52 protein-coding genes and 1 pseudogene (2 of these 53 only partly in view) are annotated in these 56,568 nt (G+C 70.1%); 10 read left to right on the top strand and 43 right to left on the bottom strand.

Annotated features, from left to right (window positions below; genetic code table 11):
* Window positions 1-145: the final stretch of an NAD(P)-dependent oxidoreductase gene (locus ABD784_RS11375; RefSeq protein ID WP_344884662.1), read on the top strand. 506 nt of this gene lie to the left of the window's left edge; only the last 145 of its 651 coding nucleotides appear in the window; its start codon lies beyond the left edge, outside the window; the stop codon is at window positions 143-145.
* 315 nt (window positions 146-460) lie between these two features.
* Here the strand turns inward: ABD784_RS11375 and ABD784_RS11370 are convergent.
* Window positions 461-1,531 (bottom strand): annotated as a pseudogene (locus ABD784_RS11370) (MFS transporter); the annotation flags it as partial.
* A 16-nt stretch (window positions 1,532-1,547) separates the two neighbouring features.
* Window positions 1,548-2,162, bottom strand: coding sequence for a class I SAM-dependent methyltransferase (locus ABD784_RS11365; RefSeq protein WP_344884516.1), 615 nt, complete (start codon window positions 2,160-2,162; stop codon window positions 1,548-1,550).
* Window positions 2,163-2,383: 221 nt separating this feature from the next.
* On the opposite strand from ABD784_RS11365, the gene ABD784_RS11360 reads away from it, so the two are divergent.
* A complete protein-coding gene (locus ABD784_RS11360; RefSeq protein ID WP_344884513.1) occupies window positions 2,384-2,701 on the top strand; it encodes a hypothetical protein in 318 nt (105 codons plus the stop codon).
* A gap of 84 nt (window positions 2,702-2,785) precedes the next feature.
* On the opposite strand, the gene ABD784_RS11355 is transcribed toward ABD784_RS11360, so the two are convergent.
* The 5 genes from ABD784_RS11355 to ABD784_RS11335 form a co-directional block, all read right to left on the bottom strand.
* Window positions 2,786-3,715: an exonuclease domain-containing protein gene (locus tag ABD784_RS11355; RefSeq protein WP_344884510.1), complete on the bottom strand. Its 930-nt coding sequence runs from the start codon at window positions 3,713-3,715 to the stop codon at window positions 2,786-2,788.
* Window positions 3,716-3,726: 11 nt separating this feature from the next.
* Window positions 3,727-4,350: a cyclodeaminase/cyclohydrolase family protein gene (locus ABD784_RS11350; protein ID WP_344884507.1), complete on the bottom strand. Its 624-nt coding sequence runs from the start codon at window positions 4,348-4,350 to the stop codon at window positions 3,727-3,729.
* Between the two features lie 87 nt (window positions 4,351-4,437).
* Complete coding sequence (locus ABD784_RS11345) at window positions 4,438-5,283, bottom strand: HpcH/HpaI aldolase/citrate lyase family protein (protein WP_344884504.1); 846 nt, start codon at window positions 5,281-5,283, stop codon at window positions 4,438-4,440.
* Between the two features lie 139 nt (window positions 5,284-5,422).
* Window positions 5,423-5,653 (bottom strand): hypothetical protein, encoded by a 231-nt coding sequence (locus ABD784_RS11340; protein ID WP_344884501.1) that lies wholly within the window; start codon window positions 5,651-5,653, stop codon window positions 5,423-5,425.
* 341 nt (window positions 5,654-5,994) lie between these two features.
* On the bottom strand, window positions 5,995-6,585 hold the full coding sequence (locus tag ABD784_RS11335; RefSeq protein ID WP_344884498.1) for a hypothetical protein: 591 nt from the start codon (window positions 6,583-6,585) through the stop codon (window positions 5,995-5,997).
* A gap of 142 nt (window positions 6,586-6,727) precedes the next feature.
* Here ABD784_RS11335 and ABD784_RS14350 point away from each other — a divergent pair, with 142 nt between their 5' ends.
* Window positions 6,728-6,994 (top strand): ImmA/IrrE family metallo-endopeptidase, encoded by a 267-nt coding sequence (locus ABD784_RS14350; RefSeq protein ID WP_425582971.1) that lies wholly within the window; start codon window positions 6,728-6,730, stop codon window positions 6,992-6,994.
* A gap of 448 nt (window positions 6,995-7,442) precedes the next feature.
* Here the strand turns inward: ABD784_RS14350 and ABD784_RS11330 are convergent, their stop codons facing one another.
* The 10 genes from ABD784_RS11330 to betT all read right to left on the bottom strand — a co-directional run bounded on the left by ABD784_RS11330 (window position 7,443) and on the right by betT (window position 19,924).
* Window positions 7,443-8,639, bottom strand: a complete 1,197-nt coding sequence (locus ABD784_RS11330; RefSeq protein WP_425582974.1) for an NAD(P)-dependent malic enzyme — start codon at window positions 8,637-8,639, stop codon at window positions 7,443-7,445.
* Between the two features lie 214 nt (window positions 8,640-8,853).
* Complete coding sequence (locus tag ABD784_RS11325) at window positions 8,854-9,591, bottom strand: VOC family protein (protein ID WP_344884493.1); 738 nt, start codon at window positions 9,589-9,591, stop codon at window positions 8,854-8,856.
* 63 nt (window positions 9,592-9,654) lie between these two features.
* Complete coding sequence (locus ABD784_RS11320; protein WP_344884490.1) at window positions 9,655-10,251, bottom strand: GNAT family N-acetyltransferase; 597 nt, start codon at window positions 10,249-10,251, stop codon at window positions 9,655-9,657.
* Window positions 10,252-10,326: 75 nt separating this feature from the next.
* Window positions 10,327-10,656, bottom strand: coding sequence for a nuclear transport factor 2 family protein (locus ABD784_RS11315; RefSeq protein WP_344884487.1), 330 nt, complete (start codon window positions 10,654-10,656; stop codon window positions 10,327-10,329).
* Window positions 10,657-10,742: 86 nt separating this feature from the next.
* Entirely contained in the window at window positions 10,743-11,552 is an 810-nt protein-coding gene (locus ABD784_RS11310; RefSeq protein ID WP_344884484.1) for a TetR/AcrR family transcriptional regulator, read from the bottom strand.
* Window positions 11,549-13,720: a YhgE/Pip domain-containing protein gene (locus tag ABD784_RS11305; protein WP_344884481.1), complete on the bottom strand. Its 2,172-nt coding sequence runs from the start codon at window positions 13,718-13,720 to the stop codon at window positions 11,549-11,551. The genes ABD784_RS11310 and ABD784_RS11305 overlap by 4 nt, the downstream gene beginning before the upstream one ends.
* Window positions 13,717-14,556, bottom strand: a complete 840-nt coding sequence (locus ABD784_RS11300; RefSeq protein ID WP_344884478.1) for an ABC transporter ATP-binding protein — start codon at window positions 14,554-14,556, stop codon at window positions 13,717-13,719. The genes ABD784_RS11305 and ABD784_RS11300 overlap by 4 nt, the downstream gene beginning before the upstream one ends.
* A 135-nt stretch (window positions 14,557-14,691) precedes the next feature.
* The gene (locus ABD784_RS11295; protein WP_344884475.1) at window positions 14,692-16,260 is read right to left on the bottom strand and encodes a GMC family oxidoreductase; all 1,569 of its coding nucleotides are present in this window, start codon (window positions 16,258-16,260) and stop codon (window positions 14,692-14,694) included.
* Between the two features lie 10 nt (window positions 16,261-16,270).
* Entirely contained in the window at window positions 16,271-17,773 is a 1,503-nt protein-coding gene (locus ABD784_RS11290; protein WP_344884659.1) for an aldehyde dehydrogenase family protein, read from the bottom strand.
* Window positions 17,774-19,924: a choline BCCT transporter BetT gene (gene betT / locus ABD784_RS11285; RefSeq protein ID WP_344884472.1), complete on the bottom strand. Its 2,151-nt coding sequence runs from the start codon at window positions 19,922-19,924 to the stop codon at window positions 17,774-17,776.
* A gap of 217 nt (window positions 19,925-20,141) precedes the next feature.
* Between betT and ABD784_RS11280 the strand changes: the two genes are divergently transcribed.
* Window positions 20,142-20,552: a helix-turn-helix domain-containing protein gene (locus ABD784_RS11280; protein ID WP_309081625.1), complete on the top strand. Its 411-nt coding sequence runs from the start codon at window positions 20,142-20,144 to the stop codon at window positions 20,550-20,552.
* A 95-nt stretch (window positions 20,553-20,647) separates the two neighbouring features.
* Here ABD784_RS11280 and ABD784_RS11275 read toward each other — a convergent pair whose 3' ends face one another.
* From ABD784_RS11275 to ABD784_RS11225, 11 genes are all read right to left on the bottom strand, one after another.
* Complete coding sequence (locus ABD784_RS11275; RefSeq protein ID WP_344884469.1) at window positions 20,648-22,012, bottom strand: protoporphyrinogen/coproporphyrinogen oxidase; 1,365 nt, start codon at window positions 22,010-22,012, stop codon at window positions 20,648-20,650.
* Window positions 22,013-22,064: 52 nt separating this feature from the next.
* Window positions 22,065-23,603, bottom strand: a complete 1,539-nt coding sequence (locus ABD784_RS11270; RefSeq protein ID WP_425582970.1) for an NAD-dependent succinate-semialdehyde dehydrogenase — start codon at window positions 23,601-23,603, stop codon at window positions 22,065-22,067.
* A gap of 32 nt (window positions 23,604-23,635) precedes the next feature.
* Complete coding sequence (locus ABD784_RS11265; RefSeq protein WP_344884463.1) at window positions 23,636-24,913, bottom strand: flavin monoamine oxidase family protein; 1,278 nt, start codon at window positions 24,911-24,913, stop codon at window positions 23,636-23,638.
* 142 nt (window positions 24,914-25,055) lie between these two features.
* Window positions 25,056-26,399, bottom strand: a complete 1,344-nt coding sequence (locus tag ABD784_RS11260) for an MFS transporter (protein ID WP_344884460.1) — start codon at window positions 26,397-26,399, stop codon at window positions 25,056-25,058.
* A gap of 195 nt (window positions 26,400-26,594) precedes the next feature.
* Window positions 26,595-27,695, bottom strand: coding sequence for a proline racemase family protein (locus ABD784_RS11255; protein WP_344884457.1), 1,101 nt, complete (start codon window positions 27,693-27,695; stop codon window positions 26,595-26,597).
* A gap of 41 nt (window positions 27,696-27,736) precedes the next feature.
* Window positions 27,737-29,191: a purine-cytosine permease family protein gene (locus ABD784_RS11250; protein ID WP_344884454.1), complete on the bottom strand. Its 1,455-nt coding sequence runs from the start codon at window positions 29,189-29,191 to the stop codon at window positions 27,737-27,739.
* Window positions 29,192-29,250: 59 nt separating this feature from the next.
* A complete protein-coding gene (locus ABD784_RS11245; protein WP_344884451.1) occupies window positions 29,251-30,648 on the bottom strand; it encodes an NAD(P)/FAD-dependent oxidoreductase in 1,398 nt (465 codons plus the stop codon).
* Between the two features lie 17 nt (window positions 30,649-30,665).
* A complete protein-coding gene (locus tag ABD784_RS11240) occupies window positions 30,666-32,021 on the bottom strand; it encodes an NAD-dependent succinate-semialdehyde dehydrogenase (RefSeq protein ID WP_344884448.1) in 1,356 nt (451 codons plus the stop codon).
* Between the two features lie 37 nt (window positions 32,022-32,058).
* Window positions 32,059-33,687: a thiamine pyrophosphate-binding protein gene (locus ABD784_RS11235; RefSeq protein WP_344884445.1), complete on the bottom strand. Its 1,629-nt coding sequence runs from the start codon at window positions 33,685-33,687 to the stop codon at window positions 32,059-32,061.
* A gap of 136 nt (window positions 33,688-33,823) precedes the next feature.
* Window positions 33,824-35,221: a PucR family transcriptional regulator gene (locus ABD784_RS11230; RefSeq protein ID WP_344884442.1), complete on the bottom strand. Its 1,398-nt coding sequence runs from the start codon at window positions 35,219-35,221 to the stop codon at window positions 33,824-33,826.
* Between the two features lie 140 nt (window positions 35,222-35,361).
* The gene (locus ABD784_RS11225; protein WP_344884439.1) at window positions 35,362-35,556 is read right to left on the bottom strand and encodes a response regulator transcription factor; all 195 of its coding nucleotides are present in this window, start codon (window positions 35,554-35,556) and stop codon (window positions 35,362-35,364) included.
* Window positions 35,557-35,579: 23 nt separating this feature from the next.
* On the opposite strand from ABD784_RS11225, the gene ABD784_RS11220 reads away from it, so the two are divergent.
* Window positions 35,580-35,918 carry a multicopper oxidase domain-containing protein gene (locus ABD784_RS11220; RefSeq protein ID WP_344884436.1) on the top strand — a complete coding sequence of 113 codons (339 nt, stop codon included), beginning with the start codon at window positions 35,580-35,582 and terminating at the stop codon, window positions 35,916-35,918.
* Here the strand turns inward: ABD784_RS11220 and ABD784_RS11215 are convergent.
* From ABD784_RS11215 to ABD784_RS11200, 4 genes are all read right to left on the bottom strand, one after another.
* Window positions 35,843-36,502 (bottom strand): ABC transporter ATP-binding protein, encoded by a 660-nt coding sequence (locus tag ABD784_RS11215; protein WP_344884434.1) that lies wholly within the window; start codon window positions 36,500-36,502, stop codon window positions 35,843-35,845. The two genes, ABD784_RS11220 and ABD784_RS11215, sit on opposite strands and share 76 nt — an antisense overlap.
* Window positions 36,502-37,770, bottom strand: coding sequence for a hypothetical protein (locus tag ABD784_RS11210; protein ID WP_344884431.1), 1,269 nt, complete (start codon window positions 37,768-37,770; stop codon window positions 36,502-36,504). Before ABD784_RS11210 ends, ABD784_RS11215 begins: the two co-directional genes overlap by 1 nt.
* Window positions 37,770-38,699 (bottom strand): hypothetical protein, encoded by a 930-nt coding sequence (locus tag ABD784_RS11205; RefSeq protein WP_344884428.1) that lies wholly within the window; start codon window positions 38,697-38,699, stop codon window positions 37,770-37,772. Before ABD784_RS11205 ends, ABD784_RS11210 begins: the two co-directional genes overlap by 1 nt.
* A gap of 143 nt (window positions 38,700-38,842) precedes the next feature.
* The gene (locus ABD784_RS11200) at window positions 38,843-39,703 is read right to left on the bottom strand and encodes an NUDIX hydrolase (protein ID WP_344884425.1); all 861 of its coding nucleotides are present in this window, start codon (window positions 39,701-39,703) and stop codon (window positions 38,843-38,845) included.
* A 108-nt stretch (window positions 39,704-39,811) separates the two neighbouring features.
* On the opposite strand from ABD784_RS11200, the gene ABD784_RS11195 reads away from it, so the two are divergent.
* On the top strand, window positions 39,812-40,417 hold the full coding sequence (locus tag ABD784_RS11195) for an NAD(P)-dependent oxidoreductase (RefSeq protein ID WP_344884422.1): 606 nt from the start codon (window positions 39,812-39,814) through the stop codon (window positions 40,415-40,417).
* 154 nt (window positions 40,418-40,571) lie between these two features.
* Here the strand turns inward: ABD784_RS11195 and ABD784_RS11190 are convergent, their stop codons facing one another.
* The 5 genes from ABD784_RS11190 to ABD784_RS11170 all read right to left on the bottom strand — a co-directional run bounded on the left by ABD784_RS11190 (window position 40,572) and on the right by ABD784_RS11170 (window position 45,974).
* Window positions 40,572-41,390, bottom strand: a complete 819-nt coding sequence (locus tag ABD784_RS11190) for a Gmad2 immunoglobulin-like domain-containing protein (protein WP_344884419.1) — start codon at window positions 41,388-41,390, stop codon at window positions 40,572-40,574.
* 116 nt (window positions 41,391-41,506) lie between these two features.
* On the bottom strand, window positions 41,507-42,838 hold the full coding sequence (locus ABD784_RS11185; RefSeq protein ID WP_344884416.1) for a YjiH family protein: 1,332 nt from the start codon (window positions 42,836-42,838) through the stop codon (window positions 41,507-41,509).
* Window positions 42,839-43,213: 375 nt separating this feature from the next.
* On the bottom strand, window positions 43,214-44,446 hold the full coding sequence (locus tag ABD784_RS11180; protein WP_344884413.1) for an MFS transporter: 1,233 nt from the start codon (window positions 44,444-44,446) through the stop codon (window positions 43,214-43,216).
* A 20-nt stretch (window positions 44,447-44,466) separates the two neighbouring features.
* Window positions 44,467-45,405, bottom strand: a complete 939-nt coding sequence (locus ABD784_RS11175; protein WP_344884410.1) for a DMT family transporter — start codon at window positions 45,403-45,405, stop codon at window positions 44,467-44,469.
* Window positions 45,402-45,974, bottom strand: a complete 573-nt coding sequence (locus ABD784_RS11170) for a TetR/AcrR family transcriptional regulator (protein WP_344884407.1) — start codon at window positions 45,972-45,974, stop codon at window positions 45,402-45,404. Before ABD784_RS11170 ends, ABD784_RS11175 begins: the two co-directional genes overlap by 4 nt.
* 126 nt (window positions 45,975-46,100) lie before the next feature.
* Between ABD784_RS11170 and ABD784_RS11165 the strand changes: the two genes are divergently transcribed.
* From ABD784_RS11165 to ABD784_RS11150, 4 genes are all read left to right on the top strand, one after another.
* The gene (locus ABD784_RS11165; RefSeq protein WP_344884404.1) at window positions 46,101-46,685 is read left to right on the top strand and encodes an SRPBCC family protein; all 585 of its coding nucleotides are present in this window, start codon (window positions 46,101-46,103) and stop codon (window positions 46,683-46,685) included.
* A 144-nt stretch (window positions 46,686-46,829) separates the two neighbouring features.
* On the top strand, window positions 46,830-47,288 hold the full coding sequence (locus tag ABD784_RS11160; protein WP_344884401.1) for an ArsR/SmtB family transcription factor: 459 nt from the start codon (window positions 46,830-46,832) through the stop codon (window positions 47,286-47,288).
* A gap of 39 nt (window positions 47,289-47,327) precedes the next feature.
* Window positions 47,328-48,326, top strand: coding sequence for an SRPBCC family protein (locus ABD784_RS11155; RefSeq protein ID WP_344884398.1), 999 nt, complete (start codon window positions 47,328-47,330; stop codon window positions 48,324-48,326).
* 201 nt (window positions 48,327-48,527) lie between these two features.
* A complete protein-coding gene (locus ABD784_RS11150; RefSeq protein WP_344884395.1) occupies window positions 48,528-50,735 on the top strand; it encodes a S9 family peptidase in 2,208 nt (735 codons plus the stop codon).
* A 69-nt stretch (window positions 50,736-50,804) separates the two neighbouring features.
* Here ABD784_RS11150 and ABD784_RS11145 read toward each other — a convergent pair whose 3' ends face one another.
* From ABD784_RS11145 to ABD784_RS11120, 6 genes are all read right to left on the bottom strand, one after another.
* Entirely contained in the window at window positions 50,805-51,581 is a 777-nt protein-coding gene (locus ABD784_RS11145) for an HNH endonuclease family protein (RefSeq protein ID WP_344884392.1), read from the bottom strand.
* A 35-nt stretch (window positions 51,582-51,616) separates the two neighbouring features.
* Window positions 51,617-52,522: an excalibur calcium-binding domain-containing protein gene (locus ABD784_RS11140; RefSeq protein ID WP_344884389.1), complete on the bottom strand. Its 906-nt coding sequence runs from the start codon at window positions 52,520-52,522 to the stop codon at window positions 51,617-51,619.
* A 145-nt stretch (window positions 52,523-52,667) separates the two neighbouring features.
* Entirely contained in the window at window positions 52,668-53,528 is an 861-nt protein-coding gene (locus ABD784_RS11135; RefSeq protein ID WP_344884387.1) for a hypothetical protein, read from the bottom strand.
* A 62-nt stretch (window positions 53,529-53,590) separates the two neighbouring features.
* Entirely contained in the window at window positions 53,591-54,304 is a 714-nt protein-coding gene (locus ABD784_RS11130; RefSeq protein WP_344884385.1) for a hypothetical protein, read from the bottom strand.
* Window positions 54,305-54,434: 130 nt separating this feature from the next.
* Entirely contained in the window at window positions 54,435-56,096 is a 1,662-nt protein-coding gene (locus tag ABD784_RS11125) for a dihydrolipoamide acetyltransferase family protein (protein ID WP_344884382.1), read from the bottom strand.
* Window positions 56,097-56,187: 91 nt separating this feature from the next.
* A protein-coding gene (locus ABD784_RS11120; RefSeq protein WP_344884379.1) for an alpha-ketoacid dehydrogenase subunit beta crosses the window boundary here: on the bottom strand, window positions 56,188-56,568 show its 3' portion. Its footprint extends 594 nt past the window's final position; the window shows 381 of its 975 coding nt (coding positions 595-975); its start codon lies off the right edge, out of view — the gene reads right to left on this strand; its stop codon occupies window positions 56,188-56,190.

The raw sequence follows: 56,568 nt of genomic DNA, 5'->3' as shown, positions 1-56,568 counted from the left end.
TCCCGACCCGGAGCAGGGTACTGACACGTCGCGCGCCAACGTGGCGCTGACGATCGTCGAGGCGCTGGAGAGCGCCGGCAGCATCGGACGAACCATCAACTACCGCGACGGCGAGACGCCCATCGCGGAGGTCATGGCCGGCTGATCGGGGCCCGGCCCAGCTGAGCCGAGACTCCGGCCCGTCCTGACTACGGGCCCATCCTGCCTTCTGGCCCGGCCCCGCCTGCCGGCGGGGCCGGGGGCTCCGCCGCCGCACCAGCAGGAACACAGCCAATCCGGCGCACGCCGCGTACGCGCCGGCGACGGCGATCCAGCCGACCGCGAACCCGCCCGCCGTGCTGACCAGCCAGCCCATCATCAGCGGGCCGACCGTGAACCCGCCGAACATCCCCGCCGTCACGAGGCCGCTCGCCGACACCATCGACGCCGCGGGGATGCTGCGCAGCAGCGCCGCCATGAGGACCACGGACACCCCGAGCGCCGAGGCGCCGTGCAGCGCGACGGCGATCCACAACAGCGCCGGCGCTCCGGAGGCCTCGGCCGCGAGGAAGGTGCCTGCCCCGGCCAAGGCCAGGAGGGCGAGGGCGAGCAGGAGCGCCGGAGCGGACACGCCGCGCGCCATCACACGGCCCCAGCCCACGCGCGCGGTGACGCCGACCGCGCCGGCGACGGCCGCCGTCGCACCGCCTGCGACGAGGCTGAAGTCCAGCTCGCGCACCGCGAACAGCGGGAGGTAGACGTTGGTCGCCTGGACCCCGATGCCGTTCAGGAGGCCGAACAGGGCCAGTGCGCGGACGACCAGCGCCGGCGAGGGACTCGGCGAGGGGCCCGCCGCGGCCCCGCCGACCGGCCGATCGACGGGCCGCTCGGCGTCGGACCGCCCGGTGACCTGCTCGACGTCGGCCCGGTCGGTGCGCCCGGCCGGTTCGACGGCGGCGAGCGGTTCGACGGCGGCGAGCGCCCGCAGTGCCAGGAGCATCAGGGCCAGCACGAGGGCCAGGCCGACCGCCGAGGCACCGCGCCAGCCGATCCACACCGCGAGGGCCGGGAACGCGAGCGAGGCGACGAGCTGGCTGACCTGGACGCCCGACTGCTTGATCCCGGTCCAGCCGATCCGCTTCTCGGCGGGGACACGCTGCAGCAGGATCCGGTTGGTGACCCCGTTGGGGAACGACTGCGCGAGCCCCGAGAGACCCGCGGCGACGAGAAGCACGGCGAAACCACCGGCGAGCGCGGCGAGTCCAAGGGCCAGCGCCGCCAGGGAGAAGACGGCGATCATCAGGGTCCGGTCCGGCCGGCGATCGGCGAGCCGGGCCAGACCGGCGTTGCCGAACGTCGCGCAGGCGAAGCATGTGGTGGCGAGGAGCCCGAACTGCGCGGCGTCGAGACCGAGGTCGCGGATGACCAGGTCGCTGGTGGCGCTCAATCCGTAGAGCAGCAGCGGGCCGGCCGCGATGGCGCCGAGCAGCGCCGTGAGGAGCCCGGGGCCCGCCGGACGGGACGGGCGGCGGGCTTCGGCGGGCCGGGTCATGCGGCGGCGGGTCGGGTCATGCGGCGGCGACGCCGATCGTGACGTACCCGGAGGTCCGGGGCAGGGGCCGCTGGTAGAAGCTGTCCACAGCGAGCAGGCGGAACCCGGCAGACTCGAGCATCGGGCGCACGTCGCGGGTCAGGTGGCAGCCGCCGGCCAGCGCGCGCTGGAAGGGGTCCAGCCGACGCTGCCACCGGCGCACGCGCTCGTCCGGGGCAAGCCCGTGCTCGAGGAAGTGCAGCCGGCCGCCGGGTTCGAGCACGCGCCGCAGTTCGGCGAGCGCCGCGGTGGCGTCCGGGATGGTGCACAGCGTCAGGCTGGAGACGGCGTGGTCGAACGACGCGTCCTCGGCGTCGAGCCGTTGCCCGTCGAGGCCACCGCGCCGAATCCGGGCCGCAGCGGCGTCGATCTTCGCGGCCGCGAGCCGCCACGCGGTGTCCGAGGGCTCGACGGCGCAGACCTCCGAGACGCCGGCCGGGTAGTGGGGCGCGTTGGCTCCGGACCCGAAGCCGAGCTCGATCACGCGGCCGGACAACCCGGAGCAGAGCCGGCGCCGCAGCGGCGCGATCTCCTCCATGTCCATCGCCCGCGCCATCAGCCGCGGCAGGATGTGTTCACCGTAGAGTCCCATGCGTTCCTCCCTCGCGCTCAGTATGGCCTCGCGCGGCCCCGACGACCAAGGACCTCGGCTCGACGCGGCGGCCCGGCGGCCCGGGAAGCGGGCCTCTTCACACCTCCCTCAAGGTTCTCCACAGGGACTGCGTGTCACTGTGTCACCGCGATGTGGACGGGAGGACACTGGAGCCATTGGGAGGAAGGACGACCGCACAACCTCAATCGAAGGAGATCGTGATGGTTGGCTCCACGGAGCGTGAGGCAGAATTCGAGAAGATCGCCGACCATGCGCCGGCCGGGGCGGTCGTCGCGGTCGACGTCGACGGGGCACAGGCCTGGTGGAATGGCGACGACTTCGACGGCGACACCGCGATCGTCGAGCACGCCCGACGATCCGCCGCCGCCGGACTCCTCGTGGACGTCGCGGGCAAGCAGGTCCTCGCCGGTGCGAACAATCCGCTGGGCGCCGCCGCCGCTCTCGCCCACTACAACGCCGGCCGCACGGCATTCACCCGGCTCAACAGCCGCATCGGCGACTGGCTGTACGGCCGCTGAGCAGGGCCCTCGCCGGGACCCGCCTCGCCGGTCCGCGCCGAGGGTGGCCCAGCACGCAGGGCGGCCCGCCGGGTCGCCGGCACGTCAGGACCGGCGCGTGAGCTGCAGGAACTCGGGCTCGGTGACCAGCAGGATCTCCTGACCGGCCGCCATGTAGGCGTAGGCCTTGCGCTCCTTGCTGCTGCCGCCCGCGAGATCGATCGCCGTCACGCTGCGGCGGCCGTCGCCGATGATCAGGACACCCGTCTTCTTGGTGACGCCCTTCCCGTTGGTGCCGCCCATGGCGGCGATGGCCTCCATCGCCTCCCAGCGGCCCATCGACTCCAGGTCCCCGGTGAGCACCACGTGTTTCCCGTGGAACGGATGCCCCGGATCGGCCGCCGTGCTGGGCTTGGGCAGATCCTGCGTGGACGCGGTGTACGCGCGGCTGAAGTACTTCGAGGCGGCGGAGCCGGCGGACGCGCCCGCCGGGCGGGTCGGCCACAGGTGCTCGACGTGCGAGGCGCCCTCGCGCCGGGCCAGCTCCAGGACGATCTCGGCGGCGATGCGCGCGTCCTCCCCGGCGTCGTGGTGCTGGAACGCGCCGAGCCCCAGGTGCTGCGCGACGTCGGGCAGCCGGTGCCGCTGCAGCTGGAGCAGGCGCCGCGACAGCGCCAACGCGCAGTGGAAGTCGTTGACCGGCGCCGGGAGCCCGGAGACCTCGCAGGCCTGCCGGATGGCGCTCTTGTCGAACGCGGTGTTGAAGGCGACGAGCGGATGCTCCCCCGCCAGACCGGTCAGCGTCCCCACCGAGGCGTGCCAGTCCGGCGCACCGTGGACCATGTCCGGGGTGATGCCGTGGATCTGGACGTTGCGGGGGCTGAAGTCGGCGACGCTCGCGTGGGGGCGAACGTACCAGGTCCGCTGGTCCACCACGCGCCCGGCGCGGACCTGCACCGCGGCCACCTGGCAGATGGACGCGTAGCTGCTGTTGGCGGTCTCGACGTCGACGGCCGTGAAGTGCAGGTCCTGCATGCGTTCGTCCTCTACTCGGCCAGCTGGTCGCGCACGCGGCGCGTGACGTCGGCGGCGGTCTCGGCGGCGTCGTCGGCCCGGCGGATGTCCGACCGGAGCTCCTCGCGGACCTCCTCGTCCTCGACCGAGCGGAGGTTGATCTCCAGGGTCACGAGCGCTGTGGAGGCGGCCGCGCGCGCCGACTCGGCGGCGGCCGCCACATCGCTGAGCACGTTGGGGTTCACGGCGTCGACGACGTCGGAGCAGAGGTCGATGACCTCGGCGGCGAGCCGTGCCAACTCCCGCGGAGGCACCACGGCGCCGCGCAGGGCGCGCTGGATGGCCTCGGAGCGCTCGGCCTGCTGGTCGTCGTCCTCGGCGGGCAGCGCGTAGGCGTCGGCCACGGCCCCGAAGGCCGCCTGGTCGTCGTCGGAGACCTCGAGCGCGGCCGTGACGATCTCATCGGCGCGGCGGGCGACCCGGTCCATGCGCTCGGCCCGGTCCTCGTAGCCCTCCCCCGTGGTGAAGCGGGCGGCCATGCCCAGCAGGGCCGCGCCCTGGGCCGCCTGCAGGGCGCCGGTGGCCCCGCCGCCGGGTGTGGGCCGACCGGCGGCCAGGCGCGCCAGATAGCTGCCGATGGTCTCCGAGCTGCTCATCGCTGACGTCCCCTCGCCGATGTATGCCGTGCCGATGTCTGTCGTGCCGTTGTGTCCGTGCCGCCGCCGTGCTGGTCCGTCGCCGGGTCAGGCGTTCCATAGTCCGTACGAGTCGGCGAGGTCCGCGATCTTCTGCGCGCGGGCCAGACGCGGCAGGTAGGATCCGTCGCCGATCGACCCGCCGGCGGCGTGCGCATCCAGAAGTTCCTTGGCCCAGGCGAGCTCGTCCTCGGCCGGTGAGAGGCCCTTGTTGACGTCCTCCACCTGGTCCACGTTGAGGGCGAGCTTGCCCGTCATGCCCATCGAGGCGGTGACGCGGCAGTCCGCGTGGACCTCTTCCTCGCCGGCGGTGGCCAGGGAGGGCCCGTCGATGGGGCCGGGCAGCTTGCCCACGCGGGAGGCGATGACCAGTCGGCTGCGAGCGTAGGCGAGGGCCATCGGCTCGTCGGAGATGCCGGTGTCCTTGCGGAAGTCGTTGGTGCCGAACGCCAGGCGGAACGTGCCCGGAGCGGAGGCGATCTCGGTGGCGTTCTCGAGGCCCAGCGCGGTCTCGATGAGCGCGAGGACGGGCGTGCCGGCCTGCAGGCGCATCGCTGTGTGCGCCACCTGCTCCGGCTGCTCGGCCATGGCGAGCATGACGCCGCGCAGGCCTTTGGTCTTGGAGAGCCGGGAGAGGTCCTCGGCCCAGTGGTCGGTGTCGATCCCGTTCACGCGGACCCAGGCGGTCATGCCGGAGTTCAGGGCGTTGACGACGTTGTCGCGCGCCTGCTCCTTGCCCGATTCGGGCACTGCGGCCTCCATGTCGAAGATGACCGAGTCGGCCTCAGACGCCAGCGCGGGGGCGAAGAGCTCCGGCTTGGCGGCGTTCACGAGGAGCCAGGAACGGGACAGTTTTGCCGGCAACGCTGCCGCGCGACGATTGCGGAGGGACATGCCACCCAGCCTATCCGGCGAGGCACGGCATCCTCCATTTGCGCTCATATTCGTCATTCGTCGCACGGACGGCCATCCGCCTCGCGCGGTGAGGGGGGTGCGAGGGGCACGACGACGTCGCGACGCCCTCGTTTCCGGCTCAGCCATGGCCCGCCGCCGACATGTACGCAGTGTCGATGTACTGCTCCGCGGTCCCGTCGAACGCGACGTAGAAGTGCGAGCACGCCGGGGCGTCGCCGCCGGCGAAGAAACCGTAGAGGCTGTCGGCCGTGGAGACAGCGACGTGGAGGTTCATGCGGCGGTAGCGCACCATGCGCTTCTGGTTCCACTTCGGGATCAGGCGGTGCTTCGCGCCGGGATAGAGAGCCATGATGGTTCCTTTCCGCCCGGGTTCCGGGCATGAAAAACCCCGACCCTGAAGGGTCGAGGTTGGGAGCGGACAGCGCTGATCCTAAGTAGCCTTCAGGCTCGGAACGAACCGTCCTTCGCCCGGACGACTACGAGTTCGGCGATCTTTTGGCGGTCCCCTCCTATCAAACGAGTTTCGGGATGCCATCAAATACTCGTCATGCGCCATCATGCTACTGAGAAGGCGACCTTCTTTAACGCATTTTTGCTTACTATTCGTGATTGCGTTCGCTCACCCTGTACAGAGTGAGCGAACGCAATCAGCGTATTTTGCTCGACGTTTGCTCCGTTAATTAATACGAACTAGCCTAAAGCCATACCCAAGAAAGGGACAATGACTGAATCCCAGGTCGCAATCTGAAGCACAGTCGCTCCCAAGAATACGGCAACAGGGAAAGCCATTCTCACGCCCCAGTGCATCCATCGAGCGAAAATCCCCGACACGATCATCGCCAGGGCTCCCGCAAGGACAGGCAGTACCAGCATTACTTGTTCGACTACTTCTTCATGGCATCCGTCGCCGCCGCAAATGTCTATGGAAGAACCGATTCCTTCTACATTGATGGAAGACCAGATGTGCAAGTTGAACAGAAGCCAGAGGGCGCCCGCAACTTGGCCGATTCCCCGAAATGGGCCCCTATAGGCAACCAATACGGTCGATGCGATAGCCGCCGCAAGAATCGCTAAATAAGGCCACCAATTTGAGCCAGGGCCTTGCTGAAGACTGTCATAACCTACCGGTACAGTTTCCAGCATCCCCCTGGGTGGAGCGAGATTCAACCCGGAATATACGCCGGCCAATGCGAGTAAGGCTGTCGCGGCGATGGCTTGGAGCACCCATAACGCCCCTCGCAGGAAGTGTCCCGCCGAATTTTGCTCGTCTTGCTCATCCACTACTGTCCTCCAGACGCTGGCCTCCATGACGCTACCAAGCGCACGGCCGCAGGTGCGCGCCTCTTCCGCAGTGGGCAGCGGCTCATTCTCATGGTGGACCCCTCTGCGTATGGTTTAGCTGCAAAGAAGGGGGACAAGCACATTGACCACGACCAACTACCAGAGGAACCCTGACCACCTCGCCAAGCAACTCGGCATACGAGTTCGCAGAGGACCGCTACCCCAGGGGTGGTGGGGACTTTGCGACCATCCGCGACGCACGATCGTTCTGAGGCCAGGGCTTGCACCCATCCAGTACACCTGCACGCTCATGCATGAACTGGGTCATGCCTACTACGGGCACGAAGGCGTCAGCGGCAAACAGAAGCTTCTGCCTGACCGATGGGCAGCCGACGACTACTCTCGTTAGAAGGCCTAATCGAAGCCGCTAGAACGGAACATCGGTGCGGAACCCTCGCAGCCGATTTACAGGTCCTTCCGGAAACTCTGAACGTCTTCATCGACATGCTGACTCCCACCGAACGGCGCCACGTGTCCAACGCTCTCCATCCTGCCCACGATCACATCCCCATTGCATGACTTCTCGCTAGCGAGGCCGTGGTCGCGCCTGGAGTGATCGGAGCCGTGGAGCGGGACGAAGCGCTCTGATTGGTCCCGCTCCACGAACTGCGTACGCGTAGCGCCCTCGACTCTCCCAACAGCAACAAGGCCGTGATCTACTGCCGCCCGACAAGGGACGGCACTCGGAAGAATGCCGTGAGCGAATGGGCTCTCTTTGAGCCCAGTGAACAACTCAGTGGAAGTCCGGCGAGCACTCCGAACTTCCACTGGGCAGTTCCTTGAGTTCCTTCGGCGTCCTACGCGTCGGGGTCGTTGGCGGCGACCTCCGCGACGGCGCGGGCCACCGCCTCCGCGACACGGGGGTCCAACGGTGACGGGACGATAAACCCGGCGCTCAGCTTGTCCTCCACCAGGGCGGCGATCGCCTCGGCCGCCGCGATCTTCATGGCGGGCGTGATGCGGCGGGCACCCGAGTCCAGTGCGCCGCGGAAGATCCCGGGGAAGGCGAGCACGTTGTTGATCTGGTTGGGGAAGTCGGAGCGTCCAGTCGCGACGACGGCCGCGTACCGTGCCGCCACGTCCGGCATGACCTCGGGGTCCGGGTTGGACAGCGCGAAGACGATCGCGTCGTCGTTCATCCGGGCCAGGTCCTCCTCCGCGATCTTCGCGGAGGAGACGCCGATGACCGCGTCGGCGCCCTCGAGCGCCTCGCGCATTCCCCCGATGACGTTTTCGCCGTTGGTGCGGGCGGCGTAGTGCGCCTTGATCTGGTTGAGGTCGTCGCGGTCGCGGTGGATGGTGCCGCGCGAGTCGGTCAGGATCACGTCCGCGACACCGCGCGCCAGGAGGATCTCGGTGATCGCGATGCCGGCCGCCCCGGCACCGGCGACCACGACCCGCAGGTCGCTGAAGGCCCTGCCGGTCACCTTCGCGGCGTTGGTGAGCGCGGCGAGGACCACGACGGCGGTGCCGTGCTGGTCGTCGTGCATGACGGGGCAGTCGAGCGCCTCGATGAGCCGCTGCTCGAGCTCGAAGCAGCGCGGCGCGGAGATGTCCTCGAGGTTGACGGCCCCGAAGCTCGGGCGCAGGCGGACCAGGGTCTCCACGATCTCGTCCACGTCGGTGGTATCGAGGACCAGCGGGATGGAGTTCAGGCCGCCGAACTCGCGGAAGAGCGCGGACTTGCCCTCCATGACAGGCAGGGAGGCCGCGGCGCCGATGTCGCCGAGGCCGAGGACGGCGGTGCCGTCGGAGACGACCGCGACCAGCCGGGACGCCCACGTGTGCGTCGCGTGCTTGGAGGGGTCCTCCGCGATGGCGCGGGAGACCTGGGCGACGCCCGGCGTGTAGGCGATGGAGAGCGCGCGCTTCGAGTCGAGCGGCATGGTGGTCTCGACGCTGAGCTTGCCGCCGAGGTGGGAATCGAAGATCTCGTCCTGGGTGATCGGCGACGACGCCGCGGACGCGGGGGCAGTGGAAAGTGACACGGGGATGCTCCTCTGAGCGGGCGAGAAAGGTCTGATCGGCGCTGTGGGCGGTCGAATTCCGCGGGCGCGCCGGCGAGTCTGCGCTGCGTCTCGAGGTCATCGGCGACGTCAGTGTCGCAGTGGTCAGTACTTTCTTTAGACCGTGCCCTTCCACGGTACGCGGGAACGGGGGCCGAATTCCAGAGTGAACGGCTTCACATTTCCGGCGCGGCCGAGCCGGTCAGCCTCGGCCGAGGATGCAGAAGTCGTTGCCCTCCGGGTCGGCGAGGCATTTCCAGGGCACGTCGCCCTGCCCGACGTCGGCGTCGGTGGCGCCCAGCCCCCGCAGGCGAGCGGCCTCGGCGGCTTGGTCGTCGCCGGGGTACGGGAGGAGGTCCAGGTGGATCCGGTGCCGCAGCTCCTCGGGCGCGGGATCGTGCACGAATTCCAGGTGCGGCCCCACGCCCACGCTCGAGCGGAGCCTCACGAGCCGCTCGTCGTCGTCCACGACCCTCCACCCGGCGGCCTCCGCCCAGAAGCCGGCCAGGGCGCGCGGCTCGGCGCAGCCGACCACCACCGCTGCGATGGGGCCCGTGTCCCGGTAGATCGGCCGGGGCTCCAGGACGCAGAAGACGTTGCCCTCCGGGTCGGCCAGCACGGTCCACGGCACGTCGCCCTGTCCGATGTCCGCGGGCGTGGCGCCCAGTCTCTGCAGCCGCTCGACCAGCTCGCGGTGGTGCTGCTCAGAACTCGTCGCGAGGTCCAGATGCGCTCGATACGCCACCGTCCGCGGGTCCGGGACGCTGACGAGGTCGATGCACAGGGCCGACGGGTCGGGCCAGGTGAAGCCCAGCGGCTCGAGGTTGGTGACCCCGGGCGCCTCGCTGGAGATGCCCCAGCCGAGCGCCTCCGCCCAGAAGCGGCCCAGGGCGTCGTCGTCCCGCGCCTTGATATTGACCTGTACGAGTTGAAGCGGCATACCCCCGGACTCTAGGTCCGGACCGGACGCGCCACAACCGTTGCGCCAGGCTCGGGCTCCGCCCTACCGGCCGCCCGCGAGGAGTCGATCGAGCGTGGAAACGTCCAGCCTGCGGTCCGCGTACCGGCACCGCGTGGCGGAGAGGTCCGCACGGTCGGGGCCGGACTGGATCAGGAGGAATCCGAGCTTCTCGACCACGCGCCGGGAGGCCCCGTTGTGGTGGAGTAGGGAGGCGACCACGGGAGCTCCGGCGTCGGACTCTTTGGCTGCCGCTACAGCGAGCCGGGCCGTCTCGGTCGCGTAGCCGCGCCCCTGATGAGCGGATCCGAACCGGTAATAGAGGTTCCAGAACCCGGGAAGCTTCTTGGCGACACCGCCGATGCCGACGACCTCCCGCGTCGATGCCGAGCGGATCGTCCAGTACCCGAGGCCGTCACGCTGCCAGTCGGCCATCCCCGCTTCGACCAGGGCGCCCGTCTGCCGGACGTCGTCGTGGCGTCCTTCCGGATAGTGCTCCCAGAGTGCCGGGTCCGAGTGCAGCTCGAAGAGGTCGTCCACGTGCTCGGCAGCGACGGGCTCGAACAACAGTCCCGGCGAGAGCGCAATTGCGGACCTCGCTTCCGTCCCCGGTTCCTCGGGCATCTGAGAGGTCTGGGCCATGGCTTCACTCTAGACGCGTCGTCGGCTGGCGGCGGCGACCCTGGGGCCGCCGAACCGGACCGCCTGGCAGGACGGTCAGCCCTCCCGGATGGTCATGAGCGCGATCTGGTCTCCGACGACGTCGAAGCGGAAGCTGCTCCGCCCGTTGGCGTGAGTGCTGCGCCAGTCGCCGACGACCGTGACAGCGCTACCGTCGGCCGAGACCTCCTCCGGAGTGAGCGTGCCGCGGGCGCCGATGAACTCTCGGCTGCTCCAGCGCTGGATCTCGTCGCGGCCGGTGAAGACGCGCCCCCAGTCGTCGACCTGGCCGCCCTCGGCGAACGCATCGAGGAAGCCGGCCTCATCGTGCCGGTTGACCGTCTCGATGAAGGACGCGATCGGTGCGGGGATCTCGGTTTCGGCCATGGTGGTTCCTCCCGGTTGCTCTGGCTGTGGCTGCTCCTGTCCCAGTGTTCATCCCGGCCGCGGTCCTGCCAAGGGCGGGGCCGGCTTCAGCCGGCGGGCGGAACGGCGTCCAGGCAGCCGAGCACCGTCCCGACGCAGACGTCCACCCCGTGGTCCACCGCGAAGACCTGCCGGTCCTGGGCGAGGATGAGCGTCGCGCCGAAGACCGCCGAGGCGGTGACGTCCACAGTGCCCGCCGGCAGGTCGCCGTCGGTGTGGCCGCGCTCGCGGAACGCGTCCTGGACGGCGGAGCGCACGACGCCGAGCACCTCGCCGCGCAGCTCCACCAGGACGTCGCGCCAGTCGCTGGGGGCGTGCCACATCTCGCTGATCCACAGCTGCGCGAACGCCGGGTACTCGTCCACGAACCGCAGGGCGGCCCGCACCATGTGCGCCAGCCGGTCGCGGGCCGCGTCCGGAGTCCCGGACGGCGGACCCGCCGGCCCGACCCCAGTCGGCGACATTCCGCTCGGCGACCCTTCAGTCGGCGACGCGGCGGATCCGGAGTTCGACGGCGAGGCGTCGGCCGAGTGCAGGCGGTCGAGCAGGATGTCCGTGCCGAAGCGCAGCAGCTGGCCGATCAGGTCCGATTTGGACCCGAAGTTGTAGTAGACGCTGCCCTTGGAGACCCCGGCGGCGGACGCGATCTCGTCGACGGTGACCGCGTGGTGCCCGCGCTCGCCGATCAGCGACAGGGACGCCTCGAAGATCTTCAGCCGCGTCGCATTGGTGCGCCCCGGCCGGCGGACGACCTCGCGGGCGGGCGCCGCGCCGCCGTCGTGCTCCCCTTCCCTGCGAGCACCGCCCCCGACCGGGCCGTCCTGGGACCGGGTCTCCTGACTCCGCGCCGCGCTCATGCGGACAGCTCCGGCTGGAAGGTCTTCAGCGTCCAGAACTTGTGCCTGCGCACCGCCAGCGTGCTCAGGACCAGCCCCAGCACCGTGTAGGCGGCGAGCGCGATGACCACCGGACCCATCACGCTCAGGTCCGCCCCGTAGAGCAGGTGCCGCATGCCGGTCACGATGAACCCCAGCGGCAGCACCTGGTGGGCCGCGTGGAGCGGTGCCGGCGTGGTCTCCCAGGGGAACGTGCCGCCCGCCGAGACCAGCTGGAGCACCAGGAGGATGAGGACCACCATCTTGCCCGGCGTGCCCATGAACGCCACGATCCCCTGGATCAGGGACGTGAAGGCGAACGACGAGCCGAGCAGGAGCGCCCACGTCATCCACGGGTGAGCGGCCTGGAGTCCGAGCCCGAAGACCACCACCGCGTAGAGCACCGTGGCCTGCAGGAGCGAGATGAGCAGGAACGGCAGCCAGCCGCCGACCGCGATCTTCCAGTTGGCCGCGTTGGAGGCGAGGGCCCGGCGGGTGATGGGACGCATCAGCTGGACCAGCATGAACGCGCCGATCCAGACGGCCAGAGCGAGGAAGAACGGGGCCAGCTGGTGCCCGTAGTTGGTCGCCTCCGTCTGGCTGGTGGTGCTGATCGAGACTGGGTCGCCGATGACGGTGGAGACCCGCTTCTTCTCGGTGTCGTCCGGGTTGGGGACCTCTCCCGCGCCCTCGCCGAGCTTCTGCGCCAGCTCGGCGGCGCCGTCGTCCGTCTGATGCGCGCCGTCCGCGAGCGTGCCCGCGCCGTCGACGAGGTCACCCGTGCCTCCGGCGAGCGTGTCGGCGCCCTCGGCCAGCTGGCCCGCGCCGTCGTCCAGCTGCTGTGCCCCGGAGAGCGCGGACCGCTGGCCGTCGGCCAGCGTGGAGGCACCGGAGGCGAGCTGCCCGGCTCCGTCCTTCAGCTGCGCCGCGCCGTCGGCGGCGGAGGCGATGCCCTGGGTCAGCGCGGGCATCGAGTCGGCGAGCTGCCGGCTGCCGTCCGCGACCTGCCGGGAGCCCTGAGCGAGCTTGGCGATGTTGGCCTGCGCCTCCTGCAGCTGCGCCCGCGTCTGCTCGATCCGCTGCACGGCCGGCGAGTCCGCGGCCTGCTCCTCGAGCGCCGCGGCGAACTCCTCCCGCTGCTCCTCTGTGATGACCCCGCGGTCCACCAGGTCCTGGGCGGCGGAGTCCACGCGCGCCTTGCTGTCCTCCTCCACCTGCTCGACGGCGTCGGCGGCGGCCTGGACCTTGGCGTTGAGCTGTTCGTTGCCGTCCGCGACCTGCTCCGCGCCGTCGGCCAGCTGCCCGGTCTTGGCCGGGAGGTCTGCGGTCTTGTCCTCCAGCGTGTCGAGGCCCGTGGTGAGCTCGCCGGCACCGGTGGAGAGCTTCCCGGCCCCCGCGGAGAGCTGGTCCGCGCCATCGACGAGCTTCTCCTGGCCGGACACGAGGTCCCCGGTCCCGCTCTTCAGCGTGTGGGCGCCGGAGGCCAGCTCGCCCGCGCCGTCGTCCAGCTGGCCCGCCCCGGTGGAGAGCTGGTCGGCGCCGTCGGCCACCTGGGTGGTGCCGCCGTGCAGCTCGCCGGCGCCGTCGGCGGCCTGGCTGAGCTGGGCATGGATGCGGCCGAAACCGGTGAGGAACTGGTTGGCCGTCTCCTCGCCGACCTCGGCGGCCACGGAGTTGTGGACCTCGCCGGCCAGCTTGTCGGCGATGGTCCCGACCATCGCGTTGTTGGCGTCGTTAGTGGTCAGCTCCAGGATGGCCTGCTCGGCGGCGTTGAAGTCCTCGGGCGAGGCCAGGGAGGCGGAGAAGTCCTCCGGGATGGTCAGCGAGAAGGCGTAGTCGCCGGCGGCGACCCCCTCGGCGGCGGCCTCCCGGGAGTCCACGAGCACCCATCCGAACGTCCCGTCCTCGAGGAGCGAGTCGGTGACCTCGTCGCCGACCTCGAGGCGCTCGTCGCCCTTGTCCGCGCCGTCGTCGAGGTTCACGAGCGCGGCCTTCACGTTGTCCAGATGGCTGTACGGGTCCCAGTTGGCGTAGAGGTACAGCGCGCCGTAGAGCAGCGGCACCAGGGTGAGGGCGACGATCGCGATCTTCGCGAGCCGCCCGTTGGTCATGCGCTTGAGCTCGGAGCGCGCCAGTTGGAACGTGGTCATGCAGTCGTCTCGCTCTCACTGTCCGCGGTGCTGTGCGCCGTCGTCGCGGGCCGGGCCTCGGACCCGCCGCGGTTCTCGTCCTGGTCCTCGTCCTGGTTCTCGCCGTCGTGCTGCTGGCCTGGATCCCCCTCGTCGTCGCGGCTCTCGTCTTCGCGGCCCTCGCCGTCGACCTCCGCCGAGCCCGTGAGGCCCGTGAGGGCGGTGAAGCCGTGCGGCAGGTTGTCCGTCTCGGCGACGGCCGTGCGGCCGTCCCACGCGTCGGGGATGCGCTGCACGACGGCGATCACGGCCGGGTGCCGGCGCCCGCCGGCGACGTCGGCCAGGATCCGCAGCCAGTCGGCGTCGGGCAGCCCGTGGCGGTCCGGGGAGTCGAAGACGAGGACCTTGACGTTGGAGTCCTGGAGGCTGAGGGCGGCCAGCAGATGCAGCCGGTCCTCGGCCGGGATGGCGTCCACCCAGTCCCGGGCCAGATGCTCGAGCCGGTGGGACTCGAGCCAGCGCGACGCGGAGACCGTGGCCCAGAAGGGGCCGGGCTGCAGCGCGAGGTCCTCGGCGACCAGGTCCTTGACCCGGAGGTGCCGCTCGGGTTCGTTGATCTCCGGGGAGTCGACCAGGGCGGAGACGCGGCGCACGGCGTGCGGTCCGGCCTCGGAGTCCCAGGCGACGGAGCCGCCGTCGGACTTCATGCGCGCGCTGAGCCCCAGAGCGAGCGCGGTCCGCGCCTCCTGGGTGGGCGCGGACACGACCGTGAGCTCGGCCGCCGGGGCGGCGAGCGAGGTCGGACGGAGCAGCGGCCCGTGGTGGCCGTCGATAGCGAGGGAGTCGGCGAGTAGCACACTCCAAGGCTATTCAAACTGACTGGTCAGTTCAATTAGGCGGACTGTGACCTTGGAGACGGGTCGAAGCGCCGGAGGGCGCCGGCTCCCCGGATCGGGGTGCCGGCGCCCTCCGGGCGCGGTGCCGTGTGTGCGTCAGCCGCGGATGAGATCTGCGCAGCGCTCGCCGATCATCATGGTGGTGATGTTCGGGTTGACAGTGACCAGCTCCGGCATGACCGAGGCGTCGGCCACGCGCAGGCCCTTGACGCCCTTGACCCGCAGCTCGGGGTCCAGCGGCGACATGGCGTCGTCCACGGCCCCCATCCGCACCGTGCCCGCGGGGTGGTACACGGTGTTGTGGGTGCGGCGGATGTAGTCCTGCAGCTGCTCGTCGGTCTGCGCTTCCTGGCCCGGGTAGAGCTCCTCGCCGGCCCACTCGGCCATCGCCGGCTGGGAGACGATCTCGCGGGCCTTGCGGATGCCGGCGACCATGACGCGCATGTCGTGGCCCTCGGGATCGGTGAAGTAGCGCGGGTCCACCATCGGCTTGTCGCGGAAGTCGCGCGAGCGCAGGCGGACCGTGCCGCGGGACTTCGCGTGCGTGACGTTCGGGGTCAGGCAGAAGCCGTTCTCCGTGGTCGGGTAGCCCTGGCGCAGCGTGTGCATGTCGAACGGGACGGACCCGTAGTGCATCATCAGGTCCGGACGGTCCAGGCCCTCCTGGGTGGGGGTGAAGACGCCGATCTCCCACCACTGGGTGGACTCCTCGACCATCGGCTTCTTGGCCTCCCACTGGATCACGCCCTCCGGGTGGTCCTGCAGGTGCTCGCCGACACCCGGCGAGTCGACCCGGACGTCGATCCCGTGCTCGCGCAGGTGATCGGCGGGGCCGATGCCGGAGAGCATGAGCAGCTTCGGCGAGTCGATCGCGCCAGCGGAGAGGATGACCTCCCTGCGGGCCGTCAGCTCGTGGGTGCGGGCGAACGCGTTGTCGACGACGGCGACGCCGGTGCAGGTTTCGCCGTCGAAGCGCAGCTCCTTGCCGCGGAGCCCGGTCAGCAGGTGGAAGTTCGGCCGGTCCAGGATCGGGTGGATGTAGGACACGGAGCTGGACGAGCGGGTGCCGTCGGCCCGGCGGTTGATCTGGAAGAAGTTGGCGCCGTTGACGACCGTCTCGTTGTTGTTGAACTTCGCCCGCGGGATGCCGGCCTGCTCGGCCGCGTCCAGCAGGGCAACGCCCGAGGGATCGTTCGGCGGGACGTTCATCAGGTGCACGGGACCGGAGTCTCCGTGGTGCGGTGCGTCCGGGCCGGCGTCCTCGTTCGTCTCGAGGCGCTTGTAGACCGGGTACACGTTCTCGGCGTTCCAGCCGGTGGCACCGTACTTCGACTCCCACTCGTCCAGGTCCTCGCGCGGAGCCCAGAAGGCGATGCACGAGTTGTGGCTGGAGCAGCCGCCCATCACGCGCGCACGGGCGTGGCGCATGAAGGAGTTCCCGTTCTCCTGCGGCTCGATCGGGTAGTCCCAGTCGTAGCCCGACTCGAGCAGCTCCATCCACCGGTCCAGCTGGAGGATCTCCGGCAGGTCGCGGTCATCGGGGCCCGCTTCGACGAGGGCGACCTCCACGGAGGGGTCCTCGCTCAGCCGTGCCGCGACGGCCGCACCGGCGGAGCCGCCGCCGATCACGACGTAGTCGAACTCGTTCTGCTTGATATCGCTCATGCCTGCTCCCTTACTTCCCGGTGCGGTCGGCGAACCAGCCGGTGACCGCCGGCGCCGTGTTCTGGTAGATGTGCTTGGCCTCCTGGTACTCCGCCAGCCCGGTGGGGCCGAGCTCGCGGCCGAAGCCGGACTGGCCGAAGCCGCCCCACTCGGCCTGCGGCAGGTACGGGTGGAAGTCGTTGATCCAGATGGTGCCGTGGCGCAGGCGGCCGGCGACGCGCTGGGCGCGCCCCGCGTCCTGGGTCCAGACGGCGCCGGCGAGGCCGTAGTGCGTGTCGTTGGCGATCGCGACGGCCTCGTCCTCGTCCTTGAAGATCTCCACGGTGACCACGGGGCCGAAGGCCTCCTCGACCACCACGGACATGCCCCGCTCGACGTTGTCGAGGATGGTCGGCAGGTAGTAGATGCCCGAGCCGAGGCCCTCGCCGTCCTCGTCGGTGGCGTAGCGGCCTCCGGTGCGGACGCGCGCGCCCTCGGCGATGCCGGCCTGCACGTAGGCGTGGACCTTCTCGCGGTGCTGCTCGGAGATGAGCGGTCCGGTCTCGGCCTTCGCGTCGTACGGGCCGCCGAGCCGGATGTCCTCGGCGCGGCGGACCAGCGCGTTCACGAACTCCTCGGCGATGTCCTCCTGGACCACCAGCCGCGCTCCGGCGGAGCAGACCTGGCCGGAGTGCACGAAGGCGGCGTTGAGGGCGTTGTCGACGGCGGCGTCGAAGTCCGCGTCCGCGAAGACGACGTTGGGGTTCTTGCCGCCGAGCTCGAGGGCGACCTTCTTCACCGTCGCCGCCGCGGAGGCGGCGATGATCTTGCCCGTGGCGAGGCCGCCGGTGAAGGAGACCATGTCCACGTCGGGGTGCTCGGACAGCGGGGCGCCCGCCTCGACGCCGCGGCCCGTGACGAGGTTCGCCACGCCGGCCGGCAGGCCGAGCTCGTCGAGCACGTCCATCATGAGGATGGCCGTCGACGGCGTCAGCTCGGCCGGCTTGAGAATGAAGCTGCAGCCCGCGGCCAGGGCCGGGGCCAGCTTCCAGGCCGCCTGCAGCAGCGGGTAGTTCCACGGCGTGATCATCCCGGCGACGCCAACGGGCTCGTAGACCACGCGGCTGACGACGTCGTTGTCGCCGGCGTCCACGATCCGGCCGGCGTCCTGGCCAGCGAGACGGCCGAAGTACTCGAAGCAGGCCGTGATGTCGTCCATGTCGATCTCGGACTCCACCAGGCGTTTGCCCGTGTCCTGCGACTCGGCGCGGGCGAACTCGTCCTTGCGCTCGCGCAGGCGCTGGGCCACCCGGAGCAGGAAGGCGCCGCGCTCGGGAGCGGGCACATCGGCCCAGACGCGGTCGTCGAACGCCTTGCGGGCCGCCGCGATGGCACGCTCGGTGTCCTGGCGCCCGGCCTCGGAGACGACGGCCACCTCGGCACCGTCCGCGGGGCAGACGATGGTCCGGGTGGCGCCGGAGGCGGCGGCCTCCCATTCCCCGCCGATGAACAGGGTTGCAGTGGTGCTCAAGATTCAGCCTTCCTTCTTCTCGGTCGTTTGGTAGTCATCGTCCCACCCGGTGGTGACGTTGTGGTGCTCGGCCACCGAGGTGGTGTGCAGCGCCTCGCGGGTCTGGTGCAGGAACTCGAGGTGCATCTCGTAGTGGTCCAGCACGTCGGCGATGAGCTGCTCCTGGCTGTAGCCGTAGAGGTCGTAGCCGTAGCTGCCCTCGAGGGAGAACACCTCCATGCGGTAGTACTTGTCGGTCGCCGAGCTGGCCCGCGCGTAGGAGGGGAGGTTCTTGCGCACGGGGTACACCTGGTACTTGAAGGCGCGCTCGGGACCGAAGTCCACGAACAGGTCCACGGTGTCGATGCCGGAGCCGTTGAGCGGCTCGATGTTGAGGGACGCCTCGACGCCCTGGCTCTCCAGCTCGGCCTTCACCTCGCCGAGAGCCGGGCAGGCGGTCTCCAGCATGAAGCGCTGCGCCTGCTTGGGGCCGGGGTACGCCATGGAGCGCGCCAGGCGCTGCTTCCAGCCGCGCCGCTGCTCGCCGGCCGCGTTGGCCCGGGAGGACAGCGCGCCCGGGAGGCCGTTGCGGTAGGACGCCGCCAGGGCGGTCTCCACGCGGAGCGCCTTGAAGAGGCCCATCATGATGAAGACCAGCACCACGGAGAAGGGCAGCCCCATGATGACGGTCGCGGCCTGGAGGGTGGGGACACCACCGACCAGGAGCATCGCCAGGGTCAGGACGCCGGTCACGACGGCCCAGAACACGCGCAGCCAGTTCGGCCCGTCGGCCTCGGAGTCCGGCAGCTTGGACGTGAAGTTGGCCATGACCAGCGCGCCCGAGTCGGCGCTCGTGACATAGAACAGCAGTCCCGTGAACGTGGCGATGGCGGCGCTGAGCGGGACCATCGGGTACTGCTCGAGGAGCCCGTAGAACGCCCGCTCCGGAGTGCTGATCGCCATCTCGCCGAAGGCGGTGTTGCCGTTCATCACCAGGTCGAGGGCGCTGTTGCCGAAGATGGAGATCCACAGGGCGATGAAGGCGAACGGGACCACCAGGACACCGGTGACGAACTGGCGGATGGTGCGCCCGCGCGAGATGCGCGCGAGGAAGAGGCCGACGAACGGTGCCCAGGCGATCCACCAGGCCCAGAAGAAGAGCGTCCACGCGTTCAGCCAGTCGTCCGGCCGGTCGTAGGCGAAGGTGTCCAGCGCCATTCCGGGGAACCGGGCGATCATGTCGCCGATGTTGCCGACGATCCCGTCGGCGAGGAACCGGGTCTTGCCCGCGAAGAAGACGAACAGCATCAGCGCCACGGCCAGGAGCACGTTGAGCTCGGCGAGACGGCGGATGCCCTTGTCCACGCCGGAGACGACGGACGCCGTGGCCATGACGACGGCGACCGCGATGAGGGCGATCTGCATCGCCGTGCCCTCGGGCAGCCCGAACATGAAGTAGAGGCCGTAGTTCAGCTGGGCGACGCCGATGCCCAACGAGGTGGCGATGCCGAAGATCGTGCCGAGCATCGCCGCGATGTCCACCGCGTGGCCGGCCGCGCCGTGGATCCGCTTCCCGATGATCGGGTAGAGCGCCGAACGGATGCTCAGCGGCAGATTGTGCCGATAGGCGAAGTAGGCCAGGGCCATCCCCATGAGCGCGTAGAGCCCCCAGCCGAGGATGCCGTAGTGGAACAGCGTCCAGACCATCGCCTGCCGGGCGGCCTCGATGGTCTCGCCCTCGCCGCGCGGGGGCTGCATGTACTGGGTGATGGGCTCCGCAACGGAGAAGAACATCAGGTCGACGCCGATGCCGGCGGCGAACAGCATGGCCGTCCACGTGAACAGGTTGAAGGCCGGCCGCGAGTGGTCGGGCCCCAGCCGCGTCTTGCCCACCTTGGTCACCGCCACATAGACCACGAACGCCAGGACCGCGACGACGAGGAGGGTGTAGTACCAGCCGAACGTGCCACCGACCCACCCGACGACGGCGAAGATGACCGCGTCCGCGCTCTCGCGGTCGAGAATAGCCCACAGCGCCACGGCGAGGATGCCGACGGAGGATCCGATCAGGACGGGCTTGTTGACTCGGGGCTGCTCCGCTCTGGAGGGCGGTGACGCGGATCCGGCGGGTGGAGCCCCGCTCGAGTCGGCGGACGGGCGGGCGGAATTCGTCATATGCAGTATTGCCTTACGTTTCAGTCAGCTCGTTTCCTCGCCCACGGAGGCGCTATGGCGCCGGCGGGCAGTCATCGCTCAGGCTAGCTGACTAGCTTCGCGCGTACGCGCGTCTACTATCACGCCTCCGATGGTGACGGGAGACACCCAGCCTTGTGAGCTGCGTCTCTGCCGCTGAACCCTACCGCCCCGACGATTCGCGCGCCATCATGGTTCTATGGCTGAACCAACCACGGCCCTGATCAAGGCCACCTCGCACTCCGCACTCGACCCCGCGGAGGCCGGGAGGCTGGCCGACGCGCTGGCCGAGTCGGCCGACGTCACGGTCTTCGTGGACGGCACCGCGGTGCGTCTGCCCCCGGTGGCGGCGGACGCCGTCGTCGATGTCCTGCAGCGGTTGGCGGCCGGCGAGTCCGTCACGGTCAGCACCACCGAGGAGTGGCTAAACACCGGCCAGGCCGCACAGCTCGCAGGCGTGTCCAACACGTATATGCGCAAACTGACGGACTCCGGCGCCATCCCGGTCCACTACCGCGGCAGCCACCGCCGGATCCGCCCGGCGGACGTGCAGGCCTGGCTGGACCAGCGCGCGGCGGTCACAGCGGACGCGCGCCAGGCGGACGGCTGATCCGTCGGTCCGAACGGTCCGGGCCGAACCGCGCGGGAACGCGCGGGAACGCGCGGAGTCGCCGGGCCACCCGCGGCGGCCCAGCGACTCGCGTTCTAGCGGCGACCGGTCTGTTGCTCCGTGGCGAGCAGGCTGATGGCCTCCTGACCGGCGGAGAGTCCGGTCGTGATGGAGCTCTCCGTGTAGAGGGTCCCCAGGTAATCGCCCGCGAGGAAGACGCGGTCTGCACCGCGCACCAGGGTGGGCTGCAGCTTGGCCCGGCCGGGGAAGCTGTAGGGCGTGGCGTTCCGCCAGCGGTCAGACTCGGCCTCGACCACGCTGTCCGCGAAACCGTGTCCGAGGATCTGGTCCAGGTCCGCGAGGTGGGTCTTGATGACTTCCTCCTCCGGCTTCTCGATGAGCGCCCGGCCCAGGGCGGCCGGGGAGAAGGTCATGAAGCTGCCACCGGGCCTGCGCACGGTCTCGGCGCCGCGGACCAGACTCGCCTGATTGAGGGCGATGGCGAAGGAGCGTTTCGGCGCTGCGATCGCGTAGATGTCGTCCCATGGCCGGGCGGTGGCCTCGTCCGTCAGGAACGCAGTGGTCACATGGGGTCCGTACTTGATCTGCGCCAGCGCACTGCGCAGCTCCTCGGGGAGGTCGACGCCGATCCGGTGGGACACGTCGGCGGTGGTCGCCAGCACCACGGTGCGGGCCTCGACCTCGCGGTCGACGCCGTCCTGCTGGTACCGCACGAGCACGGAGTCCTTCCGGCGCACCACCTCGAGTACCGCGGCACCCAGCTCGATCCGGTCCTCGAGGACTGCGGCGATGGAACCGGTCAGGGTGGACGGGCCGCCGACGATGCCCCGGTTGAGTCCTTGACCGATGCCCAGCACCAGGCTGAAGTACCCGAGCCCGGCACCGGCCGAGATCTGGTCCATGTCGCCGCCGGAACGGGTGACGGTGGTCTTGAACAGCGCGGCCGCGTCCTCGGAGACACTGCCCAGGTAGTCCTGGAAGGAGCGATCGTTCTCGAAGCCATAGATGCGCTGCTGCCGGGTCGCCCCGGTCTCCCCGGGGCGCTTACGGACCACGCCGGTGTACTTCGCCACGCCGCTGACGATCTTCAGTCCGGCACGCATGGTGTCGATGCGCGAGGAGAGGGGCATCGGGATGCGCAGCGGATAAGTGGCGATGTGCCCCGAGCGGATGAACTTCCCGTTCATGGAGAGCGCCTTCAGCGAGCCGGGGATCTCCTGCGCCGTCACTCCGGTCTCGTTCAGGAGGGTGTCGGTGGAGGACCCGGGGCCGGCGAAGACGTGGCCGCCCCAGTTCAGCCAGTAGTCGCCCCGGCGCTCCGAGCGGATCCGGCCCCCGACCCTGTCCTTTGACTCGAGGACCACCGTGTCCCAGTGCCGCAGCCGCCAGGCCGCGGAGAGCCCGGCCAGTCCTGCTCCGATGATGACTGCGTCCTTCATGGTTCTTCCTCTCGATGGGTTCACCTGCGCTGGGGCCGTCCGGCCGCGCGCCTTAGACGGTGTCGTCCCCGGGCGCGGCCGGGACGTCGGACCAGGGGTCCTCGACGCCGATGTACTGGGTGGTGGTGTACTCGGCGAGGCCCTCGGCCCCGCCCTCGCGGCCCATGCCGGACTGCTTGACCCCGCCGAAGGGCGCGGCGGCGTTGGAGATCACGCCGACATTGAGGCCCAGGAGGCCAAACTCGATGCGGTCGCCGATGCGCAGGCCCCGGGAGATGTTCTCGGTGAACACGTAGGAGGCGAGTCCGTACTCGGTCGCGTTGGCGAGGGCCACCGCCTCGTCCTCGCTCCGGAACGTCACCACGGGGGCGATGGGGCCGAAGACCTCCTCGGTCACCGCGCGGGCGTCGCGGGGCACGTCGGTGAGCAGCGTGGGCTCGAAGAAGTAGCCGGGCCCGTCGACGCGCCGTCCGCCAACCACGACTCTGGCACCGCGTTCGACGGCGTCGGCGACGAACGCCTCCATGGAATCCCGCGCCTTGGCCTCGATGACGGGACCGACGGCGATCCCCTCCTCGAGGCCGTTGCCGATCTTCAGGGCGCGCATCCGCTCGGCCAGCCGGTCCACGAACTCCTCGGCGACGTCCTCGTGCACCAGCAACCGGTTGGCCGCCGTGCATGCCTCACCCATGTTGCGCATCTTGGCCGCCATGGCCCCGGACACGGCCTTGTCCAGGTCTGCGTCCTCGAAGACGATCAGGGGGCCGTTGCCGCCCAGCTCCATGGAGGTGCGCAGCACGTTGTCCGTGGCGCTCCTCATCAGGTCCTTCCCCACCGGGGTGGAACCCGTGAACGAGATCTTGCGCAACCGCGGATCCGCGAGGATCGGCTCCGAGACCGACGCTGCTGAGGCGGACGCAACGACGTTGAGCACGCCCGGGGGAAGCCCGGCGTCGATCATGATCTGCGCGAAGTACTGCGCCGTCAGGGGCGTCAGTCGCGCCGGCTTGAGGACCATGGTGCAGCCGGCGGCCACCGCCGGGGCGATCTTGCGGGTCGCCATGGCCAGCGGGAAGTTCCACGGCGTGATCAGCAGGCACGGACCCACCGGCTTGCGGGTCACCAGCATGCGCAGGTGTCCCTCGGGAGCGTCGACGTAGCGGCCGTTGTCCCGCACCGCCTCCTCGGCGAACCAGCGCAGGAACTCCCCGCCGTACTTGACCTCCCCGGCAGCCTCAGCGAGCGGCTTGCCCATCTCCAGAGTCATCAGCAGGGCCAGGTCGTCGGCACGTTCCCGGACGAGCGCGAAGGCGCGGCTGAGGATCTCGGAACGGGCGCGCGACGACGTGCGCGCCCACCGCTCCTGGGCCTGCGCGGCCGCGTCCATCGCAGCCTGGGCGTCGGCCCGGGTGGCAGAGGCCAGGGTGGCGATGACCTCCCCCGTGGCCGGGTTCTCGACGTCGAACGTTCCCCCGTCCGAGGCGTCCCGCCAGGACCCGCCGATCAGCAGGCCGGTCGGGGTCCGGGCGAGGACCGCCTCGACGCGGTCGGCGATGTCCGTAGTCGCTGCTGCGGTGTCCATGTCGCTCATGCTTCCGTTCTCTCCGGGTGTCGGGGTCGTGGTCATCCGATGGCCTGCCGGGAGGCGGTCGGGGTGGAAGTCAGCTGATGAACGACGCGTTGGGCCGCCCGCTGACCGCTGCGGATGGCCCCCTCCATGAGGCCGGTGAAGTCGGCATCGGTGTACTCGCCGGCGAAGTACACATTGCCGACCGGCTGCTCCAGCACGTCCCCGTCCCCGGCGAGGACCTGCGGCGAGTGAGAGGAGTACGCGCCGCGGGCCAGCGGGTCCGCGGACCAGTCCGTGACCAGGCCCGGCAGGTCCGTGTCGAAGGACAGGTCCGGACGGGCCGCCCGGGCCGCATCGGCCCAGCGTGCTGGTCCCTCGTGGACGGCCGCAGCCTGCAGTGCCGCCTCCGAACCCATGAACCCGTTGAGCACCGGGGCGACGTCGCCGCTGGCGTCGACGGCGGTCCAGTTCCAGAACCTTCCCTTGACGGACATGGTGGCGCTGGTGGGCGCACTGGAACGCAGCGGCAGATGGAGTTTGGCCGCGTGCCCCTGCAGCACGCGGTCGAGCACCGTCTGCTTCCACTCCGGCAGGGGAAGCTGCACCGTCCTGCGGTCCCGGACGATCTCCAACGGGAGGGCGACGATCACGGCGTCGAAGACGGCGGCGGAATGCGCCGTGTAGACGGCCACGCCGTCATCCAGCTGGGTGACGCGCTGGACGGCCTCGCCGGTCCGCACCGCCGGACCGAGGCGGGTCGCCAGCGCCTTCGGCAGGCCCTGGTTGCCGCCGCCGACACGCCAGCTCGGCAGCTGGCGGAAGGAGGCGATGTGATTCAGCGCCGCTGCGGTCACCTTGTCCGTGCCCACGGTGGTCGAGATCTCGATGCGGGCCCGGAGCGCCTCGACGACGCGCTCGTCCAGGTCGAGGCGGCGGAGCACCTCCTCGGCCGACGGTGCACCCGGGAGGGTCCGTGCGAGCTCGGCGGCCCGCTGGCCGGCAGCGGCGATGTCGTCGGTAGTGATCTCCGGCGTCTCGACCAGGGCCCGGACGTAGTAGCTCATACCGGTTTCGATCAGCGACAGCCCAGTGAGGTCCAGGAGCTCTCGCATGGCGTCGTAGCCGTCCAGGACGAACTCGGCCCCGCGTTCGACGATGCTCGCGAAGTCGTGACCCGTGTTCAGCGCCTCCGACCACACGCGGCCGCCGACGCGGTCGCGCGCCTCGAGCACGGTGACGTCATAGCCGGCCTCGCTCAGGTGCGTGGCGGCAGCAAGACCGGCCAGACCGGCGCCGAGGACCCCGACCGTGGGGTTCCGGGCGGCGCTCATCGGAGTTCTCCCTGGCCCGGAGCGGGAATTGCAGAGCAAGCGTACATGGAAGGTCCTTCGAGGTAACGGCTGGTGCGTGGTCGACCAGGCGGGATGGAAACGTGTTGCCGGCGCTTCGCGCCTCCGGGCGGGAGGGACCCGCTCAGTGCGAGAAGCCGACGGCCGTCTCGGTCAGCGTCTTTCCCTTGGTCTCCGGCGCCAGCCAGTGCGAGAGCATGGCCCCGAGGAGAGTCAGCCCGGCGGCCATGAGCATCGTCGCCTGCGCTCCGAAGTTCTCCATGGAGTACGGCAGCAGGAACGTGCCGGCACCCGCGCCGATGCGGCTGACCGCCGTCGCGAAGCCCGTCCCGACTCCGCGGATCTCGGTGGGGAAGACCTCCGCCGGGTAGATGCCGGTCAGCGTGTTGTAGCCGGCGTTGAGGAAGGAGAAGGCCAGGAAGCAGACGAGGACCACCCAGGCCGGGGCGCCTGCCCAGAGCCCGATGATCGCCAGCAGCGCGAAGCACACGTACTGCGGCGGGACGGTCAGCACCCGACGACCGACTCGATCGACCAGGATGACGGTCAGGATGACGCCTGCGGTGGCCAGGGCGGAGAGCCCGACGCCGCCGGCGAGGCCCTGGCTGAGTCCGTAGCTCTCGAGCACGCTCTCAGCGAAGGTGGCGATCGCGAAGTACGGGGTGACGGCGCAGAGCCAGAACATCGACGTGAACAGGGTGGCCCGCCAGTACCGCTGCGAGAACAGATCCGAGAACTTCCCCTTGCGCTGGTGCTCGTGCTCGACGTCACTCATGTCATCGAAATCCAGGAGGTAACGGTGCGCCAACGCCTGCGCCTCGTCGTGCCGCCCCTTGCTCCAGAGCCAGCGCGGCGATTCGGGCAGGCCGATCCGGGCGATGAACAGGATCACGGCCAGGATGGTGCTCGAGCCGAGGATGACCCGCCAGTCGACCGACGTCGTCGTGGTCAGCGCGTAGCCCACCAGGAAGGCCGTCATGAACCCGGCGTAGAAGGCCACCAGGGTCAGCCCCATGAGCCGCCCCCGCATCCTGGCCGGCGCGAACTCCGACATCATGGGCCAGCCGACGGAGTACTCGATGCCGATCGCGATGCCCATCACCAGACGCACCACGAACAGCTGCCAGGGCTCGTCGATGAAGAACTGCAGGGCCGATCCGACCACGAAGAGTCCCATGTCGATCATGAACAGCGGCTTGCGGCCGAACTTGTCGCCCAGCCAGCCGCCGATCGGCGATCCCACGAGGATGCCGATCAGCGTGGAGGCGACGATGAGGCCCTCCCACAACGGGGTGAAGCTCAGGTCGGTGCTGATCCTGCTGATCACCGTTCCGACGATGCCGAGGATGTACCCGTCCAGGAACATCCCGCCGATCAGCACGGCCGTCAGTCGGACCAGGAAGCGGCGCTTGCGTCTGGTGCTTTCAGGGCTGTCGGCCGGTATCGATTTGCTTCGCGTTGAAGACATGACTGCTCCAGGTTTCGGGGTCGTTGATGGAACTCCCTCACTTCGCCGGAACAGGGAGGTCCTGGGATGATCACTTCTCGTCGCCGTCCGGTCGGCGGCGCGGATCTTGCATTCGACGCCTGCTTTCCCACGGGCAGGCGGATGGAGTGGGCTGGAGCTGCGGCGCCGGGGAGGCGCCGCAGACCGCGCGTGCCGCTAGGCCGCGGGCTCGGGGCTCCGTGGTGCGACGGCGGCCTCCTCCTGGGCGGCCCAGATGTCGCCGACTGTGAATCCCTCGGGGAAGGGGTCGTCGGCATCGAGCACCCAGGTGGTGTAGCCGGTGATCCAGGCCTGCCCGCTGATGGTGGGGACGACTCCGGCACGGCCGGCGATCTCCACCTCCCTGACCAGCTCGCCTGTGTAGACGGTGCCGAGCATGCCCTCGTGCCGGAATGGCTGCCCGAGGGGGAGCTCGCCCTTCGCGTGCAGGGCGGCCATCTTGGCGCAGGTGCCGGTGCCGCAGGGGCACCGGTCGATGCCGCCGGTCCAGGAGGAGGGATCGTCGAAGTCGATGGCCCCGCTAGCGACCATCACCGCGTTCTTCCGGTCGGCCTCCGGGTTGTCGGTGGCACCCGAGAGCTGCGCGATCGTGATGCCGATCCCGGGGTAGTCGGGGTGCTCCACCGGTAGCTGGTCCTGCGCCGCCCTCAGGATCAGGGCCGCGGTGCGGGTGATGTCCCGGCCCCGCTCCGGCACCAGGTCCAGCGACGGGAACTGGTCGACGTCGGCGATGACGTAGAACATGCCTCCCCAGGCGACGTCGACGGTGACCTGGCCGAGTTCCGGCACCTCGATGACGGCATCGCGGTAGACGGAGAAGGCCGGCACGTTCTCGAAGGTCACCTGCTCCACCTTCCCGTCGCGGCACTCCGCCGTGATCCCGATCAGACCCGCTGGTGCCTCGAGGTTGAACTTCGTGACCGGCTCCTGCATGGGGATGATGCCGGTCTCGAGCAGGACCGTGACGACGGCGATGGTGTTACCGCCGCTCATCATGGGGTACTCGACCTGCTCCATGATGATGAACCCGGCGGCCGCCTCGGGGTGCTTGGGCGGGACGATCAGGTTGCAGCACAGCGGCGGGTAGCCGCGTGGCTCGCGGAGCATCAGCTTGCGCAGCTGGTCGTCGTTCTCCTCCAGCCACTTCGCCTGCTCGTAGACGGTCTCCCCGGGGATGTGCCCGACGCCGCCGGTGATGACGCGCATCGGTTCGCCCGAGTGGGTTTCGACGGCCTGGATCATTCGTTTGACTGACATGGTCTTCCTTCGAGGCGATGGATGGATGGTGGGGAGCCGTGTCATTCCACGGGGGTGCCGATGCGCTCGAGGTCGCGGTCCGACTCGGCGATGACCCGGAGCTCCCCCTCCGTGTCCTGGTTCCGGCAGAGGAGCCAGTAGATGACGCAGCCGACCGGGATGCCGACGAAGAACGCGATGTCGACGCCGAGGGCCGCGGCGACGGGACCCTGGAACGAGCCGACGTGCATGAACGGGACCATGAGCAGCAGGGTGAGCAGGTAGGCCGTCATGCCGCGCCAGTTCCACAGCCCGTAGATGCCGTGCTTCTTGAAGATCTCCGCGACGGAGTAGTGGCCCCGCCGGACCACGAAGAAGTCCGTCAGGTTCACCGACGTCCACGGCCCCATGAGGTACGCGACGACGGTGAGGACGGTCGCGAAGCTCGTGTTGATGAAGTCGTCGGGGATCAGGACCGCCGCGACGGTCCCCGTCACGCCGATCAGCAGGATGGTCGTGATGCGCAGCGTGCGGGTCGGCTGGACGTTGCGGATGCTGTCGAGCGCGGTGATGAGCGTCAGCGATCCGCCGTAGGCGCACATCGCCATCAGTCCGAGCAGCCCGAGGCCGCCGCTGATGAGCATCACCTCGCCGAGCCCGGGGAAGACGTAGCCGCCCGTGACCACCAGGCCGTTGATGATGCCCTCGGCGGGGAGCAGTGCGGCGCAGACGGCGCCCACCCCCATGAAGGTGAAGAGGCCGAAGAACAGGCCGAGGGAGGTGACCGCGATGATCGCCGGCTTGCTGGTGCCCGGCGGCATGTACCGCGAGTAGTCGGAGACGAAGAAGGCCCAGGTCAGCTGGTACCCCGTCGCGGCGGAGACCACGATGAGGAACGATCCGAGGTGGAACGACTCCGACAGGTCGAACAGGGTGGCGGGGATCGACCCGGTCGCCAGCAGTCCGGCGATGTAGACGGCGATCGCCACCACGAGGATGCCGGTGATGATGCGCTGCGCGGTGTGCAGCCAGTGGTAGCCGAAGATCGCCAGGAGGGTCGCGACGGCGCAGACGCCGACGATCCACGGCTGCGAAGCTCCGCCGGCGAGTTCCGCCGCCGTCGCCCCGAGCAGGTCGCCGCCGAGGACGATGTAGCCCCAGTAGACGACGATCGCCATTGCCCAGATGATGAGCGCTCCGTAACGTCCGAACTGCGGGCGCGACTGGATCATCTGGGGCAGGCCCAGGTGCGGGCCCTGCGTGGCGTGCGCCGCGACCGGGATCGTGCCGAGCAGCGTGCCGAGGGCGAGCGCGATGAGCGTCCACCCCAGGTTCAGCCCGAGCACGATCCCGATCGCTCCGGTCGCCAGGGAGAGCAGCTGAGCGCTCCCCGCGAACCAGATGGTGGCCTGGTCCGAAAGCCGTCCCCGGCGCTCGGACAGGGGGACGTAGTCGATCGAGCGCGCTTCCACACGGGACAGGACGCCCGAGGTCGAGCGTGGAGTTGAGGTACCCACGGTCTGACTCCTTACAAGGTGCGATGTGATGGATGGGGAGCGCGCTCGATCCGGTCGCCTCAGCGGCCGGCGATCCGATCGGCGATCTTCGCGACAGCGCTCGTCTCGGACGATTCCGACCGGTCCTCGCGCTGGTCGGCCCACCGGTAGGCCGCGTACAGGCCCGTGGCGCCGATCCAGCGCAGCGGCTCGAACTCCCAGCGGCGGGCCTTCCGTCCCGTCCAAGGGAGCCGCGCCAACTTCGTGTCGCGACCGAGGATGAGATCGCGCAGGGTCCGGCCGGCCAGATTGGTGCCGCTGAGCCCGTGCCCGACGTAGCCTCCTGCCGAGGCGAGCCCCGTGCCAGCGTCGTAGTTCACGGCCGCGGACCAGTCGCGCGGAACGCCGAGGACGCCCGTCCAGGTCTGCTCCAGTCCGATGCCCTGCAGCGAGGGGAAGAGCTGAGTCAGCCGCTCGCGGATGAGGTCGACGCCGAACTCGGCCGTCCGTCCGCGGCGGTCGAAGTTCGAGCCGAAGTCGTACGGCTTGCCCCGCCCGCCGATTGCGATCCGGTGGTCCGCGGTCAGCTGGAGGTAGGAGAAGCTGTGAGCGGTGTCGCCCAGGAGTTCCGCGCCGCCCCAACCGATGGTGGCCAGCTGCTGGTCAGTCAGCGGCTCGGTGATCACCAGGCTGCTGTTCATCGGCAGCAGCGTGCGCCGCTCTCCGGGGAGGCTGGCGGTGTAGCCCTCCAGGGCGCGCACCACCACGCGGGCGGAGACCTCGCCGCGGTCGGTGACCACGGTGTGGGGCTTGAGGGCCGTGGCCGTGGTCTGCTCGTAGATCCGCACCCCCAGCCGCTCGACGGCGGCAGCCAGGCCGAAGGTGTACTTGGCCGGGTGGACGCGTGCGCAGTGGGGCGTCGAGTACCCGCCCATGCCCCGGTTGACGTTGACGCGCTGGTTCAGCTCCGAGGCGGTCAGCGTGTGGACGTCGTCCTCGCCCCACCCCTGCTGCTTCATCTCCTCCACGTGGTGGTACGCACGCGCCAGTCCGGCCCGAGAAGTCGCCACGTGGATCAGACCGGTCTCGTCCACCGAGTCGCCGAAGCCCTCGCGCCGGGCGACGTCCACGCTCTCCCTGACGGCCCCGAACATCTCCTGCTGCATGGCCAGGGCCGCGTCGCGGCCCCGGTCAGCGGCGTACCGGCGGAACGGGCCGGCGGGTTCGGCGCTCATCCAGCCACCGTTGCGCCCGGAGGCGCCGAAGCCGCAGAACTCGCGCTCGATGATGGCGATCTCCCAGTCGGGCTGCTCCTGCTTGAGGTAGTACGCGGTCCAGAGGCCCGTCATACCGCCGCCGACGATCGCGACATCGACGTCGATCGGTCCCGGAAGGGGAGCCCGGGGCGTCGGCCAGCCGGCGTCCCGGACCCAGAAGGAGACGTCCCCGTTGATGAGCTCTGCGCTCTGTGCAGACATGTCGGTTCCTCGCATTCTCAGCCGGCGAACCGGTAGATCTTCTTGTTGGCGAACGACTCCATGCCGAGGCGCCCCATCTCGCGGCCGAAGCCGGACCGCTTCACGCCGCCGAAGGGCACGTCCGGCCCCTCCAGCTCGGCGGAGCCGATGAAGACCATGCCGCACTCGAGCTGATCGCCCACGCGCTCGGCCCGCTCGCGGTCGTCGCAGATGATGATCGAGCCCAGGCCATACGGCACGCCGTTGGCGATCTCGATGGCCTCATCGTCGGAGGAGACGCGGTAGAGCTGGGCCACCGGGCCGAAGAGCTCCTGGGACGCCACCTCCATGTCCGGGGTGATTCCGGTGAGGACGCCGGGGGTGTACACATTCCCCTCGGGCTCGTTGTTCCCCACCACCAGCTCGGCGCCTTCGCGCACGGCGGCCTCGACCTGCTCGGTCAGGCGGCGGGTCGCCTGCTCCGAGGACAGCGGTCCGAAGTCGCCGTTCTCGTAGGACGCCTCGCGGATGGCAGCCGTGAACTTCTCCGCGAACTCGTCGTAGTGCTTGTCCATGACGATGATGCGCTTGGTGCCGTTGCACGCCTGGCCGGTGTTCTCCAGTCGCATGCCCACGGCCTGCTCGACGGCGAAGTCCACGTCGGCGGTGTCGAGCACCAGGAAGGGGTCCGAGCCGCCCAGTTCCAGGACGCAGCGCTTCAGGTGCTGCCCGGCCTGGGCCCCGACGATGGAGCCGGCACGTTCGGAGCCGGTGAGGGAGACGCCCTGCACCCGCGGGTCGGCGATGATCGTGGAGATCTGCTCGTGCGAGGCGTAGAGGTTGATGAACGCGTCCTCCGGGAAGCCGGCCTCGTGGAAGATCCGGGCGATGACCGCCGAGGACTCGGGGCACTGCTCGGCGTGCTTGAGGATGACCGTGTTGCCCAGGATCAGGTTGGGGATGGCGAAGCGGGCCACCTGGTAGTACGGGTAGTTCCACGGCATGATGCCGAGGATCACGCCCAGCGGCTGGGTGCGGACGAAGGTCCGCAGCCCGTCGGCGACCGTGAGCGGTTCGTCCGCCAGCCACTCCTCCGCGCGCTCGGCGAACGTGGTGATGATATCGGCGGAGAACTCGACCTCCGCGACGGACTGCTCGAGGGGCTTGCCCATCTCGCGGTGGATGATCTGAGCCAGCTCGTCCTTGTCCTCGGTGAAGAGCTGCGCGGCGCGGCGGGCGAAGCCGGCGCGCTCGGCGAGCTCGGTGGTCCGCCCCCAGCCGGTGTAGGCGCGGTGGGCGGACTCGATCGCGTCGGCGATCTCTGCGTCAGTCGCCGCCGAGTACTCGGTGAGGCGCTGTCCGGTGGCTGGGTCAGTGACGGCGTAGGAAATCATGGTCAACCTCTGGTGATCTCGTCTGGGATGATTCGGTTCAGGAGCGCATGCCGGCGGCGGCCCGGCTGTGCTCGATGACGTGGATGACGGTGGGGCGGTCGGCCTCCAGTGCCTGCAGCACGGTCCGCCCGAGTTCGGTCGGATCGCTCAGGTGCACGCCATGGCAGCCCATGGCCTCAGCCATGGCGGGGAAGTCCGGGGAGCGCAGCGCCACCGAGTGGACGCGGTCGCCGCGGTCGTCCATCTCGTTGCGGATCTCGCCGTACCCGCCGTTGTCGTAGATGATCACGGGGAGGCCGAGGCCGGCCTCCGCGGCGGCGGCGAGCTCGCCGATGACGAACATCATGCCGCCGTCTCCCTGCAGGACGACGACGGGGGTCTCGGGGGACGCCACCTTGGCCCCGATGCCTGCCGGCAGGCCGTAGCCGAGCGTGCCGAAGCCCGTCGGGAACAGGAACGACCGCGAACGGTGCAGGCGGATGGCCGGGACCGCGCCGTTGTAGGCGGACATCGCATTGTCTGCGGCGATCACCGTCTCGGCGGGAAGAACCTCGTTCAGGGAACGGAAGGATTCCATCCACGCCTCCGCGGACGCTTCCTGGGCCTGGGAGAACCGCTCCTTGAGCTCGGTCTGCGAGCGCGGCTCGCTGGCGCCCTCACGGGCCGGGAGCGCCTCCAGGAGCAGCCGGAGAGTCTCCGCGGAGTCGCCGAGCAGCGCGTGGCTGGGTGCGACGTTGGTGAGCAGCCCAGTCGGGTCGACGTCGATGCGGACGAAAGTGGCCGGGAAGTCGGGGTAGCGGCCGAACCAGTCAGCGGAGGCCAGCTCGGTGCCGATCGCCAGCACGGCGTCGACGCTCTCGACGAGGCCCGGGAACGCGTCGATCTGCATGCCGGCGCCCAGTGCCAGAGGGTGGTCCTCGGGAAGCGTGCCCTTGCCGTTGGTCGAGGTGATGACGGGGGCGTCGAAGTACTCGGCCACCGCGGCGACCTGGTCGCCGGCGTTCGCCGCGCCGCCACCGGCGATGATGAGGAGCTTCTCCGCACCGGACAGGGCCTCCGCGGCGCTTTTGATCTGCGCCTCAGCCGGCACGACGGGAGCGGCGGGGGCCAGCGGGGCCACATCCGCCACATTGCCCTGCGCATCGATCAGATCGAGGGGGATCTCGAGGTACTCGGGCCGCGCGCGGCCGTGCCCCATCCGGGCAAATGCACGCGCGACGGCCGTGGGGATCTCCGCGAGGCTCTGTACGCGGTGGCTCTGGCGGACCACGCCGGCCAGGGTGGCGCGCTGGTCCACCTGTTCATGGAGCAGTCCGTCGCCGTCGCTCGGGTGGTCGGTCGGCACGCCGGGCGCGATGAGGAGCACCGGCACCGAGTCCGAGTACGCCTGGCCGAGGGCCGTGGCGGCGTTCGTGGCGCCGGGCCCGGTGGTGGTCACGACGACGCCGACGCGTCCCGAGGAGCGGGCGTAGCCGTCGGCGGCGTAGCCGGCTCCCTGCTCGTGCCGGGTGGTGACGTTCCGGATGCCGTGGTCGTCCATCGCCGCGAAGATACCCAGGTTGTGCGTACCGGGGATCCCGAAGACGGTGTCGACGCCATGAGCGGAGAGGGCTGCCATGAGCAACTGTCCGCCGCTGCGCTCCTGTGGTTGGTCGTTCGTGTTCATGTGCAGCACCCCTCGTGCGTCGTTCAACAATGTGGTCTGCAACACACGCTACGGGAGGGCTGTGACCCGTGCTATCAGACAGATTGCTACATCTGCCTGTCGGTTTATCAGAAGTGATAAACAATGGTGGATTCGGCTAGGAGCCGCGCTCCACGACGTACTGCTCCCAGGCGGTACGGGCGAGCCAGAACTCGGCCAGGTGCTGCGTACGGCGCACGCTGCGCCCTGTCAGCTCCTCGACGCGGTTCATCCGGTAGGCCACGCTCTGCCGATGCAGGTTCTGCGCCTTGGCCGTCTCGTTCCAGTTCTGGTCGTGATCGAGGAACGCGAAGAGCGTCTCGCGCAGCGACGTCATCTTGGGGTCCTCGCCGGCCAGCGGCCCCAGGACGCCCTGCACAATGTGCTCTCGCTCGGAGCGGGACCGTCCCAGGAGGGACAGCCGTTCGCCCCTGAACTCACGCCAGCGCTGGCCGCGTGCCCTGGCGAACTGGTACTCCGAGACCGCTTCCTCGATCGCGCCGCCGAGGTCGCCCTCGTCGTGATGCACGGCCGAGGCCCCGACGACGAGTCCCAGCTCGTCCAAGCGCTCCCGCACGTCCGGAACTCCGGCCACGGGCACGGCGACGACCTGGCGCCCGTCGACCTGGCCGCACACGGCGGGCGAGGAGGTCAGGGCGAGGCTGAGCGGCACGCGGGCCGCGACGTCGCACTCGGTGACCATCACGCGGTAGCCGGGGCGCTCCAGCCCCCAGTGCTCGGTCAGGGCGCGGCCGGCGTCCATCCGGCTCGCCAGGGACCGCGTCAGGACCTCCTCGCCGCGGTCGACGTGGTCGACGGCGGCCTGCAGGAGCTCGTTGGCGTCGACCTCCAGCACCTGGGAGAGGTGGACCATCGACAGGCCGTCCAGGAACTCCTCGCTCTCGAGCAGCAGGTGCGTGGGCCGGAGGGTCCGCAGCGGGTGCCGCCGGCCGCTGGCCGGGGCCACCGTGCCGTCGCCGATGACCACGCACGACGTCTCGTCGTCGACCACGGTGACCTTGGTCGAGAAGAGCTCGGCGAGCGGCCGTCCGGACCGTTTCTCGGCGGTCCCGCGCCGGCCCGCCACGTTGTAGAGCTTGGCCAGGCGGAGCACGCCCATGGACTGCTCCTCGGCGCCGAAGGACGCCACCATGCGGGACAGCGCGACGAACGGCGTCTGCCGCTCCGTGAGCAGCACCGGGAAGCCCCGCGCGTTGGACTCGTCGGCGAGGGCCGGGGTGAGCGGCGGGGCGAACCCGTGGTCGCCGATCGCGATCCCGGCCAGGCCGGCGTCGTCGAGGTCCGCGATGAACGCGCGCTGGGCGTCGCTTCCCGCGGGGACGCACATGCCGACGGTCATGAGGAGCTCGTGCGGCTGGAGCCACCGGGCCGGGTCCTTCAGCTCGCACGAGTGCGCCCAGAGGACCGGGCGGTCCAGCCCGGCCGCGCCGCTGTGCGTGCGCGTGCCGAGGACAGGGCTCGCGACGAGGTCGCGGATCGTCAGGGATTTCGCCATCGGCATTCGAGGCCCGGTGGCAGCTGCGCGCACCGTGACCGCTCCTCCTTGTCCGTGGACGTGGCTGTCAGGTTCATCAGCTTAGCCAGGATCGGCACGGCGGGAACCGCACGGCGTCAGCGCATCCAGGGCTTGCGCGATCAGCGGGACCCAGGCTCCACCAGCCCCGATTCGTAGGCGATCACCGCGAGCTGCGACCTGTCGCGCGCGCCGAGCTTGGCGAGGAGCAGGCCGACATAGGTCCGCGCGGTCTCCAGTGAGCTGTGCAGTGCCCGCCCGACCTCGTCGTTCGACTCGCCGACGCCGACGCACTGGAGGACCTCGCGCGCTCGCATCCTCTGGTACCATCCGCGCCCGCATGGCTCCACGCGAGGACGACGCCGTCGAGCAGCGGTTCTTCACGCTCACCGACCGGTGCATCAACGGACGGCCGATGGACATGGTGCGCGTGGACGACGTGGTCCGGGTCGGCTCCACGGAGGTATGGGAGGTGCGCAGCACCAATCCCTTCCCGCACAACTTCCACGTGCACGACGTCCAGTTCCGGGTGGCGAGCATCGACGGTGCCGCCCCACCCGACCCTGGGCTCAGTGCCGGGGCACAGCCACTAGCCGGAGCGGGTCAGCCGCGCTCCACCAGTCGCCCGTCGGCCAGCACCAGACGACGGTCGCAGGCGCGGGCGACCGTCTCGCTGTGAGTCGCGATGATGAACCGCCTCCCTTGGCGCTGCAGGTCGGCGAAGAGGTCCAGAATGCTGCGTTCGGTGCGCTCGTCGAGTGCGCCGGTCGGTTCGTCGGCGAGCACGACGTCGGGACGTTTCGCGAGGGCTCTAGCGATGGCCACGCGCTGGGCCTCGCCGCCCGAGAGATGCCGGACCGGCTTTCGCTCGAAGCCTTCCAGCTGCACGGCCGCCAGGCACTCCGAGGCGCGTTCCTCCGCGTCCTCTCCCGGGCCGACCCCGAGCCGGACGTTGTGCAGCACGTTTCGATCCTCGAGCAGATCGTAGCTCTGGGTCACGTAGCCGATGTGTCTCATTCTGAAGTCCGCCGATGCCTGCTCACGCTGGGGCACCAGCTCGCCGGCGTGGAAATAGGACCCCGTATAGGCGCCGTCCAGCCCGGCCAGGATTCGCAGCAGCGTACTCTTGCCGGAGCCGCTGCGCCCCAGGATGGCGATCGAGCGATCATGATCCGCCATCGTCATGTGGAGCGCATCGAAGAGTCGCCGCTGCTGGCCGTTCGGTTCGCGGACGGTCTTGGAGAGAGAGTCGAGCTGGAGCATCAGGTGTCCATCCTTCCGGAGGTGTGGTCGATGAGTCGTCGAAGGAGGTGGCTCTCGTGGGCGGCATCGACAGAAACCAGGAGAACCAGCACGCCGGCCGCGGACCAGAGGCCGGCCGGACTGGCCTGTGGCAGAAGGCTGAGTCCGACCGCTGTGCCCGCCGTAGCCGCTGCGTACTGGACGAGGGCCGTGAGCAGCAGCATCCTCCGGATTGCACCGCGGCTGTAGCCGAGCCGCCAAAAAGCGAGGGCCTTTGCCTGCCGACGCCGGAGCAGCTGGGCGTTCGCGAAGCCGCTGGCCACCAGCACGCCGAGGCACAGGAGGACTCCGATCCCCTGCACGAGGGCCAGGTTGTCCTGGATGATGGATTTCACCAGGGAGAACTGGAGTAGGTAGTCGGGGAGGTTGGCCACCGCGTAATGCTCGAAGCCACTGTGGTCCGACGCCTCTGCCAGTTCCCCCAGCACCTGGTCGGTGCTGAGGCCTCGCGGCACGGCGATGTCGGCATTGACCATGGCGAAATAGAGAATGCCGTAGAAGACCTGGTCCTGCGCAGCGAACTGCTCTGCAGACGGGGGATACGGGATCAGCAGATGGTGGTCGAGATAGAAGTTCATCTCCCCCTGGTAATAGAGGGACGCTTCCTCCTCGAGGATTCCGGTCACCTGCATCCGCATCGGCAGCGTGTAGAAGTTGCCGTCGATGACGTCGCCCACCTCGTACACTCCGGCGTAGCTGCTCCCCAGCAGGACGGGCACGGCGCCGTCGGAGTAGTCCACATCGCCCCAGTCCGGCGGAGTCCCTTCGGAGACGGCGAGCCTGTAGAAGTCAAAGGCCTTCTGATTCAGCTGGACCGCCTTGACATCCTGCACCCGGCGCCCGACCTCGTCCGTATAGGGCCCGCCGACGCTCCCTTCTGTTCCGTATCCGGCGTCGAAAGTCTCGTTCCCCCGAAAATCTCGGACAGGAACCGGCTGGTCGAAGACGGACAGGAGGTCGAACTCGTCGGCCTCGTTGAGCTCGTCGTAGAAGGCTCCCAGCTGTTCCAGATTGGTCCGGGACTGCCTGAATTCGTAGAAGTCCTCAGGGTCGGCCAGTCGATCGACGAGCTGGTACATGTTGGTTTCGGCTTCGGCCGAGAAGCTTCGGTTGATCGCGGTGTCGGTCGACTGCGCGAAGGAGGCGATATTGAAGACCGTCACCGCCAGCAGGGCCCAGGTCAGCGCCTTGCAGGTCAGAATGAGCCAGTTCCGGCGCAGGTCGAACACTAGCTCCACGGCGCCACCGGCCTCCGGAGGTGGGCGGCCGTCAGGAAACTGACGACAACTGCGGAGGCCACCAGCGCCTCGACGCCGAGGACGCTGGCGCCGGAGACCATCGGGTCTCCGGCGAGAACGGCCGCAGCGAACGCGGGGAGGCCCGCCATCACCGCGACCAACCCGAGCTGCCCGACGGACCGCACCAGAACTGGAAGGCGCCGATGGCCGAGCAGGTGGAGGACATGGTGTCGACGCTGGAGCAAGGACGCAGCGAGCATCCCCGTGAACACTGCCCCTGCGGTCACGATGGCGGTCCCCAGTCCGAGCAACAGCGGCGAGACGAAGTCGACGTTGGTGCGCCGGTTCGTGTCCTCGTTCATCCGGGCGACGCCCTGACTCCCGAAGTTCTCGACATACCGCGCGTAGGCGTCGACGCGGTCGACGACGATCGGACCGGATCCGTCGAATGCCCGCGCCGGGTCACTCAGGAGTACATCTGCTGCCAGCAGACTGTCGGGGCCCGCTCCGAGACGCCCGATGACTTCGTAGATCTCGCCGTCGTACTCGAAGTACTCCCGTCCGTCCCGGTCGACGACAGGAATTGCCGCCCCGACAATCGCCGCCTTCTCCTCGCCCGCCCAGAAGGACCGCCCCTCATGAAGAGGCAGATTCAACCCGGTCGGGTCGTCGACCAGCAGATTCCGCACCCTTGCCTCGCCGGGCAGCTGGACGTAGATTCGCGTCTCGGGGCCCAGCGTGCGCGCCTTCCGGACGATCTCCCGGGGGTTTCCGGTGACGCGGATGCTCGCTGTCGAGTAGAGCTTGTTGCCCTCCAGCGTGATCGCTTCCTGCTTGGTGTTGTACACCGAGAGAGCCGAGCCCAGGAGCATGAACAACAGCGTGAGCCCTCCGACCATCGCGACGGTCCGACCGGACATGCCAGTACCCCCCCTGAATCACTGCTATTCGCGCCCCACCTCGCGGGACTACCTCCAACGAATAGAGCACCGAGTGCATCCTAGTTCAGGACGGTGACGTTACCGCCAGCGGGCGGGCGGTCTCACGCCGGGGCGATCTCAGATCAGTGCTGGTCGAGCGTCCAGGGCGGCTCCGTCACGTCGAGCCGGAAGCGGCGATTCGGCTCCACGAGTTCCAGATCCATGCCGGCCGCCGCGTCCGCCTCGGCGTCGGGTTCGGCGGGATGCTCGTCGATCCACGCCGCGTCGCCCGCCCACACCACGTACTTCCGGCCGCCCTTCTGGACCATCTGGCTGCGGTACTGCACGGGCGGATCGGCGGCCAGCCCGGCGACGGCGGCGCCCACCGTGGCATACCCGCCGAGGAGGTGCAGCGTCAGCCAGAGCGGCGGGACCAGCACCATGGTGCCGGCGCCGTGGCGCTCGAGCGCCTCCCGCGGGGTGATCCACACCGAGTCGGCGTGCTCGCCGGGGCTCAGCACGACGGCGTCGCTCCCCTCCCCCGGCAGCGGCGCGAGGAAGTACCAGGCGCGCATGCGCCGGGCCTGCTGCCGGGGCGGCACCCAGCAGGACGTCGGCACCAGCGCCGCCTCGTCGATGACCAGGCCGGTCTCCTCCGCGGTCTCGCGGACGGCGGCCCGGCGCGCAGCCCGGATCAGGGCCGCGGGGACGGCGTCGACGGGCAGATCCGGAACGGTCCGGTTCCGCGCGCCGTCGGCGAGCGCCGCCAGCTCGGGGTCGGCGGATCCCTCCAAGCCCTCCAGGCCGACGTAGTCCTCCGGGTCCACGAACCCGCCCGGGAAGACCCAGGCCCCGGCGAACGTGCGGCTGCTCCCCAGGCGCTCGAGCAGGAGGACCTCCAGCCCGGCGTCGCCGTCGCGCAGGAGCACCGCGGTGGCGGCGTCGCCGTCCAGGGTCGGGAGCCCGTCCTGCTGCGAGGGCTCGGCGGGACCGCTTTGCGTCATGTTGAGCTCCTCGGAATCGAATGGCGCGCTCGATGGTTACCGTAGTCGCAATCATTCGATCCCGCAGGCGGCACGGCCCGCCTGCGGACACCCAGGACAAGGATCCACATGAAGATCGCAGTGTACGGAGCCACCGGCATGGTCGGCAGCCAGATCGTCGCCGAGGCGCTGACCCGGGGGCACGAGGTCACCGCGGTGTCCCGCTCGGGTGCCGAGGTCCCCGGGGCGGCCTCGGCGCAGGCGGAGCTGACGGACGTCGCCGCGTACCGCGAGCTCGCCCAGGGCCACGACGTCGTCATGATCTCCGTGCCGACCCCGCGCGACGGCAGCGACCACGGCCCCATCCGGGCCGCGCACGAGGAGATCGCGGAGACGCTGGTCCCGGCACGGGTCTTCGTGGTGGGCGGCGCGGGCGCACTCGAACTCCCCGGCGGCGGACAGCTGCGCGAGACCGAGGGCTTCCCGCCGGAGTACAAGTCGGAGGCGGACAGCTTCGCGGAGATCCTGAGCTACTACGAGGACTCCTCGGGCGTGAACTGGACGATGCTGGCACCGGCACCGGTCATCGCCCCGGGCGAGCGGACCGGCGAGTACAAGGTCGGCGTGAACAACCCGGTGGGCGACTCGATCTCCACCCAGGACTTCGCGGTTGCCGTCCTCGACGAACTCGAGGAGCCCAAGAACGAGAACCGCCGCTTCACGGTCGCCAACTGAGACGAGTCACCGAGCAGGAGTAGGACGGCAGGAGTACGACGGCGGGGTCCCGGCAGGTGCCGAGGCCCCGCCGTCGTCGTCGGGTCGGATCTTTCGACGAACCGGCAGCGTCAATGCGCCGAGGCCCGAATCGGCCCCCCCTCTAACCACTGAACTAGCCACCGAAGGTCACGGGCACCGCGACGACCTGCTCCAGGCTGCCGTCGCGCGCGCTGTGCGTCAGGAACAGCGCCGCGCCATGCCCCGATCCCGGGTCGGTGAAGGGGATCTCGCCGGCGAAGGGCCCGGGGTCCGGTCCCCCGCTGCCGGTGACGGGCGCCTGGCCCAGCACCGTGCCGTCGGGGCCGCGGACCTGCACCAGCACGTTGCCCTCGAACGCCAGGGCGTTCCCGCTCACGCCCAGCGGCGAGGCGCTCCTGGCACCGGCCACGGGTTCGTCCACCTGGATGTCCCGGGTGGACGACCCGATGACGTACCAGGCGTCGTCGGAGAGCTGCCGGACGAGCACCGTGGTCACGAGCCGGCCATCCGCCGGCGTGACCTCGAACTCGCCCGACCGGCTGTCCCCCTGCATGAAGTCGGAGAGCGTAGGGTTCTCGAAGCCGGCGTAGTCGGACGCGAATCCGCTCGCGGCCGCCTCCGGATCGCCGTATTCGCTGGCCCCCGGAGCCGGGTAGACCACCGTCGCTGCCTCCTCGGCCGGCAACGAAGCGGCCGGGGCGCCGGAGCTTGGCGTCGCGCTCGGCGGGGCTGTCGCCGTCGTGCCGGGTGTTCCCGAGGGCGAACCCGCCGTGGTGGGCGCCGCCGACGTCTGCGTCGGCGTGGGGGACGGCGAGACGGTGCCGTCGCCGTCATCCGGGTCAGCACTGCACGCGCCGAGGAGAACGACGGCGGCCACCGCCAGGCCTGCGGTCACCGTCCGGCTGGTGGTCCGCCGACCGCGGACGGCCCCGAGCATCCAGGTGGCATCCATAGTGCAAGCGAACCACCGGGGACGCCGGCACGGTAGCCCCGGCGGGGCTCGATTCGGCCACGAATCGACGGCGATTGGATCACGCCGTCGCGAGGGGTGGCAGCCGGGGACGGCCGCTATAACAGCAGGCGGACCACCGGCGTCGCGATCAGGATGGTCAGGGCGACGCGCTCGAACCAGATGACCACCATGGTCCACAGCGGTAGCGGGATGTCCGTGGCCAGAATGCAGGGCACCAGGGCCGAGAAGAAGATGATCGCGGCGACGCAGACGATCCCTACCACCATGCGCAGCTCGAGCGAGGCGTGGTCGGCGGCGAGCGTGGCCGGCAGGAACATCTCGGCGATGCCCGTCGCCGACGCCTTGCCCACCAGCAGCGGATCCTCCAGCCCGACCACCCACGCGAAGGGGGCGAACACGTAGCCGACCCAGTCGAAGATCGGCGTGTAGCGCGCGAGCACCAGGCCGATCAGCCCGACCGAGAGGATCGAGGGCAGGATGGCCATCGCCATCTTCAGGCCGTCGAGGACGTTGACGGCGACGTTGCGCGGCAGCGACGGTGCCTCGCGCAGGGTGGTCAGCGCCTCGCGCCACGCGTAGGCGAAGCGGTTGCCGGTGGGCTTGAGCTCCGGCACGTGCTCGACGCCCGGGTACGGGACGTCCGGGATGCGACTGAGGGGCGGGATGCGCACCGAGATTGCGGTGACGGCGAAGGTGACCACCAGGGCGGTCAGGAAGTACAGGAGCCAGTGGTCCATCAGACCCAGGGTCTTGGCGACGATCACCATGAAGCTGGCGGAGACGGTCGAGAAGCCGGTGGCGATGATGGCCGCCTCGCGGCCGGTGTAGCGGCCGCGGTGGTACACGCGGTTGGTGATCAGCAGCGCCAGCGAGTAGCTGCCGACGAAGGACGCGACGGCGTCGATCGCCGAACGCCCCGGCGTGCGCCACAGCGGGCGCATGACGGGCTGGAGGAAGACGCCCAGGAACTCCATCAGGCCGTAGCCCACGAGCATGGCGAGGAAGATCGCGCCGATCGGCACGATCAGGCCCACGGGGATCACCAGTGCGTTGAAGAGGAACGGGCCCATCTGCGCGTCCATGAGCCAGGCCGGGCCGACGCCGGCGACCATGGCGATGCCGACTGTCAGGCCGACGATGTTCAGGAACGCGAACACGGCCTTCAGCCGCGAGGCGCGCCAGGCTCCCGTGACGAAGGGCGCCACCGTTCCGGCGAGGATGACCAGCAGGGCGTAGTAGGGCACCACGCCGGCGCCGTGCTCGCGCAGCCAGCTCACTGCGTGGTCCAGCAGGATAGTGCTGGTCCCGCCGAGCGTGACGGGGACGAAGAAGACGAGGAGTCCGATGGCGCTGTAGAGCGCGAAGCGGGCGATGTCGCCGGGGCGCGTGGCCGGCGGCGAGGTCGAAGAGGAGAGCGAGGAGGTCATGAGGCGCTTTCGGGGCTGGGGCCCGGTTCGCGGGGCGGGTTCGGAAGGGGACGGCGACGGGGCGGGCACTCCGTTGTGCGCCGCATCACCGTCGCACCCTTCCATGGAACCGCGCGGGACGCGCCGCAACAACGGGGTCGACGACGTCGGAGTCCGGTATCCCAGACGCGTGCCCTAGCTTCGACGAGTCGCCTTGACCAGAGGCTCCCCGGACTCCTCGAGACGACCATCGCGTTAACCGATGTCGACGGCGCCGGGCTCGCCCGAATCGGACTCAAGGACGAAACCTAGGTCACCGGCTCACTAGCTCGGGCCGCTCGCTGATCCGGCCGGCTCAACTCACACGCTTTCCGGGAATTGACCTCCGGGACGGCCTCAATCCACTCGAAACGAGAAGACGGCCGCGCCGATGAGCAAACCCAGGAAGAGCACGAGTACCCAGACGGTGCCTACCGCACCGCCGAGGCTTCCACCGAGGAGACTGCCGACCAGGATGGAGACCATGGTGACCGTGCGGCGGGTTGCGATGACCCGACCGATCGCATCCTCGGGCACGGTCTGCATGACCAGCGCGGCGACCTGGACGTTGTTCGCCACCACGAACACTCCCCAGAAGAAGAATTGAGCGGCCAGAATCGGAACCGCGATCTCCGGTGCGATGAGGGGGACGAAGAGCAGGAGGGCGCTCAGCATGGTCAGGATGAAGGTCATCCGGGTCAGCCGGACCCGACCGAAGCGCCGCACGAACCCGCCGGAAACCACGCTGCCGATCAACCCGCCCGCCGCACCGGACGAGACCATCAGACCGAAATGTCCGACGGCGACGGCTAGATCCCGCAGGACATAGATCGATTCGACCGCCGAATATGCCGCCAGTCCCGCCCCGAGCAGGAAGGACGCGACCGTCAGATAGCGCAATCGCCGGCTCCCCCAGACCAAGACCCACCCGTCCCCCGCCTCGTGGAGGAACGACACCGCTTCGGCGCGAAGGGAACGACGTCCGGGATCTTCCGGAATCGAGGGGGCGGCAGGCCACGACCGGCTGAGCAGGGAGAACCCGCCGAGTACGGCCAGCGCTGCCGAGCCAGCCAGCATCGTGGGCGCGCCTGCCTCCATCAGGAGAATCCCCGCCGCCGCAGGTACGACGATGCCTGCGGCCGAATCGGTCGCCTGGAGGACCCCGTAGGTTCTGCCCGACGCTCCGGCCCCAGCGATGCGAGACACCGCCTTGGCCTGACCGGTCTCTGCCAACGTTGCCAAGAGTCCCGAGAGCAGGACGAATCCGGCGACCCAGGCCAGCGAGAGCTGACCTGCAGCAGTGACGGCCACCAGGCCGCCGACGAGCACGGCACGCAGGAATTGGGATCCCACGAGCGGGCCGATCGTCGGACGCCTGTCGATCAACACGCCGATCGGCACGGCAAGGAGCATCATCGGCAAGGTCTGCAACAGGTTGAGGATGCCCATCTGCAACGCCGTGGCACCGAGAGTCGTGACTGCGACGACGTCGATCACATAGTCCGCGAGGGACCGCCCGGCGATATCGGCACCGTTGGAGAGAAGGAGGCGTCGCCGAAGGCCAGTGCCCGGCATCCCGATCCCGTCCATGTCAGCCCCCTGTCCGGCTGTCAGACTACGTGAGGCCCGGAAGAACGGGCGGGCCTCGGCGGCGGGGCCGCCCGATGCGGCACAGCCACCAGGACCAGCAGGCCAGCGGCGATGAGCGCCATGCCGACCCATCCGGGGATCGTGACGTGCTCGCCGACCACCAACACGGCGAGCATCGCCGCCACGGCCGGCTCGAGGAGCGTCACCGTTGTGGCGGTACTGGCGGGGACGCGGCTGAGGGCCACCCCGAAGAGAACGTAGCCGACGAACATCGGGATCAGTGCCAGATACGTGGCCACCAGTACATTCTGTGTAGTTGCGAGCAGGGGCGCCCCGAGGGCCAGCAGGACCGGCAGCAACAACAGTCCCCCGGCCGCGAAGACCGATCCCATCGCTGCCCGGCGCGGCAGCCCGGCCGACATCAGCCGGCCGGCCGACCAGGAGTATGCCGCGTAGCTGGCCCCGGCGAGCAGGCCCAGAGCCACGCTACTGGCCACGGAGATCCCACCCGCCTGACCCGATTGAGCGGCCTCGGCGGATCCCAGCAGGGCGCACCCGGCGATGCCCAACACGGCGGCACACCACCAGCGCGACGTCAGCCGGACCCCGTCGACGACGCGCTCCAGCACCCCGGACGCTATCGGCGCCGACCCCAGGGAGATCACCGTGCCGAGCGCCACCCCGCCGAGGTCCATGGAGCTGTAGAAGGCCAGCGGGTAGACGGCGACACCGAGTGCGCCGACGATCACGGTCCTCCGGTGGGCGCGCAGGGCCTGGCGCGCGGCACGGATCGCCCCGAGGGCGATCGCCCCCTGCAGCAGGCCGCCCACCCCGAGGGAGACGGCGCCGATGGCGAGCGGCGACACTCCCTGGGCGAAGCTCGCGGCGGTCCCGGTCGTCCCCCACAGGACGGACGTCACGACGAGCAGCATCACGCCCGAGCGGGCGCCCTGGCTCACAGGTGCCCCACGATGCGGGCGATGATCTCCCGCGCCGTTCGCAACCGACGGTCGCTGCCCTCCAGGCCGGCGCGCGCCATGGCGCCCTCGAGGACGAACGAGATCTCCTCGGCCCCGTCGCGGGAGGCCTTCTCACCGGCCATCCGAGACAGGTGCCCGCGGATCAGCTCCTCGACGTCCGCCTTGTGCTTCGCGACGAGCCTTCGCCCAGGGTCCCCTGCCGGGAGTTCGGCCGCCGCATTCAGGAGCCCGCACCCGCGGAATCCCCGCGCATGGGCGGCATGAGCGTCATCGATGTACGCGTCGACCACTGCGAGGACACCATCCAACGAGGTCTCGGCCCCCTCGAGCCGTGCGCTGTAGAGGTCCAGCCACTCCTGGTGGCGGGCCTCGAGGTAGGCCACGACCAGCTCGGCCTTGGAGCCGAAGTTGTTGTAGAGGCTCATCTTCGCCACCCCGGCGGACTCCACGATCCCGTCGACGCCGGTGGCGGCGATCCCGTCCGCGTAGAACTTCTCGCGGGCGGCCGCGAGCAAGCGGCTCCGCGCGCTGGCCTTCGTCACCGGCATTCCTCCTCGGCAGATCGATCCAACTATACAGATCTGTCTACTCTTCCCCCGGAGTGCTGTGAGAGCTAGGATCGGCCTATCCCACTAGAGAGCGTTCTCTAGTATTCGACCAGGGAGGCCGGCGTGGTGGCACTGTTCTTCAGCGGGCTTCCGTGGGCGTGGGGCAGCACTTTCGGGGCCGAGACCCCGGAGAGCCCCGACAGCCGCGCCGGAGCGCAGCGTCGCCTGGCCACCCGGGCGGTCGCCACAGGTGCCGACCCGGAGACATTGTTCCTCTGGCTGTGCCAGCTCCGGCGCGCCCCGTACAGCTACGACTGGATTGACAATTTCGGGAGGCGCAGCCCGCGCACGCCCGACCCCTCGGCCACGAACCTCGAGATCGGCCAGGACGTCATGACGATCTTCGAACTCGCCGGGTTCGAACCGAACCGGTCGCTGACGATCTCGATGAAGCCGGGCTGGCCCACCCGCCTCTTCGGCGCCATCGCGGTGCGGTACGCGATCATCCCGACCGGCCGCGGCCGCGTCCTGCTGCGCGGCGATCTCTCGATGCCCCCGGCCGGCCGCGTACTGGGGCGGCCGCGCCGCTACCTGCTGGCCTGGGGCGATCTGATCATGATGCGCAAACAGCTCCGGACTCTGAGCTCACTGGCGGAGGGACTCACGGCACGGCCCGGCACGGCCGCACCGGACGCAGCAGCGACGGAGTAGCCCGCAGCGGACGCTGGCAGATTTCTTCCCGAGCACCCTTGTGCAACGCGCCGTGACGTGCCTAACATACAACCAGTTGGTTGCATGTTAGCCGACGAGGCGCCGCGACCCAGTGCAGCGCCGGAACGAGCAGCGGGAGACGCCATGATCACCGGATACCAGGCACGCACCACCGCCGAGCCCGGCAGTGTCGAGTCGGGCAGCATCGAGCCGGGCAACGTCGAGTCGGGCAGCATCGAGCCGCGCAGTGCCGCGCCGATGACGGCCGAGCTCAGCGAGGCCGAGGTGGACCGGATCTTCCGGGCCCTGGCGGACGCCACCCGCCGGGACATCGTCCGCCGCACGCTCTCCTCGGAGGCGACGATCTCTGAGCTCGCGGGCGACTATGACATGAGTTTCGCCGCCGTCCAGAAGCACGTCACGGCGCTCGAGGCCGCAGGACTCGTCGTGAAGGAGGCCCGCGGACGCGAACGCGTCGTCCGCGGCGCCCCGGAGCGCATCGAACGCATCCAGGATCTCCTCCGCGGGTTCGAGGAGATTTGGCGCGGCCGCATCGGCCGCATGGATGACCTCTTCGCCGAGGACCCGCCCACCACCGGATAGCCGCACGGCATATCCAACCAACGCAGGAAGGTCAGAACCATGCCCATCACCGCAGTCGACAAGGACACCGACGCCCTCACCCTCACGGTGACGGCCGAATTCCCCGTCCCGGTGCGCCGCCTCTGGGACGCGTACATGGACCCGCGCCAGCTGGAGAAGTTCTGGGGACCGCCCAGCTATCCGGCCACGTTCACCCGCCACGACGCCTACCCGGGCGGCCTGACCACCTACTTCATGACCGGCCCCGAGGGCGATACTCCCGGCGGCTACTGGGAGTGGCTCAGCGTGGAGGCGCCGTCGTCCTTCTCCGTCCTGGACGGATTCCTGGGCGAGGACGGAGAACCGAACCGGGACATGCCGCAGATCCGGATGGAGTTCTCCTTCGAGCCCACGGAGACGGGCTCGCGCATGACCACCACGTCCTTCTTCGCCTCCGCCGCCGAGCTGGAGCAGCTCAGCGCCATGGGCATGGAGGAGGGCATGCGGCAGGCCATGGGCCAGATCGACGACGTCGTCGCCGACCTGCAGGCCTTCGCCGCCGGCGGGGTCACGGCGGCCGAGCCGCTCGACGACACCCGGCTGCGCGTCACCCGCGTGATCCGGGGCAGCGTGGAGCAGGTCTGGCGTGCACACGAGGACCCCGCCCTGGTCTCCCGCTGGATGCTCGGCCCGGACGGCTGGACCATGCCCGTCTGCGAGACGAGCGTGGAGCCCGGCAGCTCCTACCGCTACGAGTGGGCGTCCGACGACGGCGCCCAGCGCTTCGGCTTCGCCGGCGAGGTGCTGGAGGCCCACGCCCCGTACCGGCTGGTCAGCACGGAGCAGATGGTCGGGGCGGAGGGGATCCCGGACGCGGCGCAGATGGCCGGCGTCACCCGCAACGAGATGACGCTGACCCCGGTGGAGGACGGGACGCTGCTGACGCTGGTGATCGTCTACCCGGACCGCGAGGCTCGGGAGATGGCGGTGGCCACCGGCATGGTCGACGGCATGGAGACCAGCTACGCGCGGCTGGAGTCCGCGGTGCTGGCGGCCTGAGCCGCACGCTCCGCCCGCCGGACGGCGGGTGCGGAGGGAGGACGACGGCGGCGGTCCCCACGGCGGGCCGCCCGCCGCCGTCGCGCGGGCCGCCGCGACTCCGCCGGACCGTCCCGAGTGTCCTGAGCGTCCTGAGCGTCCTGAGCGTCAAAATGCGCCCGCCTCTGGAAAGTCGCAGCGGGTAGTGACAGGATGTGTCGCGTGGCACACTCTCAAGACTCGTTTCAGAAATCGTCGGGCACCGCTGCTGCCGAGCAGACGGCCCCCGACGCCTCCGCCCGAACGCCGTTCCACGACCTGGACCGGTTCATCGGTCTCCGCCGGCTCGGCGGCCTGGCCCTCTCCCCCGACGGCCGCCGGCTCGTCACCGGCGTCAGCGAGCTCGACGCCGAGTCCACCCGGTACGTGACCGGCCTCTGGGAGATCGACCCGGACGGGAAGCACCCCGCTCGCCGCCTGACCCGCGGTGCCCAGCATGTGAAGGACAACCGCGGCGAGTCCCAGGCGCGCTTCACCCTCGACGGGGATCTCCTGTTCGTGGCCTCCCGCCCGCAGGGCGATGACGACGACGCGCCCTCCCTCTGGCGCCTCCCCGCCTGGGGCGGCGAGGCGTACCGGGTCGCCGAGCACCCCGGCGGCATCGGGGCGGTGCTGACCAACGCCGCCCAGGGCACCGCCGTCGGCACCGGCTCGCCGGAAGGCACGGGCGAGGCGACGCCGGCCGCCCCGGCGAGCACCGTCGTCGTGCAGGCGTCCGCCCTGCCCCGCGCCGCGGATCTGGACGCCGAAAAGGAGGGCCGGAAGCAGCGCAAGGACCGCAAGGTCAACGCGATCCTGCACGACGGCTACCCCGTGCGCTTCTGGGACCACGACCTCGGCCCCGACGTGCCGCGCCTCTATGTGGCCGAACACGCCGACGACAGCACGGCCGACGAGCGCGCCGTGCTCCGCGACATCACCCCCGACGCCGGCCGGCACCTGGGCGAGACGGCCTGGGACCTGGCCCCGAACGGCACCTTCCTCGTCTCCGCGTGGATGGTGCCGGAGGGCCGCGGGAGCCAGCGCACCGACGTGGTGCGCGTGGACCTGGCCACCGGCGAGCGGACCACCCTGCTGGCCTCGGACGAGGAGTACGAGTACGAGCCGGTGCGGATCAGCCCGGACAGCCGGCAGCTGCTCTTCGAGCGCTGGATCCGCTCCACGCCGGAGCGGTCCGCGCGGCCCGAGCTGCACCTGCTGGACCTCGAATCGGGCGACCAGCGGGACCTGGCCTCCGGCTGGGACCGCTGGGCCACCGGGGCCGTGTGGCTGCCGGACGGCAGCGGACTGCTGGTGACCGCCGACGAGGACGGCCGCAGCCCGGTGTTCCATCTGGATGCCGGCACGGGCCGGGTGCTCAGGCTGACCGACGAGGGCGCGTTCTCCGAGGTGGTGGTGGCCCCGGACGGGTCCGCCGCCTACGCGCTGCGCGCCAGCTACGAGTACCCGGCCGAGCCGGTGCGGCTGGACCTGACGGGCCTCGGCTCGCTCGGGGACGGCGGCTCCGTGCCGGTGACCCGGCTGATCTCGCCGGTGGAGCGCCCGGAGCTGCCGGGCCGGTTGACCGAGGTGGAGACGACGGCGGACGACGGCGCCCGGGTGCGCGCCTGGCTGGCCCTGCCCGAGACCGCCTCCGCCGAGTCGCCTGCGCCCCTGCTGCTCTGGATCCACGGCGGGCCGGTCTCCTCGTGGAACCAGTGGAGCTGGCGCTGGACCCCTTGGGTGGCGGTGGCGCAGGGGTACGCCGTGCTGCTGCCGGATCCCGCCCTGTCCACGGGCTACGGGCAGTCGTTCATCGACCGCGGCTGGGGCACCTGGGGCGACGCGCCGTTCACCGATCTGATGGCGATCACGGACGCGGTCGAGGCCCGCGAGGAGATCGACGCGACGCGGACGGCCGCGATGGGCGGCTCCTTCGGCGGCTACATGTCCAACTGGGTCGCCGGGCAGACCGACCGCTTCAAGGCGATCGTCACCCACGCGAGCCTGTGGGCTCTGGACGGATTCGGTCCGACGACGGACGCCTCCTACTACTGGGCCCGCGAGATGAGCGAGGAGATGCAGGAGACGTACTCCCCGCACCGCTACGTGGACCGGATCCGCACGCCGATGCTGGTCATCCACGGGGACAAGGACTACCGCGTCCCGATCGGCGAGGGGCTGCGGCTCTGGTACGAGCTGCTCTCCAAGTCCGGCCTGCCGCAGGCCGAGGACGGCTCCACACCGCACCGCTTCCTGTACTTCCCGGACGAGAACCACTGGATCCTGACCCCGCAGCATGCGAAGGTCTGGTACCAGGTGGTGCTCGGATACCTCGCCCAGCACGTCCTGGGCGAGGAACCGGCGGACTTGCCCGAGGTGCTGGGGTAGCCAGCACTGACGGTTCGGCAGGGCCGGGTGGTCTGGGCGGTTGGGGGGCTCAGAGCACCCGGCGAAGGATCAGCAGGCGTCGGCCACCGCGGTGATGGCGTCCCGCTCCGCCGGAGTCACCCAGAGCCGGTACTTCTCCTTCACCTGGACCTGGCGCGCTACGTAGTCGCATCTGAAGGCCTTGTTGGGAGGCAGCCAGGTAGCGGCGTCGCCGTCGCCCTTGGACATGTTCTGAGCTCCGTCGACGGCCAGCAGGTTCAGAGGGTCGTTCGCGAACAGTTCGCGGGTCTCCGGGTCGAGCTGCTGGGCGCCCTTCTGCCAGGCATCGGACAACGCCACCAGATGGTCGATCTGGACGTCCGCGCTCGTCTCTTGGCCTCGCAGGAAGGCAACGTCGTTCCCGGTGAACGGATCCTCGAGCAGGCCCGACAGCACCACGCATCCCCCCGTCGCGGGCTTGACCTCGATGGCGGTGAGGTCGCGCTTGAGCGTGTCGTTGCGCGCGTCGCAACCGTTCCGATCGGGGTCCTTCCACCCGTTGCCGAAGAGATCGCGATCGTACCCGGTCTGAGGCGCTCGCCCCTTCACCTCGAGACGGCCGAGCACGCCGAGGATCTCCTCCCGGAGGATGCGACTCTGCCCGGGCGAGGATCCGGAGGCGGCTGGCTGGCCGGACGAGTCCACGCCCTCTGCAGCGTCGTCGTCGTTTCTCGACGCGGCCGGCGGTGTCGGCTTCTCCCGCAGCGCCACGAGAGGCGTCGGCGAAGCCGCCTCGCTCAGGACGATGAGCGGTTCGCCAGCGGAGACTGCGGGAGCGCAGCCCGTCAACAGGACCGCCAGCAGCACGCTGCCTCCAACCCGCCACGTGCTGAGTGCGGACGTCAGCTCTCGCAACCGATCCCGTCACCGTCGCGGTCCAACTTCCTCGAGTATCCGGGCTCACCCGCATAGATGGGAGCAGCTCCGGCGGCCTTGACGGCCGTGCAGTTCTTGTAGAAGGTCGCTGCGGGCGCCTTCGGGGCGGCCGGTGCAGCGGGTTCCTTCGGCGCAGCCGGGGCGGCCGGTGCTTTCTTCCGCGCCTCTTCCTGCGCGAGCCGCTGTGCTTCGGCCTCCTGCTCGGCCTTGCGTGCAGCCTCAGCCGCTTCGGCCTCGGCCGCTTTCCGCTGCTCCTCGGCGATACGGGCTTCCTCCGCGATACGCGCCTCCTCGGCCGCCTTCGACGCCTCGGCGGCCTCGGCCGCTTTCCGCTCCTCCTCGGCGATGCGGGCTTCCTCCGCGATACGCGCTTCTTCGGCCGCTTGGCGAGCTGCTTCCGCCTCGGCCTCGGCAGCCTTCCGTTCCTCCTCCGCGGCCTTCTCGGCTTCAGCGAGCAGGACCTCATGCTGTGCCGAACTCACCCAGACGAGGCCGTGACCGGAATCTTCGTCGCAGTACGCCCTCTGCTCGCCCTGCTCCATGTAGAGGTCGTCGCTCTCGCAGGCAGCGCCGATGTGACTCTCCAGAGACCCGGCGAGTTCCGATGCCTCATTCGACAGGCCCGCACTGGCGATGCTCACGGACTCCGCACCGCGCCCCATTTCGATTCCGGCAGCGCAGAAGACGACGAAGGCCGCCCCGAGCGCCGCCAGGGCTCCCTTTCGATGCGGAATCCGGGCCCAGCGGAGATCCCCCTTGACCAGGGCGATAATCGCCAGGATGACGGCGACAAACGCGAGGAAGAAAAGAGCCGCCGGTGCGACCATCAGCAGCAACAGGACCAGGACGATCGCGATGATCCAAAAAATCAAACGCTTCTTGCTTCGACTCGACGGCACGACAGACGTGCCGGAGTGCTCCGATTGAGCCCCCAACGATTTCCCCCAACTCTCAAGTTTTTATTAAGGCGAAAGCATAGTCCCTCCCGCGTGAATTGTCTGCGAAACTCTTGCCTGTCTATCTCACCTCGACGGAGCGCATGACCTCCAGGATCGTCCGGTACTCCTCCGACTCCAGGAACTGGGTGATCCGCCGCTCGTCCGCCTGAGCGTTGACGCCCTCGAGCTCCAGCAGATCGTCGTCCGTCATGAAGATGGCCGCCGTCTCGTCATTGGTCCGGAACCAGAACGGCTGGCCGCCGGTGTCGCCGAGCACCGTCTCGACGTTCGCCGGCTCCAGGATCTGCACCATGAGCTCCCGCTCGGCGTCGTCCGCGCCCTCATCGCTGCGCTGCTTCACGCTCGTCAAAATGACTTGCTCCTCCGAGGCGTTGGTCGAGAGCGTCTCCCGGGCGACTTCCTCGGCGGACCACAGCTCTCCACCGGTGTCCGAGTCGCCCCGGAACTGCCCCTCGGAGACGTACGCGACCGTCTCGCCCTGCGAGTCGGCCAGCTCGTACCCGATGGAATCCCCGTCCGGCCGGAACGTCCAGTCCTGCGGATGCTGGAACGTGAACAGCCCGTTGTCCGCGGTGGCCCACTCCGTCGTGTCGATCGGCGGCGTCGAGGTCTCCTCCGCGGGCGTCCGGCTCGCTGGAGCGTCGCTGGCCGTCGCGTCGCTGGACGCGGCGTCACTCGGCGGGGTGGTGGCTGGCGAGTCGGATGCGGTCGGCCCGGCGTCGATGGGCTCCTCCGCGCCGCAGGCCGCGGTGGCGAGCAGGAGCGCCAGTGCTCCGACTGCCGCGGAGGCCCGCCTCGGTGCCCGCAGCCGGACCGCACTGCCCTGGACTGCCCCGCGCGGAGCGGTGCTGCCCCGGGTACTGATGTCCTGCGCAATGCTGGTCTGCGTAGTGCTGATCGGCGTGGTGTTGATCGACATGATGCCCTCCTGTGCGCTGCCCGTGCTCTGCCGCGTGCTGGTGGTGCTGGCCCCGCCTCCGGTCACCGCCGGACGCCGGCCATCACGGCGACGAGCCGGCGAAAGCGATCGGTCTCCATGAATCGGGCGATCTGCTCGTCGTCCGGGGCCGCCACGGCCTCGCCGTCGAGGCGGACGAATCCGTCCGCGCTGAAGAAGACGCCCTGCTCGTCGCCGGCCAGATCGAATCTCAGCGACTGCTCGCCCGTCTCGACGAGCCGATCCGCCGCCTCCGGAGAGAGCAGGCGCAGCGCGAGCCCCCGTCCGACGCCCGGCTCCGCGCTCGGCCCGGCGACGAATCCGAGCAGCACCTGCTCCTGGTCAGCGCCCGTGTCGACGGGGATGCGGAGCATCTCCTGCACATGACCGTAGCGGACCATGTCCCCCGTGTCCGCGGCGAAGGGCTCGGTGGAGAGGTAGGCAACCGCCTCGCCCGTCTCGTCCCGCAGCTCGCCGACCGGCGCACCCGGTTGCTCCGCCACGGTCCACCCAGGAGGCTGCGGGAAGCTCAGGAAACCGTGGTCGACGCGCGGCCAGGCGCTGGCGTCCGGTGGTTCCGGGACCGCGGGGACGGAGGACGACGCCGTCGGCCGTGTCTCCGGGCTCGCCTCGGATGCGTCCGGTCCGGCGCAGGCCGCGACCACCAAGCCTCCGGCCACCGCCGCGGCGAGGACGGCGCCCAGCCGCCGGGCACGGGCCGGCCCGGGGCGGTCCGTCCGTTCCTCGATGCCGGCCATGGCATCCTCCGCTCGGCGTGGCTGTGGCCGTGGGGCCCTCTCTGCGCAGTGTGGCATGCACGCAGGAGCCCCTCCAGAGCCGTCGCCGAATAGTTATACCGGCGCAACCCCGACGCCGCAGCGCGGAGGATCAGTCCAGCAGGAGCGCCGGCTCCTCCATGATCGCGGCGACGTCCGCCATGAACCGGGCCGAGAGGTCCCCGTCCACCACGCGGTGGTCGAAGGACCCGCCGAGGGTGGTGATCCAGCGCGGGATGATCTCGCCGGAGACCACCCAGGGCTTCTGCCGGACGGTGCCGAACGCGACGATCGCGACCTCGCCCGGGTTGATGATCGGCGTGCCGGTGTCGATGCCGAGCGCGCCGATGTTGGTGACCGTCATGGTGCCGCCCTGCATGTCCGCCGGCGCCGTCTTGCCCGCGCGGGCGGTGGTCGCGAGGCCGTTCAGGGCCACCGCGAGCTCCTTCAGGCTCAGGTCCTGCGCGTCCTTGATGTTCGGGACCAGCAGGCCGCGCGGGGTGGCGGCGGCGATGCCGAGGTTCATGTAGTGCTTGACGTGGATCTCCGCGCCCTTCTCCGTCTCCACCCACGAGGCGTTGACGTTCGGGTTGCGCGCCGCCGCCCAGATGACGGCCTTCGCCAGGATCACCAGCGGCGAGACCTTGATGCCCTCGAAGTCCTTGCTCTGCTTGAGCCGCTGGACGAACTCCATGGTCCGCGTGGCGTCGACGTCCACGAAGATCGAGACGTGCGGGGCGCTGAAGGCCGACTTCACCATCGCGTTCGCCGTCGCCTTGCGCACGCCCTTGACCGGCTGGCGCTCGATCCTGTCGTCCATCCCCGGCTTGGCGCTCCAGAACGCGGGCGCGGCCGCCTGCTCGGCCTCGCGCTGCGCCTGGTAGGACATCAGGTCCTCGCGCGTGATCTCGCCGTGGCCGCCGGAGGCCGGGACCTTGGACAGGTCGATGCCGAGCTCCTTGGCGATCTTCCGCACCGGCGGCTTGGCCAGGACGCGGCCCAGCAGGCCGGCGCGGCGCTCCGTACCCGCGGGGACGACGCCGGCGCCTCCCGCCGCTGCGGCCGCACCCGAGGGACGGGCCGCCGGGGCCGGTTGCGCTCCGCCGCCGGCGGTGCCGCGCTGGGTGCGCGGGGCCGCCACGCGGGAGACGGCCGCGCGTGCGGCGTCCATCCGCTCGCCGATCCCGCCGAGCACGTTCCCCGAGGGACGGGGCCGGTTCACGCGGGTCCGGCGCTTCACGGGGTCGGCCTTCGGGCCGGAGCCGACGAGCGGGCCGACCTGCTCGACGTCGTCCCCGGCCCCGGCTCCCGCCGCACCCGGTGCGGTCGGTGCGGCCGCAGCGGGCGCGCCACCCCGGGCCGATCCTCCGGCGGAAGGCGCGGCGGACGCGGAGTCCGCGGCGGCGTCGTACTCCTCCCCCTCGTCGTCGAGCGAGCGCTCGGTGACCTCGCCCAGCCACGACTGCGCGGCCGGGTCCTCGGGCATCGGGCGCTGCGCGGGCGGGGCCGGGTCCTCGAGGTCGGCGGCGGGCTGTGCGCCGGCCTCGTCGATGGTGACCAGCGGCTGCCCCACCTCCAGGGTCTCCCCCTCGGCGGCGTGGAGCTCGGCCACGGTCCCGGCGAACGGGCTGGGCAGCTCCACGAGCGACTTGGCGGTCTCGATCTCCACGAAGACCTGGTTGACGGCCACGGTGTCTCCGGGCGCGACCTTCCAGGAGACGATCTCCGCCTCCGTCAGGCCCTCGCCGACATCGGGAAGGTTGAACGTGCTCATCGAGACTCCTTGGGCTGGTGATCGCCGGGGCGATCGAGCGATTCGGATGACGACGCCGGCCGTCGGCCCGGGGGCCGCGCCGACGGCTTCGTCAGTACGAGAAGAGGCGGTCCAGCGCCTCGAGCAGCTTGTCGATGTTGGGGAGGTAGTCCTCCTCCACCTTGGCCACAGGGTAGGGCATGTGGAAGCCGCCCACGCGGAGCACCGGCGCCTCGAGGGAGAGGAACGCCCGCTCCGCGACGCGGGAGGCGATCTCGCCGCCGATGCCGCCGAAGGTCGGGGCCTCGTGGGTGACGATCAGGCGGCCGGTCTTCTCCACCGAGGCGACCACGGTGTCGAAGTCGATGGGGCTGATGGAGCGCAGGTCCACCACCTCCACGCTGTAGCCCTCCTCCTCGGCGGCCTCCGCCGCGGCCAGGGCGACGGGGACGAGCGGGCCGTAGGCGACGATCGTGGCCTGGGTGCCCGGGCG

Origin of the sequence: Zhihengliuella alba, assembly GCF_039538765.1 — a bacterium.
GTDB lineage: Bacteria > Actinomycetota > Actinomycetes > Actinomycetales > Micrococcaceae > Zhihengliuella > Zhihengliuella alba.
Note: the sequence above shows the minus strand (reverse complement) of the source record. Positions and strands in the feature narration are given on the sequence as shown.

Excerpts from the sequence above, each read along its gene's own strand:
- ABD784_RS11365 (WP_344884516.1), bottom strand. The coding sequence starts at position 2,162 with ATGGGACTCTACGGTGAACACATCCTGCCGCGGCTGATGGCGCGGGCG.
- ABD784_RS11360 (WP_344884513.1), top strand. The coding sequence starts at position 2,384 with ATGGTTGGCTCCACGGAGCGTGAGGCAGAATTCGAGAAGATCGCCGAC.
- ABD784_RS11355 (WP_344884510.1), bottom strand. The coding sequence starts at position 3,715 with ATGCAGGACCTGCACTTCACGGCCGTCGACGTCGAGACCGCCAACAGC.
- ABD784_RS11350 (WP_344884507.1), bottom strand. The coding sequence starts at position 4,350 with ATGAGCAGCTCGGAGACCATCGGCAGCTATCTGGCGCGCCTGGCCGCC.
- ABD784_RS11345 (WP_344884504.1), bottom strand. The coding sequence starts at position 5,283 with ATGTCCCTCCGCAATCGTCGCGCGGCAGCGTTGCCGGCAAAACTGTCC.
- ABD784_RS11340 (WP_344884501.1), bottom strand. The coding sequence starts at position 5,653 with ATGGCTCTCTATCCCGGCGCGAAGCACCGCCTGATCCCGAAGTGGAAC.
- ABD784_RS11325 (WP_344884493.1), bottom strand. The coding sequence starts at position 9,591 with ATGCCGCTTCAACTCGTACAGGTCAATATCAAGGCGCGGGACGACGAC.
- ABD784_RS11320 (WP_344884490.1), bottom strand. The coding sequence starts at position 10,251 with ATGGCCCAGACCTCTCAGATGCCCGAGGAACCGGGGACGGAAGCGAGG.
- ABD784_RS11315 (WP_344884487.1), bottom strand. The coding sequence starts at position 10,656 with ATGGCCGAAACCGAGATCCCCGCACCGATCGCGTCCTTCATCGAGACG.
- ABD784_RS11310 (WP_344884484.1), bottom strand. The coding sequence starts at position 11,552 with ATGAGCGCGGCGCGGAGTCAGGAGACCCGGTCCCAGGACGGCCCGGTC.
- ABD784_RS11305 (WP_344884481.1), bottom strand. The coding sequence starts at position 13,720 with ATGACCACGTTCCAACTGGCGCGCTCCGAGCTCAAGCGCATGACCAAC.
- ABD784_RS11295 (WP_344884475.1), bottom strand. The coding sequence starts at position 16,260 with ATGAGCGATATCAAGCAGAACGAGTTCGACTACGTCGTGATCGGCGGC.
- betT (WP_344884472.1), bottom strand. The coding sequence starts at position 19,924 with ATGACGAATTCCGCCCGCCCGTCCGCCGACTCGAGCGGGGCTCCACCC.
- ABD784_RS11280 (WP_309081625.1), top strand. The coding sequence starts at position 20,142 with ATGGCTGAACCAACCACGGCCCTGATCAAGGCCACCTCGCACTCCGCA.
- ABD784_RS11275 (WP_344884469.1), bottom strand. The coding sequence starts at position 22,012 with ATGAAGGACGCAGTCATCATCGGAGCAGGACTGGCCGGGCTCTCCGCG.
- ABD784_RS11270 (WP_425582970.1), bottom strand. The coding sequence starts at position 23,603 with ATGAGCGACATGGACACCGCAGCAGCGACTACGGACATCGCCGACCGC.
- ABD784_RS11265 (WP_344884463.1), bottom strand. The coding sequence starts at position 24,913 with ATGAGCGCCGCCCGGAACCCCACGGTCGGGGTCCTCGGCGCCGGTCTG.
- ABD784_RS11260 (WP_344884460.1), bottom strand. The coding sequence starts at position 26,399 with ATGTCTTCAACGCGAAGCAAATCGATACCGGCCGACAGCCCTGAAAGC.
- ABD784_RS11255 (WP_344884457.1), bottom strand. The coding sequence starts at position 27,695 with ATGTCAGTCAAACGAATGATCCAGGCCGTCGAAACCCACTCGGGCGAA.
- ABD784_RS11245 (WP_344884451.1), bottom strand. The coding sequence starts at position 30,648 with ATGTCTGCACAGAGCGCAGAGCTCATCAACGGGGACGTCTCCTTCTGG.
- ABD784_RS11240 (WP_344884448.1), bottom strand. The coding sequence starts at position 32,021 with ATGATTTCCTACGCCGTCACTGACCCAGCCACCGGACAGCGCCTCACC.
- ABD784_RS11235 (WP_344884445.1), bottom strand. The coding sequence starts at position 33,687 with ATGAACACGAACGACCAACCACAGGAGCGCAGCGGCGGACAGTTGCTC.
- ABD784_RS11230 (WP_344884442.1), bottom strand. The coding sequence starts at position 35,221 with ATGGCGAAATCCCTGACGATCCGCGACCTCGTCGCGAGCCCTGTCCTC.
- ABD784_RS11225 (WP_344884439.1), bottom strand. The coding sequence starts at position 35,556 with ATGCGAGCGCGCGAGGTCCTCCAGTGCGTCGGCGTCGGCGAGTCGAAC.
- ABD784_RS11220 (WP_344884436.1), top strand. The coding sequence starts at position 35,580 with ATGGCTCCACGCGAGGACGACGCCGTCGAGCAGCGGTTCTTCACGCTC.
- ABD784_RS11215 (WP_344884434.1), bottom strand. The coding sequence starts at position 36,502 with ATGCTCCAGCTCGACTCTCTCTCCAAGACCGTCCGCGAACCGAACGGC.
- ABD784_RS11205 (WP_344884428.1), bottom strand. The coding sequence starts at position 38,699 with ATGTCCGGTCGGACCGTCGCGATGGTCGGAGGGCTCACGCTGTTGTTC.
- ABD784_RS11200 (WP_344884425.1), bottom strand. The coding sequence starts at position 39,703 with ATGACGCAAAGCGGTCCCGCCGAGCCCTCGCAGCAGGACGGGCTCCCG.
- ABD784_RS11195 (WP_344884422.1), top strand. The coding sequence starts at position 39,812 with ATGAAGATCGCAGTGTACGGAGCCACCGGCATGGTCGGCAGCCAGATC.
- ABD784_RS11190 (WP_344884419.1), bottom strand. The coding sequence starts at position 41,390 with ATGGATGCCACCTGGATGCTCGGGGCCGTCCGCGGTCGGCGGACCACC.
- ABD784_RS11185 (WP_344884416.1), bottom strand. The coding sequence starts at position 42,838 with ATGACCTCCTCGCTCTCCTCTTCGACCTCGCCGCCGGCCACGCGCCCC.
- ABD784_RS11180 (WP_344884413.1), bottom strand. The coding sequence starts at position 44,446 with ATGGACGGGATCGGGATGCCGGGCACTGGCCTTCGGCGACGCCTCCTT.
- ABD784_RS11170 (WP_344884407.1), bottom strand. The coding sequence starts at position 45,974 with ATGCCGGTGACGAAGGCCAGCGCGCGGAGCCGCTTGCTCGCGGCCGCC.
- ABD784_RS11160 (WP_344884401.1), top strand. The coding sequence starts at position 46,830 with ATGATCACCGGATACCAGGCACGCACCACCGCCGAGCCCGGCAGTGTC.
- ABD784_RS11155 (WP_344884398.1), top strand. The coding sequence starts at position 47,328 with ATGCCCATCACCGCAGTCGACAAGGACACCGACGCCCTCACCCTCACG.
- ABD784_RS11135 (WP_344884387.1), bottom strand. The coding sequence starts at position 53,528 with ATGTCGATCAACACCACGCCGATCAGCACTACGCAGACCAGCATTGCG.
- ABD784_RS11130 (WP_344884385.1), bottom strand. The coding sequence starts at position 54,304 with ATGGCCGGCATCGAGGAACGGACGGACCGCCCCGGGCCGGCCCGTGCC.
- ABD784_RS11125 (WP_344884382.1), bottom strand. The coding sequence starts at position 56,096 with ATGAGCACGTTCAACCTTCCCGATGTCGGCGAGGGCCTGACGGAGGCG.